The 55,562-nt window shown below is 69.4% G+C and carries 48 protein-coding genes, 1 tRNA gene and 6 pseudogenes; 30 read left to right on the top strand and 25 right to left on the bottom strand.

What is annotated here, in order from left to right; genetic code table 11:
* Positions 1-72: 72 nt before the first annotated feature.
* The 6 genes and pseudogenes from ABT063_RS40205 to ABT063_RS40180 all read left to right on the top strand — a co-directional run.
* Positions 73-531, top strand: a pseudogene (locus ABT063_RS40205) (site-specific integrase); the annotation flags it as partial.
* A 368-nt stretch (positions 532-899) separates the two neighbouring features.
* The gene (locus tag ABT063_RS40200; RefSeq protein WP_351065738.1) at positions 900-2,117 is read left to right on the top strand and encodes a Shedu anti-phage system protein SduA domain-containing protein; all 1,218 of its coding nucleotides are present in this window, start codon (positions 900-902) and stop codon (positions 2,115-2,117) included.
* Positions 2,114-2,437 (top strand): hypothetical protein, encoded by a 324-nt coding sequence (locus tag ABT063_RS40195; RefSeq protein ID WP_351065736.1) that lies wholly within the window; start codon positions 2,114-2,116, stop codon positions 2,435-2,437. The genes ABT063_RS40200 and ABT063_RS40195 overlap by 4 nt, the downstream gene beginning before the upstream one ends.
* A 958-nt stretch (positions 2,438-3,395) precedes the next feature.
* Positions 3,396-3,617, top strand: a complete 222-nt coding sequence (locus tag ABT063_RS40190) for a type II toxin-antitoxin system VapB family antitoxin (protein WP_270082585.1) — start codon at positions 3,396-3,398, stop codon at positions 3,615-3,617.
* Positions 3,614-4,024 carry a PIN domain-containing protein gene (locus tag ABT063_RS40185; protein ID WP_351065734.1) on the top strand — a complete coding sequence of 137 codons (411 nt, stop codon included), beginning with the start codon at positions 3,614-3,616 and terminating at the stop codon, positions 4,022-4,024. Before ABT063_RS40190 ends, ABT063_RS40185 begins: the two co-directional genes overlap by 4 nt.
* Positions 4,025-4,185: 161 nt before the next feature.
* A pseudogene (locus tag ABT063_RS40180) lies at positions 4,186-4,401 on the top strand (CHAT domain-containing protein); the annotation flags it as partial.
* Between the two features lie 525 nt (positions 4,402-4,926).
* Here the strand turns inward: ABT063_RS40180 and ABT063_RS40175 are convergent.
* Both ABT063_RS40175 and ABT063_RS40170 read right to left on the bottom strand, forming a co-directional pair.
* Positions 4,927-5,586 carry a response regulator gene (locus tag ABT063_RS40175; RefSeq protein ID WP_351065732.1) on the bottom strand — a complete coding sequence of 220 codons (660 nt, stop codon included), beginning with the start codon at positions 5,584-5,586 and terminating at the stop codon, positions 4,927-4,929.
* The gene (locus tag ABT063_RS40170; protein WP_351065730.1) at positions 5,583-6,902 is read right to left on the bottom strand and encodes a sensor histidine kinase; all 1,320 of its coding nucleotides are present in this window, start codon (positions 6,900-6,902) and stop codon (positions 5,583-5,585) included. The genes ABT063_RS40175 and ABT063_RS40170 overlap by 4 nt, the downstream gene beginning before the upstream one ends.
* A gap of 39 nt (positions 6,903-6,941) precedes the next feature.
* Between ABT063_RS40170 and ABT063_RS40165 the strand changes: the two genes are divergently transcribed.
* The 3 genes from ABT063_RS40165 to ABT063_RS40155 all read left to right on the top strand — a co-directional run bounded on the left by ABT063_RS40165 (position 6,942) and on the right by ABT063_RS40155 (position 10,211).
* Positions 6,942-7,664 (top strand): ABC transporter ATP-binding protein, encoded by a 723-nt coding sequence (locus ABT063_RS40165; protein ID WP_351065728.1) that lies wholly within the window; start codon positions 6,942-6,944, stop codon positions 7,662-7,664.
* Positions 7,661-9,670, top strand: a complete 2,010-nt coding sequence (locus ABT063_RS40160; RefSeq protein ID WP_351065726.1) for an FtsX-like permease family protein — start codon at positions 7,661-7,663, stop codon at positions 9,668-9,670. The genes ABT063_RS40165 and ABT063_RS40160 overlap by 4 nt, the downstream gene beginning before the upstream one ends.
* 154 nt (positions 9,671-9,824) lie before the next feature.
* Positions 9,825-10,211, top strand: a complete 387-nt coding sequence (locus ABT063_RS40155) for a MarR family transcriptional regulator (protein ID WP_351065724.1) — start codon at positions 9,825-9,827, stop codon at positions 10,209-10,211.
* A gap of 639 nt (positions 10,212-10,850) precedes the next feature.
* On the opposite strand, the pseudogene ABT063_RS40150 reads toward ABT063_RS40155, so the two are convergent.
* From ABT063_RS40150 to ABT063_RS40140, 3 genes and pseudogenes are all read right to left on the bottom strand, one after another.
* Positions 10,851-11,028: pseudogene (locus ABT063_RS40150) on the bottom strand (AAA family ATPase); the annotation flags it as partial.
* A gap of 460 nt (positions 11,029-11,488) precedes the next feature.
* A complete protein-coding gene (locus ABT063_RS40145; protein ID WP_351065722.1) occupies positions 11,489-12,583 on the bottom strand; it encodes a peptidoglycan-binding domain-containing protein in 1,095 nt (364 codons plus the stop codon).
* Between the two features lie 247 nt (positions 12,584-12,830).
* On the bottom strand, positions 12,831-13,292 hold the full coding sequence (locus ABT063_RS40140) for a hypothetical protein (protein ID WP_351065721.1): 462 nt from the start codon (positions 13,290-13,292) through the stop codon (positions 12,831-12,833).
* 324 nt (positions 13,293-13,616) lie between these two features.
* Here ABT063_RS40140 and ABT063_RS40135 point away from each other — a divergent pair, with 324 nt between their 5' ends.
* From ABT063_RS40135 to ABT063_RS40110, 6 genes and pseudogenes are all read left to right on the top strand, one after another.
* Positions 13,617-14,414, top strand: a complete 798-nt coding sequence (locus ABT063_RS40135) for a peptidoglycan-binding protein (protein ID WP_351065719.1) — start codon at positions 13,617-13,619, stop codon at positions 14,412-14,414.
* Positions 14,411-15,301, top strand: coding sequence for a helix-turn-helix domain-containing protein (locus ABT063_RS40130; RefSeq protein ID WP_351065717.1), 891 nt, complete (start codon positions 14,411-14,413; stop codon positions 15,299-15,301). The genes ABT063_RS40135 and ABT063_RS40130 overlap by 4 nt, the downstream gene beginning before the upstream one ends.
* Positions 15,302-15,495: 194 nt before the next feature.
* Positions 15,496-15,693 (top strand): annotated as a pseudogene (locus tag ABT063_RS40125) (sigma factor); the annotation flags it as partial.
* A gap of 97 nt (positions 15,694-15,790) precedes the next feature.
* Positions 15,791-16,441 (top strand): annotated as a pseudogene (locus ABT063_RS40120) (replication initiator); the annotation flags it as partial.
* On the top strand, positions 16,438-16,650 hold the full coding sequence (locus ABT063_RS40115) for an excisionase family DNA-binding protein (protein ID WP_351065716.1): 213 nt from the start codon (positions 16,438-16,440) through the stop codon (positions 16,648-16,650). The pseudogene ABT063_RS40120 and the gene ABT063_RS40115, both read left to right, overlap by 4 nt.
* The gene (locus tag ABT063_RS40110; protein ID WP_351065714.1) at positions 16,650-17,720 is read left to right on the top strand and encodes a site-specific integrase; all 1,071 of its coding nucleotides are present in this window, start codon (positions 16,650-16,652) and stop codon (positions 17,718-17,720) included. Before ABT063_RS40115 ends, ABT063_RS40110 begins: the two co-directional genes overlap by 1 nt.
* Before the next feature lie 49 nt (positions 17,721-17,769).
* Here ABT063_RS40110 and ABT063_RS40105 read toward each other — a convergent pair.
* Positions 17,770-17,843, bottom strand: a tRNA-Gly gene (locus ABT063_RS40105).
* Between the two features lie 515 nt (positions 17,844-18,358).
* On the opposite strand from ABT063_RS40105, the gene dcd reads away from it, so the two are divergent.
* The 3 genes from dcd to ABT063_RS40090 all read left to right on the top strand — a co-directional run bounded on the left by dcd (position 18,359) and on the right by ABT063_RS40090 (position 20,385).
* A complete protein-coding gene (dcd, locus tag ABT063_RS40100) occupies positions 18,359-18,934 on the top strand; it encodes a dCTP deaminase (protein ID WP_164424640.1) in 576 nt (191 codons plus the stop codon).
* A 19-nt stretch (positions 18,935-18,953) separates the two neighbouring features.
* Entirely contained in the window at positions 18,954-19,463 is a 510-nt protein-coding gene (locus ABT063_RS40095) for a phosphoribosyltransferase (RefSeq protein ID WP_351065712.1), read from the top strand.
* Between the two features lie 136 nt (positions 19,464-19,599).
* Positions 19,600-20,385, top strand: a complete 786-nt coding sequence (locus ABT063_RS40090; RefSeq protein WP_351065711.1) for a single-stranded DNA-binding protein — start codon at positions 19,600-19,602, stop codon at positions 20,383-20,385.
* Between the two features lie 100 nt (positions 20,386-20,485).
* Here the strand turns inward: ABT063_RS40090 and ABT063_RS40085 are convergent, their stop codons facing one another.
* The 3 genes from ABT063_RS40085 to ABT063_RS40075 all read right to left on the bottom strand — a co-directional run bounded on the left by ABT063_RS40085 (position 20,486) and on the right by ABT063_RS40075 (position 24,010).
* Complete coding sequence (locus tag ABT063_RS40085; protein ID WP_351065709.1) at positions 20,486-21,469, bottom strand: Yip1 family protein; 984 nt, start codon at positions 21,467-21,469, stop codon at positions 20,486-20,488.
* Between the two features lie 51 nt (positions 21,470-21,520).
* Positions 21,521-22,996, bottom strand: coding sequence for an FG-GAP-like repeat-containing protein (locus tag ABT063_RS40080; RefSeq protein ID WP_351065707.1), 1,476 nt, complete (start codon positions 22,994-22,996; stop codon positions 21,521-21,523).
* 180 nt (positions 22,997-23,176) lie between these two features.
* Positions 23,177-24,010 carry a class I SAM-dependent methyltransferase gene (locus ABT063_RS40075; RefSeq protein WP_351065705.1) on the bottom strand — a complete coding sequence of 278 codons (834 nt, stop codon included), beginning with the start codon at positions 24,008-24,010 and terminating at the stop codon, positions 23,177-23,179.
* A gap of 75 nt (positions 24,011-24,085) precedes the next feature.
* Between ABT063_RS40075 and ABT063_RS40070 the strand changes: the two genes are divergently transcribed.
* On the top strand, positions 24,086-24,724 hold the full coding sequence (locus tag ABT063_RS40070; protein ID WP_351065703.1) for a TetR/AcrR family transcriptional regulator: 639 nt from the start codon (positions 24,086-24,088) through the stop codon (positions 24,722-24,724).
* A gap of 88 nt (positions 24,725-24,812) precedes the next feature.
* Here ABT063_RS40070 and ABT063_RS40065 read toward each other — a convergent pair whose 3' ends face one another.
* A complete protein-coding gene (locus tag ABT063_RS40065) occupies positions 24,813-25,478 on the bottom strand; it encodes a response regulator (protein ID WP_351065768.1) in 666 nt (221 codons plus the stop codon).
* Between the two features lie 5 nt (positions 25,479-25,483).
* Positions 25,484-26,692 carry a sensor histidine kinase gene (locus tag ABT063_RS40060; RefSeq protein ID WP_351065701.1) on the bottom strand — a complete coding sequence of 403 codons (1,209 nt, stop codon included), beginning with the start codon at positions 26,690-26,692 and terminating at the stop codon, positions 25,484-25,486.
* A 242-nt stretch (positions 26,693-26,934) separates the two neighbouring features.
* Between ABT063_RS40060 and ABT063_RS40055 the strand changes: the two genes are divergently transcribed.
* Positions 26,935-27,318 (top strand): DUF6223 family protein, encoded by a 384-nt coding sequence (locus ABT063_RS40055; RefSeq protein WP_351065699.1) that lies wholly within the window; start codon positions 26,935-26,937, stop codon positions 27,316-27,318.
* Positions 27,319-27,387: 69 nt separating this feature from the next.
* Here the strand turns inward: ABT063_RS40055 and ABT063_RS40050 are convergent, their stop codons facing one another.
* The gene (locus tag ABT063_RS40050) at positions 27,388-29,667 is read right to left on the bottom strand and encodes a heterodisulfide reductase-related iron-sulfur binding cluster (RefSeq protein ID WP_351065697.1); all 2,280 of its coding nucleotides are present in this window, start codon (positions 29,665-29,667) and stop codon (positions 27,388-27,390) included.
* A 206-nt stretch (positions 29,668-29,873) separates the two neighbouring features.
* Between ABT063_RS40050 and ABT063_RS40045 the strand changes: the two genes are divergently transcribed.
* The 5 genes from ABT063_RS40045 (at position 29,874) to ABT063_RS40025 (ending at position 35,229) form a co-directional block, all read left to right on the top strand.
* Complete coding sequence (locus ABT063_RS40045; RefSeq protein ID WP_351065695.1) at positions 29,874-30,902, top strand: MraY family glycosyltransferase; 1,029 nt, start codon at positions 29,874-29,876, stop codon at positions 30,900-30,902.
* Positions 30,903-30,995: 93 nt separating this feature from the next.
* Positions 30,996-32,840 (top strand): molecular chaperone DnaK, encoded by a 1,845-nt coding sequence (gene dnaK, locus ABT063_RS40040; protein ID WP_351065693.1) that lies wholly within the window; start codon positions 30,996-30,998, stop codon positions 32,838-32,840.
* Positions 32,837-33,547, top strand: coding sequence for a nucleotide exchange factor GrpE (gene grpE / locus ABT063_RS40035; RefSeq protein WP_351065692.1), 711 nt, complete (start codon positions 32,837-32,839; stop codon positions 33,545-33,547). Before dnaK ends, grpE begins: the two co-directional genes overlap by 4 nt.
* A 33-nt stretch (positions 33,548-33,580) precedes the next feature.
* Complete coding sequence (gene dnaJ, locus ABT063_RS40030; RefSeq protein WP_351065690.1) at positions 33,581-34,771, top strand: molecular chaperone DnaJ; 1,191 nt, start codon at positions 33,581-33,583, stop codon at positions 34,769-34,771.
* 5 nt (positions 34,772-34,776) lie between these two features.
* Positions 34,777-35,229, top strand: a complete 453-nt coding sequence (locus tag ABT063_RS40025) for a heat shock protein transcriptional repressor HspR (RefSeq protein ID WP_351065766.1) — start codon at positions 34,777-34,779, stop codon at positions 35,227-35,229.
* 99 nt (positions 35,230-35,328) lie between these two features.
* Here the strand turns inward: ABT063_RS40025 and ABT063_RS40020 are convergent, their stop codons facing one another.
* The gene (locus ABT063_RS40020; protein WP_351065688.1) at positions 35,329-37,023 is read right to left on the bottom strand and encodes a PA14 domain-containing protein; all 1,695 of its coding nucleotides are present in this window, start codon (positions 37,021-37,023) and stop codon (positions 35,329-35,331) included.
* A gap of 2 nt (positions 37,024-37,025) precedes the next feature.
* Positions 37,026-39,056 carry a PA14 domain-containing protein gene (locus ABT063_RS40015; protein ID WP_351065686.1) on the bottom strand — a complete coding sequence of 677 codons (2,031 nt, stop codon included), beginning with the start codon at positions 39,054-39,056 and terminating at the stop codon, positions 37,026-37,028.
* Between the two features lie 262 nt (positions 39,057-39,318).
* Between ABT063_RS40015 and ABT063_RS40010 the strand changes: the two genes are divergently transcribed.
* On the top strand, positions 39,319-40,437 hold the full coding sequence (locus ABT063_RS40010; protein WP_351065685.1) for a substrate-binding domain-containing protein: 1,119 nt from the start codon (positions 39,319-39,321) through the stop codon (positions 40,435-40,437).
* A 29-nt stretch (positions 40,438-40,466) separates the two neighbouring features.
* Here ABT063_RS40010 and ABT063_RS40005 read toward each other — a convergent pair whose 3' ends face one another.
* The 5 genes from ABT063_RS40005 to ABT063_RS39985 form a co-directional block, all read right to left on the bottom strand.
* Positions 40,467-40,841: a hypothetical protein gene (locus tag ABT063_RS40005; RefSeq protein WP_351065683.1), complete on the bottom strand. Its 375-nt coding sequence runs from the start codon at positions 40,839-40,841 to the stop codon at positions 40,467-40,469.
* Between the two features lie 67 nt (positions 40,842-40,908).
* Entirely contained in the window at positions 40,909-41,322 is a 414-nt protein-coding gene (locus tag ABT063_RS40000) for a DUF4279 domain-containing protein (protein ID WP_351065682.1), read from the bottom strand.
* Between the two features lie 27 nt (positions 41,323-41,349).
* A complete protein-coding gene (locus ABT063_RS39995; RefSeq protein WP_351065680.1) occupies positions 41,350-43,038 on the bottom strand; it encodes a putative T7SS-secreted protein in 1,689 nt (562 codons plus the stop codon).
* Positions 43,038-43,709: a hypothetical protein gene (locus ABT063_RS39990; RefSeq protein ID WP_351065679.1), complete on the bottom strand. Its 672-nt coding sequence runs from the start codon at positions 43,707-43,709 to the stop codon at positions 43,038-43,040. The genes ABT063_RS39995 and ABT063_RS39990 overlap by 1 nt, the downstream gene beginning before the upstream one ends.
* On the bottom strand, positions 43,706-44,245 hold the full coding sequence (locus tag ABT063_RS39985; protein WP_351065677.1) for a hypothetical protein: 540 nt from the start codon (positions 44,243-44,245) through the stop codon (positions 43,706-43,708). Before ABT063_RS39985 ends, ABT063_RS39990 begins: the two co-directional genes overlap by 4 nt.
* A 215-nt stretch (positions 44,246-44,460) precedes the next feature.
* Between ABT063_RS39985 and ABT063_RS39980 the strand changes: the two are divergent.
* Positions 44,461-44,715: pseudogene (locus ABT063_RS39980) on the top strand (SRPBCC domain-containing protein); the annotation flags it as partial.
* Between the two features lie 131 nt (positions 44,716-44,846).
* Here ABT063_RS39980 and ABT063_RS39975 read toward each other — a convergent pair.
* Positions 44,847-47,228: a hypothetical protein gene (locus ABT063_RS39975; protein WP_351065676.1), complete on the bottom strand. Its 2,382-nt coding sequence runs from the start codon at positions 47,226-47,228 to the stop codon at positions 44,847-44,849.
* A gap of 255 nt (positions 47,229-47,483) precedes the next feature.
* On the opposite strand from ABT063_RS39975, the gene ABT063_RS39970 reads away from it, so the two are divergent.
* Positions 47,484-47,951 (top strand): hypothetical protein, encoded by a 468-nt coding sequence (locus ABT063_RS39970; protein WP_351065675.1) that lies wholly within the window; start codon positions 47,484-47,486, stop codon positions 47,949-47,951.
* Positions 47,952-48,102: 151 nt separating this feature from the next.
* On the opposite strand, the gene ABT063_RS39965 is transcribed toward ABT063_RS39970, so the two are convergent.
* The 3 genes from ABT063_RS39965 to ABT063_RS39955 are packed head-to-tail and all read right to left on the bottom strand — an operon-like array spanning position 48,103 to position 51,450.
* Entirely contained in the window at positions 48,103-48,975 is an 873-nt protein-coding gene (locus ABT063_RS39965; RefSeq protein ID WP_351065673.1) for a transglutaminase family protein, read from the bottom strand.
* Position 48,976: 1 nt separating this feature from the next.
* Positions 48,977-49,909: an alpha-E domain-containing protein gene (locus ABT063_RS39960; protein ID WP_351065671.1), complete on the bottom strand. Its 933-nt coding sequence runs from the start codon at positions 49,907-49,909 to the stop codon at positions 48,977-48,979.
* Positions 49,906-51,450, bottom strand: coding sequence for a circularly permuted type 2 ATP-grasp protein (locus tag ABT063_RS39955; RefSeq protein WP_351065670.1), 1,545 nt, complete (start codon positions 51,448-51,450; stop codon positions 49,906-49,908). The genes ABT063_RS39960 and ABT063_RS39955 overlap by 4 nt, the downstream gene beginning before the upstream one ends.
* Positions 51,451-51,770: 320 nt before the next feature.
* Here ABT063_RS39955 and ABT063_RS39950 point away from each other — a divergent pair, with 320 nt between their 5' ends.
* Complete coding sequence (locus ABT063_RS39950; RefSeq protein ID WP_351065764.1) at positions 51,771-52,808, top strand: helix-turn-helix transcriptional regulator; 1,038 nt, start codon at positions 51,771-51,773, stop codon at positions 52,806-52,808.
* Here ABT063_RS39950 and ABT063_RS39945 read toward each other — a convergent pair.
* Both ABT063_RS39945 and ABT063_RS39940 read right to left on the bottom strand, forming a co-directional pair.
* Positions 52,771-53,730, bottom strand: a complete 960-nt coding sequence (locus ABT063_RS39945; protein WP_351065668.1) for a LuxR C-terminal-related transcriptional regulator — start codon at positions 53,728-53,730, stop codon at positions 52,771-52,773. The genes ABT063_RS39950 and ABT063_RS39945 overlap by 38 nt on opposite strands.
* Before the next feature lie 22 nt (positions 53,731-53,752).
* The gene (locus ABT063_RS39940) at positions 53,753-54,763 is read right to left on the bottom strand and encodes a helix-turn-helix transcriptional regulator (protein WP_502990975.1); all 1,011 of its coding nucleotides are present in this window, start codon (positions 54,761-54,763) and stop codon (positions 53,753-53,755) included.
* Positions 54,764-55,054: 291 nt separating this feature from the next.
* On the opposite strand from ABT063_RS39940, the gene ABT063_RS39935 reads away from it, so the two are divergent.
* Positions 55,055-55,387 (top strand): hypothetical protein, encoded by a 333-nt coding sequence (locus ABT063_RS39935; protein ID WP_351065665.1) that lies wholly within the window; start codon positions 55,055-55,057, stop codon positions 55,385-55,387.
* The last annotated feature ends 175 nt before the right edge of the window (positions 55,388-55,562 follow it).

Below are 55,562 nucleotides of genomic sequence, written 5' to 3'. Positions count from 1 at the left end.
ACTCAGAAGGAGAAATCTCTGTGCGTGTGATCCGCATTGACGCCCCGACCGCCACGATCCTGCTCACCGAAGCTCCTTCCCGCGTTCCTCCGCCGGGAGCTCCGCTGGCACCTGGACAGCTACGCCGAGCCGGGCCCCGATGGGCTGCTCCTCGTCGGCGAGAAGGGTGCTCTCTTCCGGTGCAGCACGTTCGGGCGGAAGTGGCGGAAGGCGCGGGAGATCGTCGGCATGCCCGAGGGCTTTCGGTTCTACGACCTCCGGCACACGGGGCACACGCTGTCGACGCGCTCCGGCGCCACGCTCAAAGACACGATGGTCCGCGCCGGGCAGTCCTCCGAGAAGGCCGCGCTGATCTATCAACACTCCGACGACGAGCGTCAGCAAGAAGTTGCTGCCGGGCTCGACGTGACCGTGCGCAGGGCACGCCACGAAGCGCAGAAGCAAGCGCAGGAAGCTGCGGCCGTGCCAGATGAAGGCACCGGTGATCCAGACGATCAGCGTTCTGGCGCGAATCTGGCACGCGGCGAGTGATCACGACGGACAGCAAAAGGGCCCAGGTCGCTGACCTGGGCCTTCATCATGGAGCGGGTGACGAGAATCGAACTCGCGCTCTCAGCTTGGGAAGCGACGGCGCTCGACTGGCCCTTATGTCTATGACCTGCGCAGATGGCATTTGCTCGGGCGGTCGTGCGGGTCGGATCGCGCCGCTGTTGACCGTGGCTGTCCGCTCTTACGGGCACGCTATGGGCACGGGGCGCGAAGACTGGTGGGCAGAGTGCGTTCTCGGACGGGCACGGTGTCGAGCCGGACTCGGTCGGACGTCCAGTCGGGGAACGTCTTCGCGCGTGCACAGAGACTGCTGCCGCGTGGTTGTCAGTGGCCGGCCCTAGTGTGCCCGCGTGACGACATTTCGATCCGGCTTTACGCTCTGGCAACTGGTCCAGACGGCACGGGAACTGACTGAGGACGCGCGCGTCCGGGAGCGCGTCGACGCGGTGCTGCACATCATGGGCGGCCTCGGTGGGACGTACGGCAAGGGCAGGCCGCTGGTGAACGCCTTGGAGGACGTGGCCCAAGAGGCCATCCTCCAAGGCGACTTCGCATTCGCCCAGCGCTTTCAGCGCTTCGCCGCCTATGCCGGAGGCGAACTGTTCCTGGACATCCTTGAGAACTACTACGACGACGAAGCCCGACAGCGCAGCGAGAAACACATGCGCAGGATGGCCGCACTGGGTGCGGACAGGGCGGTCGCCGCCCTTGACGTGCTGTGCCGCGACAAGCCCGGCGCAAGCGCCGCCGACGCCCGTGACCTCTTTCGCGGCATAGCCCAGTCCGTCGACTACCTGGGCCTCGGGGACGGCGAGGGCGGGATCCGGCTCTCCACCAAGGAGGCGAGGCGACTCCAGGAATACGGACACATGGAGATGGTCCTCCGCAACCTGCCCCGGCCCGCCTCCGCCGAGGCCGCCCGGATGATGAGCGACGTCCTGGCCGATGTCGACGCCGGCATGCTGGCCCAGTTGCTCGAACTGCGGGCCAGGCAGGTCGGCCTGGCGGCCCTGCGTACCGCGGTGGAGGACCCGGACAGCTCCGAGAGTGCCCTCCATGGCTGTCTGAAGAACCAGGAATGGATCTTCGGCGGGGCCTACGTGGCCGAGCTGGCACGCCGGCAGTACACCCCGGACGCCATCCTCGACATCCCGCTCCTGCGCGGCGACGGTTCCCTGCACGTGGTGGAGCTCAAGCGCGCCAACATCAAGGACCTGGTCATACGACGCTCCGGCCACCTCATGTTGGGTGCCCCAGCGCACCGCGCGGTCTCCCAGGCGCAGAACTACCTCCGGGCCATGGACGAGAACCGCCCGAGCATCCTGGCCGAGCACGGAGTCGACACCCGCCGGGCGTCGGCGACGGTCGTGATCGGACACCCGCGGTACGTGACCGGGGACGTCACCTCCCAGGAGATCGCGGAGACGCTGCGAACCTACAACACACACCAGGCGCGCATAGAAGTGATCACATACGAGACCCTGCTGGATTCAGCCTCCCGCATGCTGGCTCTGTCATCGGCACGGCAGGACGCAGACCCCGACCCGGACGAGGAGTCCGCCGCATGACCGACACACCACCCGCGATCGAACCGCTCCTGGCCCGCTTGTGCGGCGGTGAGATCACCGACAAGGACTACGTCGGATACTTCATGAACGAGTACGGAGAGGAACTCGTGTTCGCCCAGCGTCGGGGCGAGAAAGCCGCTCGGCTCTGGCACAGCGACGCGGACTGGAAGATGTTCCTCGTCGGTGACCACTCGATTCGGCTCGACGGCCCGATGGACGGGATGATCACCGTTGCGGACCTGATCATCAACCGCGAGGAGGCGACATGGCTGTCCTCCTGCCTCGCCGCTTCCCGCCATCTACGGCAGGGACGGACCTGACCACGCATCGTGCTGAGGCCTCAACGGACGGGCCTGGCTCAGGGGAGGCGGCCAGGCCCCTGCACATGAGCCCTGCTCTGCCCAGGATGTCCTCCGCCCCGCCGTCCGTGACTTGGGCGCCCGCGGCCAGGGTGGTCGTCGTCTGCAGGTACGGCATCGCCGGTAACGTCGGCAAGCTTGGACACGCTGCGCAAAACGGCGTGGGGACGTCAGCGTCGTAGCTGCAGTCGCCATGAGGCCGACAATCGAAGCGGGCAGGAGGCCGCTCGGGTACTCCCTGGCGACCTTCCGCTCTGATGCAGGCTCCTTCGCGGTCAAGTGCCCGCCTTCGCAAGAGATTTGCATCCACCCACGACGAGGTGCGGTGTGGGGCGGGTGTCCGGTGTTGTCCGGGAACGGCGGGCTGAGGGCTCGGACCGTGCGAACCTCTCGCTCAGCTACGTCAAAGAGCAGGTCAGTGCCGTGCTGCGATGCGGGCGGCTTGCCGCCTCAAGGAACTCGTGCCCTCCGCGTGCCCAATCGTCGACGGCGGGAGGCCCGCGAAACGCAGCGACGGCTCATCAATAAGCAAGCCCCAGGCCACTGACCTGGGGCTTCAAGAAGAGCGGGTGACGAGAATCGAACTCGCGCTCTCAGCTTGGGAAGCGACGGCGCTTGGGTGGGCTCAATAGCTTTGACCTGCGCAGGTACCTTCCCTCTGAGGTGGTCGCGAGGGTCGGATCGCACCGCTGTTGACGTGGTTGTCCGCTCTTACGGGCACGCTGTGGGCACGGGCGCCGCTCGCAGCCCGGTGTAGGTGCACGCGACTCTTGCGCCGACCGGACCGCATCGTCTCTCGCGCTGATCTGGAGTGTCTGTCGCGCCTGCACTGTCGGCAGCCGACACTCAGACGTGGACCTGCGTATGTTGGTGACGTATTCTTCGATGTACATCATCAACATTGTGTGGGAGGTGCGGTATGTCTGTGACCCAGATCGACATCGACGACGACGCCCTGGAACGCGCCATGGCTCTGTCCAAGGTCAGGACCAAGAAGGAGGCGGTCAATCTCGCTCTGCACTTCTACGCCGAGCAGCAGGAGCGTGCGGCGCGCATCAGCCGTCACTTCGAGCGTGCGCGTGAGTGGGGTGCCGTCGAGGATGCCGAACGGCTGCACCGGGCGGAGAAGCGCAGCCGGTGATCTACTTGCTCGACACCTCCGGCCTGGTCCGGCTGCTCCGCGATCCAAAGCTGCAGTCGGCCTGGTACGACGCGATCGATGCCGGAGCCGTCGCATCCTGCTACGTGCAGCGGGCCGAGTTCCTCCACAGCGCCCGAAACGGCCGCGAGTACGACGAGATCGCGGAAATGTTCACCGATCTCTACCCCGATGTGTCAGTGCCGAAGAACGCAGGGCGCTGGATCGGCGCGGTGCAGCACCGTATGGCCCAGGCCGGGAACCATCGCAGTGCCTCGGCGGTGGACCTCATGATCGCCGCTACAGCGGCCCACCATGGTCTGACTGTCCTCCACGACGACGCCGACTACCGAGCTGTTGCCCGGCACGCCTCCGACCTGACCGAGCACAACGTCCACGACATCGCCTGAGGTGCCTCCGCCGCCCGACAGGTTGCGGACGGGGAAAAGTTCCGAACACGGTCTTGGAGGGGTGTCATTGACCATGTGGTCGCCTTGCTGATGGACAGCAGACCCCACGCACTGGCGAACACGGTTTCCCCGGCGGAGAGCGGCTTTCCTGCGAAGACAGGCTGGCAGCGGTCCACCTGGACTGCGCGGAGCTGGCGTATCTCTCGGCCTGCCACACCGCGGTCGTGGAGCCCGGACTTCTGGCCGACGAGCCGATCCATCTGACCGCCGCCCCTGCAGATCGCCGGGTTCCCCCATGTCATCGGGGAACCCTCTGGGAGATCGGCGACGAGACCTCGGTCACCGTCGCCGGTGCCTTCTACACCGGGCTGCGGGCCGGCTCCGGCAGGGTGCACATGCGGGGCCGGTCGTCTTCGTGGAAGCAGATCGCTGGTGCCGTGGAACACGGGGTCGCCTCCGTTCCCCGCCACCGACTGAAGCATCGCCCATCGCCCATCACCCCTGTCGGCGCGGGAGAAGGCCCAGCGCGCGGTGGCCCGGACGCGCCTCCCTGCCCGCCCAGCCGGGTGACGGTCTCGGTGCCCGTCAACCTCGCCGAGCCCAGGGAACTGCTGGTAACGGACCTCAATCTGCCTTCGCAAGGGCATGTAAGGACATCTGCAGCGGCTGCACGCGAAGATCAGCAGCGGATTCATCGAGACAGTGCGTGGCTTCGGCTCCAAGATGCGCCGGGTGCCCGGGCGCTGAAGTTGCCGCACGCGGCCCGGGTCCGCGAGACGGTCCTGCCCCTTGTCGTCCTGGCCGGTGGCACCACCGCGGTGGGCGTTTTCGTCGCCCACCGGCTCAACAAGGCGGTCGGCGCCACCGTGAACAGCTCCGGCGCAGCGGCTGTGCAGCCGCCCCTATCGCTCCCGGACCATGCCGCACTCCCACGCCCAGGCGGCGATCTCGACCCGGTTGCGGGCGTCGATCTTCTGCTGGATGTTGGCCAGGTGCGTCTTGACGGTGGACAGCGACACCACCAGCTGGTCGCAGATCTCCTGGTTGGTCCGGCCCACCGCGACCAGCCGGGCCACGTCCAGTTCCCGTTCGGTGAGCGGGCAGGCGGCATCCGGCTCGGGCCGCGTGGAGGACAGTTCCTTCAGCAATCGGACGGTGACGGCGGGGGAGACCAGCGCGTCGCCGCGGGCGGCGGCCCGCACCGCCTCGATCAGCAGGCTGGGCGGGGCGTCCTTGAGCAGGAAGCCGCAGGCCCCGTTGCGCAGCGCGGTGTGCACGTAGTCGTCCTGGTCGAACGTGGTGATCACGACGACCCTCATCGGGGTGTGGACTGTGGGGCCCGCCAGCGCCCGGGTGACGTCCAGGCCGTCCAGTTTCGGCATCCGGATGTCGACCAGGCACACGTCCGGCCGCAGCCGGCGGGCGAGTTCCACGCAGGCGGCGCCGTCGCCGGCCTCACCGACCACCTCGATGCCGGGCTGGGCGCCGAGGATCAGCCGGAAGCCCATGCGGACGAGCTCCTGGTCGTCCGCGATCAGCACCCGGATCGCCGCATCGTTCACGCCGGTGATCCTGCCACAGCGGCCAGCACCGGGAAGGCGGCGGTCACCCGCCAGCCGCCGTCGTCGGTGGGGGCGGCGGTCAGCGTGCCCTCCACCGCTTCGACGCGTTCACGCAGGCCGACCAGCCCGAAGCCGCCGCGTCCGCCGACGGGGACGGGGTGACGCGCGGCCGGTGCCGTGTTGTGCACCTCGACCCGCAGCCGGTGCCCGTCCACGTCGACCCGTACCGCGACCGCGGCGCCGGACGCGTGCCGGCGCACGTTGGTCAATGCCTCCTGCACCACGCGGTGCACGGACGTCTCCACCTCGGGGGCGAGCCGTACCTCGCGGGCCGCCGCGGCGACGTGCAGCTGGGCGTCCGCTTCCTCTCCGGAGAATGCGGAGACCAGGCGGGCGAGTTCTGCCCACACCTCGCCGGGCCGGACGCCCGCGTGGTCGTCCTCGCGCAGGACCCGCACCAGACGGCGCATCGAGTCCAGTGCCTCCGATCCGGACCGGGTGATGTTCTCCAGCAGCGGCCCGACCTGTTCCGGTGCGGTATGCCGGAGGGTCAGTGCGGCATTGGCCTGGACGATGATGCCGGTGACGTGGTGGGCGACGAAGTCGTGCAGGTCGTGGGCGAGTTCCAGGCGCTGGCGCTGGCGCACGGCGGCGATGTCGCGGGCCCGATGCTCCTCCAGCAGCCGTGCCCGCAGACCCCAGGCGAGAGCCGTGCCGGCGGCGAGCGACATCAGCAGGGACCCGGTGACGGCGGTCTGGCTGTCGTACTGGATGTCCCTCGGCAGCCAGCGCAGCGGGATCACGATGACCGCCACGGTCAGTGCGGCCGACACGGCCGCCGCGGTCCTCGGGCCCGGCACCGCCCACACCGCACGGGACAACAGCACCAGCAGAGCGACGCTCTCCAGCAGCCCCCAGGTACCGGCACCGTCCGGGCCCGCGAACGCGCCGATCCCGACCGTGAGGACCAGCGAGCCGCCGGCGACGAGCGCGGCCCGTACCTGCATGCTCGGCCGACGGCCGGGCCACAGCAGCGCCGCGCAGGCCAGAGGGCCGGACACGATCGGCAGCCAGCTGGTCCAGCGGTAGTCGGGCTCCCGACCGGCGAACAGGTCCAGCAGCCACACCAGGGAAAGGACGATCCAGCCGGCGGCCATCAGCGCTCGTCGGGCCAGCGGAGTTTCGGAGTACACGCCCGGCAGCATACGGAAGCGGCGATTCCCGGCGGACTCGGCCGAATGGCCGATGTCCGGCCACCACAACCGGCCGTCCGGCCGAGTCCGCCGGAAACCGTGCGCCCCGATCGTGGACGGCATGCACCTGATGATCACCGTCCTCTCCGGGGAGACCGCCCGATGAACACCCCCTCCGCCGTCCTGACCGGCACCGGCCTGTTCAAGTCCTACGGCATGACCCGCGCCCTGGTCGGCGTCGACATCGACGTGACGGCCGGCGAGTCACTGGCCGTCATGGGCCCGTCCGGCTCCGGCAAATCCACCCTGCTGCACTGCCTGGCCGTGATCGAACGGCCCGACTCCGGTGAAGTCCTGCTGGACGGCAAGCGGATCGACCAGCTCCGCGAACCGGCCCGCAGCGAGCTGCGCCGCACCGCGTTCGGCTTCGTCTTCCAGTCCGGCCAGCTGCTGCCGGAACTGCCCGCCGACGAGAACGTGGCCCTGCCGCTGATGCTCGGCGGCACGGTGCGCCGGGAGGCCGTCGAGCAGGCCCGGCAGTGGTTCGGGCCGCTGGGCCTGCAGGGCCTGGAGGGCCGGCGTCCCGGACAGCTGTCCGGGGGCCAGGCGCAGCGGGTGGCCATCGCCCGGGCCCTGGTCGGCCGCCCGAAGGTGATCTTCGCGGACGAGCCGACCGGCGCGCTGGACCAGGCCACCGGCATGGAGGTGATCCGCCTGCTGGTGGAGGTCAGCCGCCGCCAGGGCGCCGCACTGGTCGTGGTCACCCACGACGCGAACGTGGCCCGCTGGTGCGACCGCATGGTGCAGGTCCGCGACGGCCGGCTGGCCGGAGCCCAGGCCGAGACGGAGACCGGCGCCGAGGCGAAGGCGGGGTACCGGCGATGAGGGCACTGGACCGCACCACCTGGGCGCTGACCTGGCGGCTCGCCCGGGCCGGTGGCCGCACCGGCCTGCTCGCCACCGGGCTCGCGGTCGCGGCGGCGGCCGTGTCCACCACACTGCTGCTGCTGTGCGTCGCGATGAACCTGGGCTTCCAGCACCGCTCGGACCGCACCGACTGGCGCAACCCGGTGGAGTCCTCCCGTCCGGTGGCCGTCGAGGCGGTCGGCACGACGTTCAGCCGGGGAGTGCCCGTCACCGTCGTGGACGTCGCCCGGCTGCCCGGACGCACCGCTCCCGCCCCGCCCGGCCTCGACCGCTTCCCCGCCCCGGGCGAACTGTGGGTCTCCCCGGCGCTCGGCGCCCTGCTCGACAGGCTGCCCGCCGACCGCCACCCGGTCCCCGGCACACCCACCGGAACGCTGGGCCGCGCGGCGCTGGCCCACCCCGGCGAACTCGTCGCGGTGGTCGGACACCGCTCCACCGACCCGGCGGTCACCGCCCCCCGCGCGCCCGATCCGCGCCGGATCGGCGACATCGCCTCCCCCACCCGCGTCGCATCCTTCACCGGCGCGCAGCTCGCGGACGGCACGGGCAGGATGTACGAGTTCCTGGCCCGGCTCGCCACCGTCCTCGTCGTCGTTCCGCTGCTGGTGCTGGGGGCCTCCGCCGCCCGGCTGTCGGTCTCCCGCCGAGACCAGCGGCTCGCCGCACTACGCCTGATCGGCGCCACGCCGGGCCGTATCGCCGGGCTGACGGCCGCCGAGGCGTTGCTGACCGGGACGGCCGGGGCGCTGCTCGGTGCCGTGGGGTACGCGGTGCTGCTGCCGGTGGCAGCGAGTCTGCCGCTCGCGGGCGGCTCCTGGTACACAGCCGACCTGTGGATCGGCGCACCGCCACTGCTGGCGGTGACGGCCGGGGTGGTCGCGCTGGTCGTGGTCAGCGCGCTCGCCGGGCTCCGTCAGGTGGTCGTCGGCCCGCTGGGCGTGGCACGCCGGTCGCGCAGCCGGGGAGCGAGCGCCGTGCGGGCGGTGGTCTTCGTGGCCGTCGTCGCCGGATACGGCTGGATCTCCAAGAAGTACGGGAGCGACGACTCCATGGCGCTGTACGCGTTCGCCGCGGTCTTCCTGGCGCTGGCCGTGATCGGGCCCTGGGTGGTTCGGCTGCTCGGCAGGACCGTCACCGCCCTGGCCAAGCGGCCGGCGACGCTGCTGGCCGGGCGCCGGCTGCTCGACGATCCGAAGGCCGCCTGGCGGATCGTCTCCGGGCTCACCCTGGCCGGTTTCGTAGCCGGGTTCTTCGCCCTGCTCACCCTGGACGCCGCTCCCCCGTGGGGAGGACGGCCCGACCAGCTCGCCATCGCCGCCCCGGACAACAAGGTGGCGCAGGTATGGACGCTGGCCGAACAACGTCTGCGCGCCGCCGGGGTGACCGCGGTGATCGGGGTGGACGACGGCTTCGTGGCCGAGGCCCCCTACGACAGCCGCCAGGTCACCGCCACCGTGTCCGGCGGCCCGGCCGAGCTGGACCGCGCCCGTACCGCGCTGACCGGCCTGACACCCGATCAGTACCCGGTCACCGGCACCGATGTGAACTGGTCCGAGGCACGGTTCACCCGGGACTTCACGACCATCACCCGGGTGGTGCTCGTGGTGACGTTCACAGTCGCCATCACCTCGGCCGGGATCACCGCGGCCGCCAGCGTCCTGGACCGCCGCCGCACCTACGGCCTGCTGTACCTGGCCGGGACCCCGTTGCGGGTCCTGGACGCCGCCCGGAACCGGGAGACGCTGATCCCGGTCACGGTGCTGGCGGGCGGGTCCGTCGCGACGGGGCTGCTGTGCGGGGGATCGCTGACGCTGGCCGGCGGCGACTCGTCGTTCGACGCACGCGGCCTGATCGTTCTCGCGGTGTGCTGCGCCGCCGGGTTCGCCGGAACCCTGACGGCCGCCGGGCTGAGCCGTCCTCTGCTGCGGACGGTCACCCGGCAGGCGGGGGCACGGGGAGAGTGAGCGCTCGGGGCTGAGCCCGACGGCCGGGCCCAGCCCCTGCGGCACACGGAGTCGGCGTACGGCCGCGCCAGGCGTCCGGGCTTGGCGCGCCTACCTCGACTTCTCGACGCATCTGGGCGACTACCCCAACCGGCAGCTCAGGCGCGACTCCGGCTTGACTCGCTACGACTACGAGCTGCTCGTCCACCTGTCGGCGGAGCCTGAGCGCGCCCTCACCATGTCGGAGCCGGCACGGCTTCTGAAGATCACCCGCAGCCGCCTGCCCCACGCCGTCACACGCCTCCAGGACGCCGGCCATGTGCGGCGCCGCGAGGACCCGGTCAATCCCCATCCGGCTGGCCGTCCTCACCGACGAGGGCGCGCGGCTGATGGAACAGGCCGCTCCAAGTCACGTCGAGGCTGTACGTCGCACGGTCTTCGACGCCCTGACCCGGAACCGATCCGGCAGTTCACCGAGACCGGCGAGGCGATCAACGCCTCCTTCCAGCGCGCGGATGACACCGGTGCCGATCCGGACGCGCTGCCCTGGCGGCGCAGATGAGCACCCAGCCGCCCGTCGGCTTGGAGTGCCACCGCCCAGAGATGTCCCGGGCCTGACCGGTCCGCCGACTGGTCGGCCTGCTGCCCGGCGTTCTGGCACGAATCTGGCACGCGAGCACTGATCACGACGGGCAGCAAAAAGGCCCCGGTCTCTGACCTGGGCCTTAGTCGTGGAGCGGGTGACGAGAATCGAACTCGCGCTCTCAGCTTGGGAAGCGACGGCGCTTGCGCGGCCAGATAGCTTCTGACCTGGGCAAATGTCTCTCGGTCCAGCGCCCGAAGGTGCGGGATCGCACCGCTGTTGACCGTGGTTTACCGGTCTTACGGGCACGCCAAGGGCACACCGTGCGGACGGGGCCGCTGGGAGCCCCTCTCCGTGGCCGGCGGACTGCCGATCCTTGGGAGCGAGCGTCGGCTGGAAGGGCGGCATTGCAGGAGCACTCGACGGCGAAGCATCAGCGCAGGCTGGCCCAGGGCATCGACACCGAGGTCCGGTAGCAACTACGCGAGGCAGCTGAGGAGGGAACGCCGGCCGAAGAAGCATGACAACGCGGTGGCCATACAGAACCCGGTCGGTCAGATCTCCGGCCGGGTTCCGTACACCGGCAGCCGTGTTGGGAAGGCCCCTGCAGCACCGCGCGCCCCTCGCGCGCCTCGACCAGGGTTGACTTCCCCGAGCCGTTCTCACCGACCAGAAAGGTCACCGGTGCGGTGAAGCGCAGCCCTTCGTTGAGCAGCTGCCGGACGCAGGGCACGGACCAGGGCCAGGTGTCCTCGTCGTACGAGGAGAGGTGGGCATACGCGCGTTCGACAATCACTCGACCAGTGTCGCCCAGGACTCGGATGACGTACGTGCCTCCAGGTCGTCGGGACCAGCACCTCTTACTCGTTGCTGCCGTGCGTGCGGTCGGTCGCGCAGCCGTTCCAATGCGTGCCGAGGCGGCTCCTCAACGTCCCCAAGCTGAACTCTGAGCGTCCGGGTCGGCGAAACTCGCCAACTGAGGCGCTCAGTCACACCGGTCCGGGGAGCGCTCACATATCCGCGGGGTCCCACGCGCGCCGTCCAGCGCATCCGCGTTCAGTCTCACCACCGTGCGCCCCCGATCGGGTCCTGCTCCGACCAGCCCGGCGAGTCGGCGTACGAGCGTGCCGTGCCCAGCCAGTAGCCCTCGGGACGCTGCCACGCCTCCATCGGCTCCACGGATGCACAGCGACGGCTCCTTCCCGCTGCGGGCGCAGTGGGAAGGAGCCGTCGGTCGGCCGCCGGGACCGCTCGCGTCAGCGGGTGCCGAGCAGGGCGCGCCAGGTCTCCGGGCCGATGACGCCGTCGGCCTGCAAGTGGTGGTTCTTCTGGAAGGCGACCGTCGCAGACTTCGTCTTCGAGCCGAACCTGCCGTCGGTCGCGAGGCCGTAGCCGTAGACGTTCAGCTGCGTCTGTGCTGCCGTCACCGCCTGGCCGGACGAGCCGTACTGCACCGTCGTGATCAGCTTTGACCAGGTGTTCGGGCCGATGACGCCGTCAGCGGCCAGGGAGCGGGACTTCTGGAACTGGATCACCGCGGAGCGGGTATTCGGGCCGAAGATGCCGTCGGCCTCGACCGTGTAGCCCCGCGCGGTCAGCAGCTGCTGGGCGGACCGCACGTCCGCGCCCTTGGAACCGCTCTGGAGGATCGGCCAGGAGACACCCGGGGAGGGGAGCTGTCCGCCGCCACCGCCGTCACCCAGGTTGACCGGGCGGAAGGGGTCGTAGTTGTCACTGCCGATCCCGTACTTGAGCTGCCGGTGGGTCGTGCCGTACGTACCGCGCTGTTCGTACGCCCAGTAGGCGCTGTGCGACGTGTCGGCCCACTTCTCGAAGATCACTACGTGACGGAAATCGCCGTCAGTGGTGCTGTAGTCGATCAGCAGGTCACCCTTCTCGAGCTGACTCATGCTGCTGAGCCGTGTGGTGACGCCGTTTCGCGAGTCGGCCAGCCCGACGGTGTTCAGGCCGGGCTTCCCCAGCCCGAGCGCCATGGAGACATAGCCGGAGCAGTCCTGGCGGTAGCCGTCCTTCCAAGTGCGCTCCATGCTGTAGGGGACCGGGGCTCCATTGTTGGCCGTGAGCCAGGTACGGGCCCGGTTGATCATCGTGTCGCGCGAGAGCGTGGCCGTGGCCATGGTCGACAGCTCGCCGGCCTGGGTGACGAGCTTGCTGTCGGCCTCGGGCTCGGGCCCATAGTCGGTCTCCTTCTGGGCGGCGACCGTCGCCAGCTTCGAGGAGTCGCTGTCGGCGAGCGATGGTGCGACGGCGATTGCGGCCGCGACACCTCCGGCGGCGACGCCTATGAGAGTGACCTGCGCGCGGCGCGTGAGTCGGCTGCGAAGAGACATGATTCCCCGTATTCCTTTTGTTGTGGCACGCCGAGCCGAGTGGGCCGAGCAGGGCTTGGAATGCTTGTCGTTCATCGAGTGCCGCCTGCGGCGCTTGACGGGTCATCACGATGGCAAGGATTGCTGCCCGGGCCCGGCGTTGTTGCGAAGGACGGGACTAGCCAGGGGGTTTCGTCCGGATCACTGGGTGGACCGGAGGGACACGCACGCCCCGTCCCCTCCTGCACGAGGGGACGGGGCGCGTGTGTCAGGGACGCCAGCCGTCCTTGATGCGGCCCTGCTGCACCTGCCAGGTGCCGCTGCACTTCCCGTCGTCGGGGTCGCCCCAGATCTTGATGGCGTCGGCGTCGTTCGCCCAGGTGCCGCCGTTGGGGTGGGCGTAATTGCCGAGGTTGACGGCGGTGTTCCGTGGGATGCAGAGGTACGCGTCCGGGGAGGCACCCTGGTCGATCAGCCAGACGGAGTCGTCGTTACGGGTGTTGACGACCGCGTCCACCCGGTTCCCTCCGCCGATGATGGCCTGGTAGGAGGTGTCCTGGTACCAGCTGAACCTGCTGCCGTTCTGGTAGGAGCCGTCGTACAGACACACGCGCGGGTACGAGCAGCCGTGCATGCTGCTGGCGGCGGCGGGCGGGGCTGTCAGCGGGGTCAAGGTCGCGGCCAGCCCGGCGGTGAGCAGGGTCGCCGACAGCTTTCTGTTCAGCTTCATGGGAACACTCCTGGTGAGGTGGCATGAGCGGAGCCGACCGCAGCGGCCGGCTCCGCAACGAGAATGCGGGGTCGGCGCGATGGTCGGCCACAGCTGACGCAGAAGTGACCTCATCCCGGGACGTCCCGCGCGCTGACCTGCGGAGATGTCACCTGCCGAGTCCCTGCGGCGGGACCGCGACGAGAGGGGATGGCTGATTCCACGCCAGGGCGGGGTCGCGCCGGGGCGGGGTGCCCGCTCTGTTATCCCCGTGACAGCTGATGCAGAATGAGACCGGGACACGGGGGGCCGGGCCTGCGGTCCCGAACGCGAGTGGGGGGAAGCGTGTCGCGATGGAAGGAACTGCCCGCAGAACTGCATCCACACGTCCACCAGTTGATCGTGCGACTGCGCAGGCTTAAGGACCGCAGCGAACTGAGCACGCGGCAACTGGCCGCGAGAACCGGGTACAGCGCGAAGTCGTGGCAGCGATATCTGAACGGCAGGTCTCTACCGCCGCGGGAGGCCGTCGAGGCGATGGCCCGCGTCGGCGGTGACGATCCGACCCGGCTGCTGGTGATGCACGAGATCGCCGCCCAACGCTGGGCGGAGGGACGGGCGGTCGCCACCGACACCCCCGAGGACCTCTCCGCGACACCGGAACACACCCCCACGGAGAAGCAGCGGTACGGGCGTCACCTGCGCGTCGCGGTCACGGCGGGAGCCGTGGTCACGGCGCTGTCCGTCTCCGCGGCGCTCCTGCTGGCCGTGCGGCTCACCGAGGCCCGTGCCCAGCTCGCGCGCGACCGCAGCGATGCTGTCGCGGCGGCCCCAGCCACCGTGTCGGAATCCATGGTGCCGGTCATCTACACCTGTCGGCTGGAGCAGCGTGACGGCCGCTGGTACGCGGGCCTGAGCCGGACCACGAGCATCCTCCTGTCCAACACCCACGTGGGGCTCGAAGTGGCCGAGGCGCAGTGCCTGCTGCACCGGGCGGGCACCGCGCCAGGCGACATCGACGGCGTCTTCGGCCCGAAGACGCGGCGAGCGGTCGAGCGCATGCAGAAGCGGAACGGGCTGGTCGTGAACGGAGTCATCGACCCGCCCACCTGGCAGGCCCTACGGGAGGCGACGCCCCAGTGACCACGGAACACACCCGGCTGGTCGCGGCGCTGCGGGAGCTGCGGGCCGGTGCGGGGCTGAGCCTGGCGGCGCTGGCGGAGCGAACGGCGTACAGCAAGTCCTCGTGGGAGCGTTACCTCAACGGCAAGAGCCTGCCTCCTCGCCAGGCCGTACGGGAACTGTGCCGGCTCGCGAACGAACCGGACGGGCGGCTGCTGGCCCTGTGGGAGATCGCCGAGTCGCACTGGAGCGGACGCGCGGTGGCCCCCGCACCCGCCCCTCCCACGGACGAGTCGCCGCGGCCACATCCTCAGGAGGCGCCACCGCCCGCCGGGACCGGGTGGCGGAGACTTGGCGGGAGCAGGCTCCTGGTGGTGCTGGCGTCGGCGTACACCATGATCGTCGGTGGTGCTGCGGCCCTGCTGTTCTTCCTGCTGCCGGACTCGGAGGCCCAGGAGGGCGAACCGCTGCCGGCCTCCGTCCCGTTCTCCCTCGCTCCCCAATGCCACGGAGCCGCCTGCGAGGGCCGGGACCCGATGCGCCTGATCTGCGGCCTCGGCCCCGACACCCTCGCCTCGTACCGCACGGCCACCGGCGCCCACGTCGAGCTGCGCCACAGCAAGAAGTGCGGTGCGAGCTGGGCCCGGACCTGGGGGACCGAGATCGGCGACCGGTTGGACGTCACGGCAGGCGGCCCGACCCACGGCGTGCGCATCAGGAACAAGGACGATGCGGCAACCTTCATCTACACCGAGATGGCCGAAGTCCGTCCCGGCAGCACCGTCCGGGCCTGCTTCCGGCCCGCGTCGGCCGACGGCGAACGGGAGTGCTTCGAGGCCCGCGTGGGCGGGGCCGCCACCACGACCCGGCCGCCCTCACCTCCAGTGGCGTCAGGCTCTCGCGAGTAGCGTCCGGCCCTCGGACGTGTCGATGCCGAAGTCGGGATTTCTCAGTGGGGGTGGGCGGGTGGGGAGGCCGTCGGTGGTGGTCGGAAGAGCTCGGCGTCGGGGCCCGGGGTTGCGCGTGAGTCGCTGACTTCTTGTGGTTCGAGGGAGCCAATGCGAGGGAGCCAAGTGGCACGGCGCAGCGTGACAGGAGAGGCATGCGACCACCAGATGAACCGCGCGGCGGCCGGGGTGCGGACGAGCACGAGTTCGACGCCTTTTACGCCGCGAGCGTCGGCCGACTCATCGGCCAGCTGTATGCGATGACAGGCGACCTCGCCGAGGCGCAGGATGTGGTCCAGGAGGGTTTCGTCCGGACCTGGGAACGCCGGGCCGAACTGGACTTGAACGGCGCCGGAGGCCGTCGCCCTGTACGTCCGGAGGAACGGTTCCAGCCTGGCCAGCCCTCCGACCGGCGGTCTGGAGATGTGCTGGACGCCTGCGGAGCAGGCCGGGGACGCGACCCCGTACGGCCTGCAGCACCTGCTGTCGAGGGCCAGGTGGGATGCCGACGCGGTACGTGACGACATCCGCGGCTTTGTCGTCGAGCGTCTGCGCCACGAGGACGGCCGGACGCACACCTTTGCCTTCGGCCGTCAGCTCGACGTCCGCACGATCCGCTCGGCCGACTTCGAGGGCGGCCAGGAGCTCACTGAGCGGGCGGTGGCCGCGTACATCGCGAAGTACGCCACCAAGGGTGCAGAGACAGCGACCGGCACCCTGGACCGGCCGATCAAGTTCCTCGCCGAGCTGGCCGGGGCCCGGATCACCGACCATGCCCGTCGCATGATCCGCACCGCCTGGGACCTCGGCGCACGCCCCGAGCTGGCAGACCTCCGGCTCCGCGCCTGGGCCCACATGCTCGGATTCCGCGGCCACTTCTCCACCAAGTCCCGCCGCTACTCCACCACCCTCGGCGCCCTCCGCGACGCCCGCGCCGACTGGCGCCGCGCCCAAGTCGCCCCGGCCGTCCCACAGGACGACGAAACCACGCTCGTCCTCGCTCACTGGGTCTTCGCCGGAACTGGTCTCAGCAGTGGTGAGCAGTGGCTGGCCGCATCCCTCGAACCCGCCGCCGGAACGGAAGGAGAGCCGACCACATGAACGACCGCTACCTGTCCGTCGACCAGGTTGCCGAGCTGCTCGGTACGACCACCTGCTTCCCCCGGCGGCTCATCGAGGAGCGGCGCATCCGGTACGTGAAGGTCGGTCGGCACGTCCGCATCCCCGAGAGCGCGGTCGCGGAGTTCATCTCGTCTCGCACCGTCGAGCCGCTCAGGCGACCCCGTGCGCGTTACAGGAGGGCTGCCTGATGGCCAACAGCAAAGGCAGGCGGCGCCGCTTCGGGGCGATCAGACGGCTTCCGTCCGGCCGGTACCAGGCGCGCTATCCGGGGCCTGACGGCGTGATGCGCCCGGCGCCCGTCACCTTCGAGACGACGGCTGACGCGGACGACTGGCTTGCTGAAAAGCAGACAGAGGTCCGCCGTGGCGAGTGGCGTGACCCGGATGCCGGGGCTGTGAGCTTCCGTGCCTACGCCGACAAGTGGGTGGAGGAACGAGAGCTCGCTGCACTGACCCAGGACCTGTACCGCTACCTCCTCGACAAACACCTGTTCGCCTTCGCCGAGTTGGACTTGGACGAGATCACCGCCCCGCGCGTCCGCGAGTGGCGGGCCGAACGCCTGCGCATCACAGGGGCCAAGACGATCACGGCCAAGGCGTACCGGCTCCTCAAGGCAATCATGGAGACGGCCGTGGATGACGAACTGATCCAGCGCAACCTGTGCCGGATCAAGGGCGCCGGTAAGGAGAAGACGGCTGAGCGGCGCATCGCCACGGTCGCCCAGGTCGATGGGCTCGCCAACGCGGTGGGGATACGGTGGCGCCTGATGGTCTACCTCGGCGCGTACGGTCCGATGCGGCCGGAAGAGCTGGCCGGCCTCCGCCGCCGGGACGTCGACCTCGACAACCTGCGCATCCGTGTCGGCCTTGCCGAGCCGGAGCGGATGAACGGGCGACGCGTACAGGGGGACACCAAGTCTGAGGCCGGAACTCGGACTGTGATCCTTCCCGCGTTCCTCCGCCGGGAGCTCCGATGGCACCTGGAGAGCTACGCCGAGCCCGGCCCCGATGGGCTGCTATTCGTCGGTGAGAAAGGCGCTCCCTTCCGGCGCAGCACCTTCGGGCGGAAGTGGCGGAAGGCGCGGGAGATCGTCGGCCTGCCCAAGGGCTTCCGGTTCTACGACCTCCGGCACACCGGGCACACTCTGTCGACCCGCTCGGGTGCCACGCTGAAGGACACGATGGTGCGGGCTGGGCAGTCCTCCAGCCCGGATGACCGCCGAGAAGCGTTCGGAGCGAATCTGGCACGCGGCGAGTGATCGCCGAGGACAGCAGAAAGGCCCAGGTCTCTGACCTGGGCCTTCTTCATGGAGCGGGTGACGAGAATCGAACTCGCGCTCTCAGCTTGGGAAGCTGATGTTCTACCATTAAACTACACCCGCGTAAGACGCCGGTCGGGACCGGTGTCGGAACGCGTCGTTACTTTACCTCATGTCGGGCCCCCGGTGCTGAAGCCGTGGGGCCCGAGGGCGTTTCAGGTCGTGTGACGGGGCTGCGGGGGGCGGGAGTTGGGGCGTACGGTGGAGGGGTGGGAGAGGGGCCGGATAGGTCGGGGTGCCGCCTGGAGAGTCGTTCCTTTGATCCCGTAATGTGGCATTTGTCGTCAGGCAAGCAGCAGTCAGACGCGGCTCTTGGGGAAGGGACTTAAGCGACTTGATGGAGCGCACCGTCGTCCGTTGTGCCGAGGGGCACGTGTTCAGCACCGCTTCGTTCCCGATGCAGCAGGCCGAGCGGCTCGGCCCCGGTCGGCTCGTCCGATGTCCACGGTGTGCCCGGCTCCGCAGTGCGGTGCCGGTGAGCCTGGAGAAGCGGTAAGGGAGCAGGCAGCAGTAGGAGAAGCACAGGCGCGCGGTCGTCCGGTTGTGGCCGGTCCGCGCGCCTTGCGTATCCTCGGGGCGTGCTTCTCTCAGACAAGGACATCCGGGCCGAGATCGACGCCGGGCGGGTACGGATCGATCCCTACGACGAATCCATGGTGCAGCCGTCCAGCATCGATGTACGGCTTGATCGGTATTTCCGGGTGTTCGAGAACCACCGGTACCCCCACATCGATCCATCCGTCGAGCAGGTGGATCTGACCCGGCTCGTGGAGCCGGAGGGGGACGAACCGTTCATCCTGCATCCCGGGGAGTTCGTCCTCGCCAGTACCTACGAGGTCATCACGCTTCCCGATGATCTCGCTTCGCGGCTGGAGGGCAAGAGTTCGCTCGGGCGGCTCGGGCTCGTCACCCACTCCACCGCCGGGTTCATCGACCCCGGGTTCTCCGGGCACGTGACCCTCGAGCTGTCCAACCTCGCCACCCTGCCCATCAAGCTCTGGCCCGGCATGAAGATCGGGCAGCTGTGCATGTTCCGGCTCAGTTCGCCGGCCGAGTCCCCGTACGGCAGCGAGCGGTACGGGTCCCGTTACCAGGGGCAGCGGGGGCCCACCGCCTCCCGGTCCTTCCTCAATTTCCATCGGACTCAGGTGTGACGGACGGGGAGCCCGCGACATGAGTGACATACGAGAGAACCTCACCTACGAGGCGTTCGGTGTCGCCGTGCGCGACCTCGCGCAGGCCGTCGCCGACGACGGGTACGAGCCCGACGTCGTGCTCTCCATCGCCCGTGGTGGTGTCTTCGTGGCCGGCGGGCTCGCCTATGCCCTCGACTGCAAGAACCTCCACCTGGTGAACGTGGAGTTCTACACGGGGGTGGGGACCACCCTGGAGATGCCGGTCATGCTCGCGCCCGTTCCCAACGCGATCGACTTCACCGACAAGAAGGTGCTCATCGCGGACGATGTCGCCGACACCGGCAGGACGCTCAAGCTGGTGCGCGACTTCTGCCTCGACGCCGTGGCGGAGGTGCGCAGCGCCGTGATCTACGAGAAGTCGCAGTCGCTCGTGAAGTGCGAGTACGTGTGGAAGCGGACGGACGAGTGGATCAACTTCCCATGGAGCGTGTTGCCTCCGGTACACAGGTCGGGGGAAGGGGCCAAGCCGAACATGGAAGCGCTCTGACCTGCACAGACTCGGCGCACCGTACTGGCCTCCACCGCTAGGTGTTTGTGAAGGCGTTGAAACAACCATGTGGTGAACCGTTGGCCAACGCCGTACGCTCCCTCTGATCAATCAAAGATTCCGTGGGGGGACATACATGCGCACAACCGCGCGCCTTGCCCTGCTGGGCACCAGCGTCGCGCTGGTCGCCACCGCAATCGGTGCCACCGCCGCCCAGGCGGAAGACGGCGGTTCGGGCAACATCACGATCGACAAGGTCGTCGTCAACGGCGGCAAGCCGGTCGTGGTCGGTACCACCAAGGTGGTGTCCGCCAAGGTCTCCGTGACCGCGTCGGACGATTCGGGCATCGCCGAGACCACGTACATCAGCGCCCACGGTCCGAGGCCGAACTACGCGCAGATCTGGTACGACGACGGGGAGATCACGTGCGTCAAGGCGAGCGCCACCACGTCGACCTGCACGGGCACGCTGACGTTCGACCCGCAGGCGTCGACCGGCTTCGTCGGCAACAGCGCGGCGGCCACCTGGAACCTCGCCACGCTGGTCTCCGCCAATGACTCCAACTACATCCACCGGGACGCGGCCACCACGTTCAGGGTGCAGCGCCACTCGAAGCTGACGGTCAACGCCTCGCCGGAGCCGGTGAAGAAGGGCAGGACCATCACGGTCACCGGCAAGCTCTCCCGGGCCAACTGGGAGGACAACAAGTACCACGGCTACACGAACCAGTCGGTGAAGCTGCAGTTCCGCAAGAAGGGCAGCACCACCTACACCACGGTGAAGACGATCAAGTCCAACTCGACGGGCAACCTCAGGACGACCGTCACCGCCTCCACCGACGGCTACTTCCGCTACAGCTTCGCGGGCACGGCGACGACTCCGGCGGTCAACGCGGCCGGCGACTTCGTGGACGTCCAATAGCCACGTACTGATAGCCACGTACTGCGAGCGTTTCTGAGACCTGACGCAGCAAGGGCTCCCGGCCTCGCGCCGGGAGCCCTTCTCGTCGTACGGCAAACGCCTAGAACGTGCCCAGCTTCACGATCGACAGCAGCGCGATCAGCTGGATCGCCGCAGCGCCCAGCGCCTTCGGCCACGGCAGGTCGTGGGAGCGGCTGACCATGAGGGTCAGCAGGGCGCCGGCCGCCACCCAGGTCGCCCAGCCCAGGAGCTGGACGAAGCTCGCGTCGCCGCCGAAGAACATGGCGACGACCAGGCGGGGGGCGTCCGTGAGGGACATGATCAGCATGGAGAGGCCGACCGTGGGCTGCCAGGCGCCGTCGCCGCCGAGCTGGCGGGCCAGGGTGTGGGTGACCACGCCCAGGACGAAGGAGCTCAGCACCATCGCGACGGCGGTGACCAGGACGATGGGCACCGCGTTCGAGAGTGTGGCGTTTATCGCATCCTCGCGGGCGCCGTCGAAGCCGAAGACCGCGAGCAGGCCGTAGAAGAAGGTCACGACGAGGGCCGGGCCCCACATCGCGTAGTCGCGCATCTGGAGGAACGTCTGGTTGGGGGAGAGGACCACTCCCCGCAGCAGTTGCTTCCAGTGCAGGCGGGGGCCGACCGGGGCCACGGGAGCCGAGCCCGCGCGGTAGGTCCCGCCCTGGTTGTAGGGGTCCTCGCCGATGGCGAACGCCTGGGTGTGGCCGGGTTGGTTGGCGGCATACGGGTCCGGGCCGCCCTGCTGCGGGTACGGGGCGCCGTCGCCGAAGTACTCCGGCTCGTCGTAGCCACCGCCCTGGCCGCCGGGCCCGGGGGCGTACTGCTGCTGCCCTGGGTACGGCTGCGGCGCCGGGGGATAGCCGCCGCCGTACGACGGTCCCGGTCCCTGGGGCGCCTGCTGCTGCCCGTACGGAGGTTGTTGCGGTCGCGCGTGAGGAGCGCCGTTGGTCCGGCCGCGTCCGATCCTGAATCCAGCCACGTCTTCGAACGTACCTGGTCCCGGAGAGCCACGTGCCGGGCCCGACGGATCGGGCCCGGCTTTGCGGCCGAGCTGTGACATCCCCTAAGGGGAGCCATGGGTGCTGCTCAGGGTTCTGCCCTACGGGACGGCTCAGTCCGCGAAGTTCGCGCCGAAGTACGGCGACCCCGTCGTCGAGACACCCGAGGTGCTCGGCGAGATCGTGCGGGAGCCGGTGGTGGTGATCTTCGTGCCGTTGGAGGGCAGGTAGGTGACCGCGCCGTTGCCCGCGTTCTCGCCGGAGCCGGCGATCAGGTCGGCCCGGCCGTCGCCGGTGACGTCGTCGAGCTTGACGTCCATGCCGAACATGTCGTCGCTCTCGTCGTTGCCCGGCACGCCCGCGGTGCTCTGCGCGAAGGACTGGGCGCCGGAGGAGGTGTTCAGGCCGCTCGCCGTGCCGTAGAGGATCGTGACCGTGCCGGTGTCCACCGCGCTGCCGATGTTCTCGCCGGCCACGCCGACGGCGAGGTCGAGGTACTTGTCGCCGTTGATGTCGCCGAGGTCGAGCTCGTAGCCGAAGTAGTCGTTGCCCTCGGAGGCGCCGGGGACGCTGCCGGTGTCCTGGGTGATGCCGGTGACCGTGCCCGGACCGCTCGCCGAGCCGTACGTCACCCAGACCTTGCCGCCCTTGGCGGAGTCCGGGATGGCCGTGCCGTCGCTGGTGGTGGTGTTCCAGTAGGCGCCGCTGACGATGTCGCCGTAGCCGTCGGCGTCGATGTCGCCGATCGCGGTGATCACGCCGGGCTTGAGGGCCTTGGCGGAGGCGACGCTCAGGCCGCTCGCGGTGCCGGGGATGAAGTAGTTGCGGTTCCAGCCGTAGTCGGTGGCCGTCTCGTAGCCGTCGACCACGAGGTCGGTGCGGCCGTCGCCGGTGACGTCGCCGGCGGTCAGGTTCAGCGGGCCGTTCCCGTCGGTGCCCTGGATGGCGGGCTTGATCGTGTAGCGGCCGCCGGGTGTGCCGGAGGAGTTGATGCCGCCCTTGAGGACGTAGATGGTGGCGGTGGAGCTGCCGACGGCCAGGTCGGCCTTGCCGTCGCCGTCGAAGTCGCCGGCGGCGAGGTGCGCGCCCCAGAAGTCGTGCCCGGAGCGGGCGGGGTCGGCGACGGTGACGCCCTTGCCGGTGATGCCGGAGGCCGAGCCCCACAGGATGGCGAGGCCGCCGCCGTCGACGTCGCCTCCGACGTCCTCGCCGGGGGAGCCGACGGCGAGGTCGTCGTAGCCGTCGCCGTTGAAGTCGGCGTACGCGGTGTCGTTGCCGAAGTAGTCGTTCGTCTCGGCCGCACCGGGCGTGCCGGTGGTGTTCTGGCTGATCGTGGCGCGCTTGGCGGAGGACACGCCGGTGGTGGTGCCGTAGAGGGCGACGACCTGCCCGGCGGCCTTCTTGCCGCCGACGTAAGCGCCGGAGGCGGAGAAGGCCACGTCGCCCTTGCCGTCGCCGTTGAAGTCGGCCTGCGGGACGGTGGTGGAGTCCGCGGCCGTCGCCGGTGCGCCCGTGGCGAGCGTGAGCAGGCCTCCGGTGAGCGCGGCGGCGGTGGCTGTGGCGAGGGCGCGTCTGAAGTGCTTGTGCATGCGGGGTTCTCCTGCGGCATGCGGGGGATGCCTGGCGGGCATCCGCAGTCGATGGGGTGCCGGACTGCCCGTGTTCGCCGGGAGTTGTCCTCGGGTACACGGGCCGGTCGGCGATCAGGAGACCTGTGCTGGTGGGGAAGGGTTGTACGGGAGTTCGGTAAATCTCGGAGGCGGCGTGGGTCACCAGCGGCTGGTGGTGCGCGTCGCGGCGATCGCCACGGTCGCGTACGGCATCGTGAAGCTGCCGCCCATCGCGTCGACGGCCGCGCCGACGCCGTCCAGGATCTGCGCCAGCCGGTCCGGCGGGAGGCGGGTGAAGGCGCCCTGGGTGGGCATCTGGTCGAGCCACTCGTCGCGGGTGTAGGTGCGCTCCCAGTCGTACTGCCACTGCTCCGGTTCGCCGAACCCGCCTGTGGCGGCCCGGATGCCGTCGGCGGCCTTGTCGAACAGGGTCTGGGATGTGTCGAGGGCGGGCCTGGCCGCCAGGGCCCGGAAGTCGAACGGGGCATCCGGGACGACCCGTTCGCAGACGTCGGCGACGGCTTCCGCCAGGTGCGGCGGCAGTTGGAAGACGTGCCAGAAGGGTGCCAGCAGCCCGCCCGGCCGCAGTACTCGCGCGGCCTTGGCCGCCCCGGCGACCGGGTCGATCCAGTGCCAGGCCGTCCCGGCGACAACAGCGTCGAACTCCCTCCCGTCCGGGTCCCATTCCTCGAACGTCGCCACGTCGACGTCGATGCCGACGCCGAGCTGCCGTGCGAGCTCGGCCATCCGCGCGTCGGGTTCGACGCCGAGGACACGGCAGCCGGCCGCCTGGAACTGCCGGGCGGCGATGCCGGTGCCGCAGCCGACGTCGAGGATGTCCGGTCCAGGGGCGCTCTCGGTGACCCGGTTCACCAGGGCGTCGGGATAACGAGGCCGGGCGCGGTCGTAGCGTTCGGCGTCCGTGCCGAAGGACTCGGCGGTGTGACGGGCCTGGTAGGGCTGTTCCGGGGTCGACGCCGCTGGAGTGGGCATGCGCCCACTATGAGCGGGCGCTCGCCCATTCGTCAATACTGGGCGCACGCCCACTCGCGAAGGGAGACGTGCGGTATGCCGACAGGGGTGGCCATGCGCGACGCGCGCCGGCAGTTGTTCGACGCGGCCGAGCGGATCCTGCTCCGCGACGGCCCGCACGCGCTCACCAGCCGGGCGGTCACCACGGAGGCGGGCTGCGCCAAGGGTGTCCTGCACCGGCACTTCGCCGACTTCGACGCCTTCCTCGCGGAGCTCGTGCTGGACCGCATAGCCCGGCTGGACGGCCGGTCCGCGGCCCTGCGCGCGGCGGCAGGCAACGGGACCGTCGTCGGCAACCTCGCCACCGCGCTGACGGAGCTGTTCGACGCGGTCGCCGTGTCGATCGTCGGCCTCGTCATCTTCCGGGACGACCTGCGGGCGCGACTGCGCGCGGCCGGCTCGACCGGCGTCCCGCTGCTGACGGAGGCGACGACCATGGTCGCCGCGTACCTGGCCGCCGAACGCGACCTTGGGCGCCTCGCTGCGGACGCCGACGTCGAGACACTCGCCCCCACTCTCATCGGGGCCGTACACCTGCTGTTCGCCGACCGGGGGAGCGGCCCGCCGGACGCGGGGGCCGTGCGCAGGGTGGTGAGTGCGGTCGTGGGTGGGGCGCTGCCCGGTGACGGTCGCGCGCACGCCGACGCCCCCCAACCCCGTTCGCCGGACCGGTGATTGGCAGATCTGTTCCACCCTCGCCAGGGAAAACCCAGGTCACGCGGTCGGGCCGGTGGAACAGACCTGCCGATCGGTGGCTTCCCGGTCACCCCGGTCTGTGCGGGGCCACCAGGCCCGATTCGTAGGCGAGGACCACCAGTTGGGCGCGGTCGCGGGCGTGGAGTTTGGTCATGGCTCGGTTGATGTGGGTCTTGGCGGTCGTCGGGCTGATCACCATGGCGTCGGCGATCTGGTCGTTGGAGAGGCCCTGTGCCACCAGGGCTACGGCCTCGCGTTCGCGGTTGGTCAGCTCCTCCAGCCCCGTACCGGCACCGGTGTGGAGCGGCTGGGTGACGTAGCGGTTGATCAGCTTGCGGGTGATCGACGGGGCGAGCAGGGCGTCACCGCGTGCGGCGACGCGTACGGCGTGGAGGAAGTCCTCCGGCACGATGTCCTTGACCAGGAATCCGGCGGCGCCGGCGCGCAGCGCGTCGAAGACGTATTCGTCGAAGCCGTAGTTGGTCAGGATGACGACGTGCACCCCGGCCAGGGCGGGGTCGGCGGCGATGCGCCGGGTCGCCTCGATGCCGTCGATGACCGGCATCCGGATGTCGATGAGCACGATGTCGGGCAGGTGTTCCTTGGTGAGGGCCAGGCCCTCCTCCCCGTCGCCGGCCTCGGCCACCACCTCGATGTCGTCTTCGAGGTCGAGGAGCGCGCGGAATCCGCTGCGCAGGAGCGGCTGGTCGTCGACCAGCAGGACGCGGATCATACGGATCATGATGTCTGGTCCACCTGGTCCACCTGGTCCACCTGGTCCACCTGGTCCACCTGGTCCACTCGGTCCGCTCGGTCCACTCGGTCCGCTCGGTCCACAGGGAGTTCGGCCTGGACGGTGAAGCCGCCCTCGCCGCGCGGTTCCGCGCTCAGGCGACCGCCGAGGGCGGTGATGCGTTCGCGCATTCCGAGCAGGCCGACGCCGGGTACCGGGGCGGTGTCCGGTGTGGCCCTGCCGTCGTCGTCGACCCGTATCGCGAGGGCGTCCGGACGGCAGTCGATACGGACCGATGCCGTGGCGGCGTCCGCGTGCCGGGCGATGTTGGTGAGCGACTCCTGGACGATCCGGTAGGCGGTACGGTCCACCGCGGCCGGCACGTCGTGTCGTTGCCCCTCGATCGTCAGCGTCGCGTCCAGGCCGATGGCACGGGCCCGTTCCACCAGTTCCGGGACGTGGTCGAGCCCTCGCGGCGGGGTCGTGTCGTCGTCGCGCAGCGCCCCCAGGGTCGCGCGCAGCTCCCGGGTCGCCTCCCGTCCGGCCTGCTGGATCGCCAGCAGGGCCTCCGGCACCTGCTCGCCGCGCTTGCGGGCCACGTGGACGGCGACTTCGGCCTGCACCTTGATGATCGAGATCTGGTGGGTGAGCGAGTCGTGCAGCTCCCGCGCGATGTGCAGCCGCTCCTCGTCGGCGCGGCGCCGCGCGTTCTCCTCCCGGGTGCGCTCCGCTTCGTCCGCCCGTCGCTCGGCCTGCCGCAGCGCCTCACCCGCGGCGCCGGCCGCGATCAGCCAGGCCAGCTCGAGGGCGCCTCGGGCCTGCGCGAACGCCTCGCTCGTGTCGTGCGGGCCCGAGACCAGGGCCGCGAGGGGGAGAGCGGCCAGCATGGCCACGGACGCCGCGATGGTGAGGGTGCGGTGTCCCGCTCGTACGGCGGCGTAGACCGCGAAGAGGTAAGCGACGGCGGGCACGTCGAACCCGGCCGCCTGGTAACCCACCGCGCACAGCCCGGTGGCGGCCAGGACGGGAACCGGGGCCCGGCGGCGCGCGGCCAGCGTCAAGCCGCCGGCTACCAGGAGCGCGTAGCCGACCAGGTCGAGGTTCGTGCTGGAGTGCTGCCCGGACAGCCCGGTGACCAGCAGCGTCGCCGCCACGCCGACGGCGATCGCCCAGTCTCTGACCCCGGCCGGGACTCCGGACAGTCCTGTGCTCATGCGCGCACCGTAGCCGGATGCCGCCGCGGGCGAGTCCCGCTCGCGGACGAGCGGCCGACTACCGCGCCCGCGGTACCTCCGCGGCGCCTGCGGCATCCGCGGCAGCCGGGTGTGCCATCGGCGGCAGCGTGAAGTGCCTGCGTCTGCGGGAGGACCGGCGGGTGCGCCCGGCGACATGATCGGGCGACAGCCAGACCCCGGAATCCAAAACGGGAACGCGACGCACGAAAGAGGAGAGGGACATGAGCCCAACATCGGTCGCCGCCAGTGTCTACGCCATGAGCGCCGGACGACTCGGGGCCAGTGCGGCCGCCGTACTGGGGCTGATCGGCGTGGTCGTCGGAGGGCTGGCTCTGGCCCGCCCCGCCGGCCGCTTCGGCACCGGCTCCGGGCGACTCGGAACCGTCGTGGCCCTGGCGGCGGGGCTGATCGCCCTGGCCCTCGGTGGGCTGGTCGTGGCCACCGCCGACGGTGGTCTCGGCACCGGCAACGGGCTGGGCGGGGGCATTGTCGCCCTGGTGGTGGGGCTGATCGCCATGGTCCTCGGAGGGCTGGCTCTGGCCCGCTCTCGCCGCAGCGCCGCACCCGTCGCACCCACCGCGCAGGCTGACAGGCTGACCGGCTGAAGACTCGTCGGAAACGACGACGCCCCCAGGCTCGGGCAGAACCTGAGGGCGTCGGGACAGCCGTAACGCCTACTTCACCGGCTGCGGCTCCGGCGCGCTCTCCGCGTCCGTCTCGCCCGCCGGAGGCTCGTCGTCCGTGACCGGCGTCTTGACGGACTCCAGCAGCAGCTGAGCCACGTCGACCACCTGGATGGACTCCTTGGCCTTGCCGTCGTTCTTCTTGCCGTTGACGGAGTCGGTCAGCATGACGAGGCAGAAGGGGCAGGCCGTCGAGACGATGTCGGGGTTCAGCGACAGGGCCTCGTCCACGCGCTCGTTGTTGATGCGCTTGCCGATCCGCTCCTCCATCCACATCCGCGCGCCGCCCGCGCCGCAGCAGAAGCCGCGCTCCTTGTGGCGGTGCATCTCCTCGTTCCGCAGGCCGGGGACGCCCGCGATGATCTCGCGCGGGGGCGTGTAGATCTTGTTGTGGCGGCCCAGGTAGCAGGGGTCGTGGTACGTGATGAGGCCCTCGACGGGCGTCACCGGGACCAGCTTGCCCTCGTCCACCAGGTGCTGGAGCAGCTGGGTGTGGTGGATGACCTCGTAGTCGCCGCCGAGCTGCGGGTACTCGTTGCCGAGCGTGTTGAGGCAGTGCGGGCAGGTCGCGACGATCTTCTTGGCCGACTTCGGCTTACGAGTGGACTCGTCCTCGTCGTCTTCCCCGAACGCCATGTTCAGCGCGGCCACGTTCTCCATGCCGAGTTCCTGGAACAGGGGCTCGTTGCCGAGCCGCCGCGCCGAGTCACCCGTGCACTTCTCGTCGCCGCCCATGATCGCGAACTTGACGTCCGCCATGTGCAGCAGCTCCGCGAAGGCCTTCGTGGTCTTCTTGGCGCGGTCCTCCAGGGCGCCCGCGCAGCCCACCCAGTACAGGTACTCGACCTCGGACAGGTCCTCGATGTCCTTGCCGACGACCGGCACCTCGAAGTCGACTTCCTTCGTCCACTCCAGGCGCTGCTTCTTGGCCAGGCCCCAGGGGTTGCCCTTCTTCTCCAGGTTCTTGAGCATCGTGCCCGCCTCGGAGGGGAAGCTGGACTCGATCATCACCTGGTAGCGGCGCATGTCGACGATGTGGTCGACGTGCTCGATGTCCACCGGGCACTGCTCGACGCAGGCGCCGCAGGTGGTGCAGGACCACAGGACGTCCGGGTCGATGACGCCGTTCTCCTCGGCGGTGCCGATCAGCGGGCGCTCGGCCTCGGCGAGGGCCGACGCGGGCACGCCCGCCAGCTGCTCCTTGGACGCCTTCTCCTCGCCCTCCATCGTCTTGCCGCCACCGGCCAGCAGGTACGGCGCCTTGGCGTGCGCGTGGTCCCGCAGCGACATGATCAGCAGCTTCGGAGAGAGCGGCTTGCCCGTGTTCCAGGCCGGGCACTGCGACTGGCAACGCCCGCACTCGGTGCAGGTGGAGAAGTCCAGCAGGCCCTTCCAGGAGAACTGCTCGACCTGGGAGACACCGAAGACGTCGTCCTCGCCCGGGTCGGTGAAGTCGATCGGCTTGCCGGCGGACGTCATGGGCTGCAGGGCGCCGAGGGCCGTCTCACCGGTCGCCTCGCGCTTGAACCAGATGTTCGGGAACGCCAGGAAGCGGTGCCAGGCCACACCCATGTTCGTGTTGAGCGAGACCGTGATCATCCAGATCATGGTCGTGCCCAGCTTGATCATCGCGAAGAGGTAGACGAGGTTCTGCAGCGCGCCGACGCTCAGGCCCTTGAAGGCCAGGACCAGCGGGTACGAGGCGAAGTACGCGGCCTCGTAGTGCTCCACGTGGTGCAGCGCGCCCTCCAGGCCGCGCAGTACGTAGATGGCCAGGCCGATGGTGAGGATGACGTACTCGACGAAGTACGCCTGGCCCATCTTCGAGCCCGCGAACCGCGACTTGCGGCCGGGCCGCGAGGGCAGGTTCAGCAGGCGGATGACCATCAGGACCGCGATGCCGATGGTCGTCATCGCGGCGATGAACTCGATGTACAGCTCGTACGGCAGGAAGCCGCCGATCACCGGGAGCGTCCAGTCGGCCTGGAAGAGCTGGCCGTAGGCGGTGATGATGGTCGGCGGCAGCGTCAGGAAGCCGATCGCCACGAACCAGTGGGCGAAGCCGACGATGCCCCAGCGGTTCATCCGCGTGTGGCCGAGGAACTCCCGCACCAGCGTCACACTGCGCGAATAGGGGTTGTCGGTCCGGCTGCCGGCGGGCACGGGCTGGCCCAGTTTGAAGTACCGGACGAACTGGCCGATGGCGCGTGCAAGCAGCGCAACGCCGACCACGGTCAGCACCAGCGACACGATGATCGCGGCGAGTTGCATTTCGGGGCTCCTCGGGCCTGCGAGGGGGGTCTTCGAGAGTACCAAGCGGTATTACTAAGCGGTAACTTATCCAGTCCGTCTGAGACTACCCCCATCTTCCGTCGCACTGTAGCCAGCTGTGCGGTGATCTGCGTCGCTGAGGCTTGCCTTAAGATCCGAACGTGTTATTCGTACCAAATTGGTACATTCGCCCCTAACTTAGATCCGTGCTCTACGGGATCGCAGCCGCCACCACCGCCCTTCTCCTCGCCGCCGTGCTCACCGTGCTGCTCCGGGCCCCCGCCCGGCGCCTCGGTGTCCTCGACCGGCGGCGGCAGCGGCCGCTTCCGCTGTTCGGTGGAGTGGCCGTCGCGCTCGTCACCTGCCTGGTGACGGCCGCCGGGGACTGGACCGGCGTCGCACCGCTCGACGACGAGGTCGGTGACCTCCTCGTGGCCGGGGCGGTCGTCGCCCTGCTCGGGCTGGTCGCCGACGTGCGGCGGGTGAAGGCGCGGTTCCTCGTCGGCGGTACGGCGGCCGCGGCGGCCTGCGTGGTGCCGTACGGGGAGACCGGGGTGCCGGGCGGGCTGCTGGCGGTGGGCTGGATCGTGTGCGTCGCCGTCGGCTTCCGGTCGCTCGACCACACGGACGCCCTGGCGGGGACCCTGGGGGTCGTGACCGCCTTCGGGGTGGGGGTGTGCGCGGCGGCCGAGGTGATGGACGGGCTCGCCGCGCTGCTGAGCGTGCTGGCCGCCGCACTGACCGGGTTCCTCATGCACAACTGGCCTCCCGCGCGCGTGGGGCTCGGCTCCTGCGGGTCCCTGTTCACCGGCTTCGTGCTCGCCTCGGCGGCCGTGTCCACCCGCACCGGATACGAACTGGCCTCCACTGCCGGGGTGTTGTTCGCGCTCACGGCCGTGGCGGGCGCCGACGTCGTCCTCGTCGTCCTGTCCCGGCGGCTGGCCGGACGGCCCCTGCTGCGCCGCGGCCCCGACCATCTCGCGCACCGGCTGCGCCGGCTCGGGCTCACCCCGCAGGGCGTGACGATCCTGCTCGGTGTCGCCGGGTTCTCCGGGGTACTCGTCGGGGTCCTCGTGCACATGGGATGGGTGGCGCAGTCCCGGGTGTTGTGGGTGGCGGGGGGCGCCCTGCTCGTCGTACTCGCACTGCTGCCGATCCGGGTTTACGGCCCTCATCGCACCCGGCGACCCGCATCACCGCAGGTCAGCGCCCAGTTGCGTGTAAGGAACGGATAAGAGTTGAGTCCCTGCGACTCAGGTCTGTTGACCCAGCGCCGGGCGTCGTGCACACTTGAGTCCGTTCCACTCAAGTCAGCTGGAGGAATCACAATGGCACGTGCGGTCGGCATCGACCTGGGCACGACTAACTCCGTCGTCAGCGTTCTGGAGGGCGGCGAGCCCACCGTCATCACCAACGCCGAGGGCGCCAGGACCACGCCGTCCGTCGTCGCCTTCGCCAAGAACGGTGAGGTGCTCGTCGGAGAGGTGGCCAAGCGCCAGGCGGTCACGAACGTGGACCGGACCATCCGCTCCGTGAAGCGTCACATGGGCACGGACTGGAAGGTCGAGCTCGACGGGAAGCCCTTCAACCCGCAGCAGATGTCCGCGTTCATCCTGCAGAAGCTGAAGCGGGACGCCGAGTCCTACCTGGGCGAGAAGGTGACCGACGCGGTCATCACCGTCCCGGCGTACTTCAACGACTCCGAGCGTCAGGCGACGAAGGAAGCCGGTGAGATCGCCGGTCTCAACGTCCTTCGTATCGTCAACGAGCCCACCGCGGCGGCCCTGGCCTACGGCCTCGACAAGGACGACCAGACGATCCTCGTCTTCGACCTCGGTGGCGGCACCTTCGACGTGTCCCTCCTGGAGATCGGTGACGGCGTCGTCGAGGTGAAGGCCACCAACGGCGACAACCACCTCGGTGGTGACGACTGGGACCAGCGGGTCATGGACTACCTGGTCAAGCAGTTCCAGTCCGGCCACGGCGTGGACCTGTCCAAGGACAAGATGGCCCTGCAGCGCCTCCGCGAGGCCGCCGAGAAGGCCAAGATCGAGCTGTCGAGCTCCACCGAGACCTCGATCAACCTGCCCTACATCACGGCCTCCGCCGAGGGCCCGCTGCACCTGGACGAGAAGCTCACCCGGGCCCAGTTCCAGCAGCTGACGGCCGACCTGCTGGAGCGCTGCAAGACGCCGTTCCACAACGTCATCAAGGACGCCGGGATCAGCCTCTCCGAGATCGACCACGTCGTTCTCGTCGGTGGCTCCACCCGTATGCCCGCCGTCGCCGAGCTCGTCAAGGAGCTGACCGGCGGCAAGGAGGCCAACAAGGGTGTGAACCCGGACGAGGTCGTCGCCATCGGCGCCTCGCTCCAGGCCGGTGTCCTCAAGGGCGAGGTCAAGGACGTCCTGCTGCTCGACGTCACCCCGCTGTCCCTCGGCATTGAGACCAAGGGCGGCATCATGACCAAGCTGATCGAGCGCAACACCACGATCCCGACGAAGCGTTCGGAGATCTTCACCACGGCCGAGGACAACCAGCCGTCGGTGCAGATCCAGGTCTACCAGGGCGAGCGCGAGATCGCGGCGTACAACAAGAAGCTCGGGATGTTCGAGCTGACCGGTCTGCCCCCGGCGCCGCGCGGCGTCCCGCAGATCGAGGTCTCCTTCGACATCGACGCCAACGGCATCATGCACGTGACCGCGAAGGACCTCGGCACGGGCAAGGAGCAGAAGATGACCGTCACCGGCGGCTCCTCGCTGCCGAAGGACGAGGTCGACCGGATGCGCCAGGAGGCCGAGCAGTACGCGGAGGAGGACCACCGCCGCCGCGAGGCCGCCGAGACCCGCAACCAGGGCGAGCAGCTGGTCTACCAGACCGAGAAGTTCCTCAAGGACAACGAGGACAAGGTCCCGGGCGAGATCAAGACCGAGGTCGAGTCGTCCGTCGAGGAGCTGAAGACCGCGCTCAAGGGCGAGGACACCGGCGAGATCCGGACCGCCACCGAGAAGGTCGCGGCGGTCTCGCAGAAGCTCGGCCAGGCGATGTACGCCGACGCCCAGGGGGCGCAGGCCACCGCCGGTGCCGGTGAGGGCGCGTCCGAGGCCAAGGCCGACGACGACGTCGTGGACGCAGAAATCGTGGATGACGAGCGTAAGGACGGTGCCGCGTGACGGAGGAGACCCCGGGCTTTGAAGAAAAGCCCGACGTCCCTTCCGGCGCCACCCCTGACGACGCCGAGCCGCAGGCCGCCTCTCCCTCGAACGGTTCGACCGGCTCGAGCACGGAGGGGGCGGCCCCGGCCGGGGACGCATCAGCACAGATCGCCGGCCTGACGGCGCAGCTGGACCAGGTACGCACGGCGCTCGGTGAGCGCACGGCGGACCTCCAGCGGCTTCAGGCCGAGTACCAGAACTACCGTCGGCGGGTCGAGCGCGACCGGATCACGGTCAAGGAGATCGCCATCGCGAACCTCCTGACCGAGCTCCTGCCCGTGCTCGACGACATCGGCCGCGCGCGGGAACACGGTGAGCTGGTCGGCGGCTTCAAGTCGGTGGCCGAGTCGCTGGAGACCGTCGCGGCGAAGATGGGGCTTCAGCAGTTCGGCAAGGAGGGCGAGCCCTTCGACCCGACGATCCACGAGGCCCTGATGCACAGTTACGCGCCGGACGTCACCGAGACGACGTGCGTGGCGATTCTGCAGCCCGGGTATCGCTTCGGTGAGCGCACCATCCGCCCCGCGCGGGTGGCCGTGGCCGAACCCCAGCCGGGGGCGCAGACCGTCAAGGGCGAGGAGACGTCCGAGGCGTCCGCATCCGGCCAATCCGGCCACTCCGCCGATGACAAGGACAAGGAGAACGGTGGCCCGGACGAGGGCTGACGTTGAACCGACAGGAGAGGAGGGACGTCGAGGATGAGCACCAAGGACTTCATCGAGAAGGACTACTACAAGGTCCTCGGCGTCCCCAAGGACGCCACTGAGGCCGAGATCAAGAAGGCGTACCGGAAGCTCGCCCGCGAGTACCACCCGGACGCCAACAAGGGAAACGTCAAGGCCGAGGAGCGCTTCAAGGAGATCTCCGAGGCGAATGACATCCTCGGCGACCCCAAGAAGCGCAAGGAGTACGACGAGGCACGCGCCCTCTTCGGCAACGGCGGCTTCCGTCCGGGGCCCGGCGGTGCCGGCGGCTCCTTCAACTTCGACCTGGGCGATCTCTTCGGAGGCGGCGCCCCGGGCGGCCAGGGCGGCCAGGGAGCCGGCGGCTTCGGCGGCGGACTCGGAGACGTCTTCGGGGGCCTGTTCAACCGGGGCGGTACGGGCACGGGAACGCGCACCCAGCCCCGGCGCGGCCAGGACATCGAGTCCGAGGTCACCCTCAGCTTCACCGAGGCGATCGAGGGCGCGACGGTCCCGCTGCGGATGTCCAGCCAGCAGCCCTGCAAGGCCTGTTCCGGCACCGGCGACAAGAACGGCACACCGCGGGTGTGCCCGACCTGCGTGGGCACCGGCCAGGTGGCGCGGGGCTCCGGTGGAGGCTTCTCCCTCACGGACCCCTGCCCCGACTGCAAGGGGCGCGGTCTGATCGCCGAGCACCCCTGCCTCGACTGCAAGGGCAGCGGCCGGGCGAAGTCGTCCCGGACCATGCAGGTCCGGATCCCGGCGGGCGTCACCGACGGCCAGCGGATCCGGCTGCGCGGCAAGGGCGCACCGGGCGAGCGCGGCGGCCCGGCCGGCGACCTGTACGTCACCGTGCACGTGGACGCCCACCCGGTCTTCGGCCGCAAGGGCGACAACCTCACGGTGACGGTGCCGGTGACCTTCGCGGAGGCGGCACTGGGCGGTGAGGTCCGGGTCCCCACCCTCGGCGGCCCGTCGGTCACGCTCAAGCTGCCGCCGGGCACGCCCAACGGCCGCACCATGCGCGCCCGGGGCAAGGGCGCGGTCCGCAAGGACGGAACCCGCGGAGACCTGTTGGTCACCGTCGAGGTGAGTGTCCCGAAGGACCTGACGGGGAAGGCTCGTGATGCGCTGGAGACGTATCGCGAGGCCACTGCGGGCGAGGACCCGCGGGCGGAGCTGTTCCAGGCCGCGAAGGGAGCATGAAGCAGATGGACGGTCGTCGACGCAACCCGTATGAACTGACCGAGGAAACCCCGGTCTACGTCATCTCGGTGGCGGCCCAGCTCTCCGGCCTGCACCCACAGACGCTGCGCCAGTACGACCGTCTGGGCCTCGTCTCCCCGGACCGCACCCCCGGCCGGGGCCGCCGCTACTCGGCCCGCGACATCGAACTGCTCCGCCAGGTGCAGCAGTTGTCGCAGGACGAGGGCATCAACCTGGCCGGCATCAAGCGGATCATCGAACTGGAGAACCAAGTCGCCGCCCTGCAGTCGCGGGTCGCGGAGCTGGAGGCGGCACTCGACGGCGCCGCCGCGGCGATGCAGCAACGGGAAGCCGCGGTGCACGCGTCGTACCGCCGCGACCTGGTGCCGTACCAGGAGGTACAGCAGACCAGTGCGTTGGTGGTGTGGCGGCCCAAGCGGCAGCAGACGTCGGACTGACGAGGACTGCCGCGTACGTACACGAACTCGCACGTACACGAACGCGCACGTACACGAAAGGGGCCCGGATGCCGGGCCCCTTTCGCATGCTCGGGGTGCTCAGGGCGCGATGACCGCCCAGTCACCGCCGGCCGCCGACTCGGTGCCGTCGGCGTAGAGGGCGGTCACCCAGTAGAAGTAGGTGCCCTTGGCGACGGCGGTGTCCACGTAGGAGGTCGCCGTCGTGGTGGCCGCCAGCTTCTCGTACGCCTTGGTGCCCGGGTTCCAGCGGTAGACCTGGTAGCCGGTGGCGTCGGCCACGGAGGACCAGGACAGGTCGACCTTGTCCCCGTCGGGGACCGCCGTCAGCCGGACCGGCGAGTCCTCGGGCGTCGGCACGCTCGGCGTCACGTCGAGCTCGGTGGCGCTCACGATCTCGCCCGACTTGCTCCACTCGTACGGGGAGTTCCAGGAGGTGTCGTAGGTGTCGACGAGGAAGCAGCGCTCCACGCCGTCCGGGAGGGTGGTGTACGTGTACGAGGTGACTCCGGGCGCCAGCCACGCCTCCTGGTGCGCGGAGCAGACACTGTCCTCCCCGTCGCGCAGGAGCTCGCCCGTGTAGACGACGTACCGGAACAGGTCGGGGGCCGGATTCGCGTCCCAGGCCAGCTCGAAGCCGTACCCGGTCGGGGTGACCGTCAGTCCGGTGACGACGGGTGGCGGGGTGTCGTCCCGGCGCGCCCCGCTGACGGTGGCCGACCGCGCGGACTCGTTGCCCGCCGCGTCGAGCGCGCTCACCCGGTAGTAGTACGTGGTGCGCACGGTCGCCGAGGCGTCCTTGTAGGAGAGCTGGTCCCTGCTGCCGAGGCGGGTGTACGTGCCGGCCGCGCTCGCCGCCCGGTACACCCGGTAGGAGACCGCTCCCGGCACGGCGCTCCAGCCGACCCGCAGCCCGCCCGCCTCGGAGGCGTCGGTGATGTCCACGCCGGCCGGCACGCCGGGCGCGACCCGGTCGACGGTGGTGACGGGCTGGTCCGCCGTACCCGCCGAGACGTTGCCCGCCTTGTCGTAGGCGCGGACCTCGTAGTAGTACATGTCGCCGGTGACCGGGAGGGTGGCGTCGGTGTACGAGGTGGAGGTGGTCGTCGCGAGGGGCGTGCCGCCGAAGGACGTCCCCTTCAGGCGGCGGTGGACCCGGTATCCCGCGAGGTCCATCTCCTTGTTCTTCGCCCAGGTCAGCTTCGCCTTGCCGGTGGCGGTGTCGTACGACACCGACGTCCCGGTCGGGGTCAGTGGCTTGACGGTGTCGACGGTCGCCGAGGTGCGGGGCGTGTACGCGAACTTGACGTTCGCGGTGCCGGTCCAGTTGACGAAGTCGACGCGCAGGGTGTGCTTGCCGGAGGGGATGGTGAGGTTGACGGTCTTCTTCACCGTCGTGGAGACGTTCTTCCAGAGGTCGACCTTGCGGACGCCGTCGAGGTAGACGCGTATGCCGTCCTGGGCGGAGGCGGCGAAGGAGAACGGGCCGCCGGAGCCGAAGTCCCGGGTCACGGTCCAGCGCACACCGAAGTTGTTCGACGGCAGTCCGGAAGCCGGGGCGCCCGTGCCCCAGTTCTGGTCGATCCCGCTGTCGCAGTCGGTCTTCTTCGGCGTGCCGGAGAAGGTGGTGTTCGCGAAGAACTGCCGCTTGAAGACCGGCGAGGTGCACGTTACGGCGGCGGAGGCAGGGGCGGCCAGCGCCGTGAGCAGGCCGCCGGTCGTGGCCAGGACGACTGCCGGTGCCGTGGCCCGCAGGACGAGGTTTCGCACGCTCATGCTCACGCTCCGCTCGGCGGGACCACGACCGGGGCGAGGCCGGAGAAGGCCTCCGAGCCGTTCGCGGCGACGGTCGAGATCACGTAGAAGCTGGTCGTGGCGCTCGGCGTGGCCGGGTCGGTGTAGCCGCGGGCGTCGGCGGTCAGGGGTACGTCGGTGAGCCGGACGTACTGGCCCGCCGCACGGTCCCAGCGGTAGACGTGGAAGCCGGTGGTCGTGCAGCCGGTGCCGCAGGTCCACGACAGTGCCGCGCGGCCCGTCTCGTCCGCCACCGCGGACAGAGCCCAGGCAGCGGTGTTCGGGGGGGCCTGGGAGGGGGTGAGCTCGAACTCGTTGACGCTCACGTTGGCGGCGACGCTCTCCGGGTAACCCCTCAGCGTGTAGAGGGAGTTGTTGTTCGTGTCCACCGAGTCCACGAAGTAGAACCAGTTCTCGTCGTTCGGGACGTTGAGGTCGGTGAACCGGGTCGTGCCGGGCGGGAGCGAGGCGAGATGCTCGTAGGTGGCGGTGTCGCGGAGGTCGGTCGCCCGGAAGACGTTGTACGACTTGAGGTCCGGGGCGGTGTTCTCGTCCCACTCCAGGACCGTGCCGTACTCCGTGCTCGTGTGGGTCAGGCCGGTGACGGCGGGCGGCGGGGTGGTGTCCACGAGGCCCGCGTAGGCCGGCCGTGAGGGCGCCGACTCACGGCCCGCGCTGTCGACGCTGGTGACGTGGTAGCCGTACGACGTGTGCCGCTCGGCGGAGAAGTCGGTGCAGCCGTACTGCGGGTAGTAGTCGGCCTCGTTGCCCACCCGGTACGACTCACAGGTGATCTGCACGGGGACGGCGTTCGGGTCGGAGTAGTCCCAGCGGTAGACGCGGAAGCTCGTCGGCGCGGCCTTCGACGTCGTCCAGCGCACCTCGATCCCGGTCTCCGCCTCGTTCGTGCGCGGCGTGTCCATGGAGGGCACGGCCAGCGGCCGGGCGAAGGCGAGGACCTGCGAGGTGGCGGTGTTGCCGGCCGGGTCCTTGGCGACGACCTTGTAGTACGAGGTGTCGCCGTAGGGCGCGGTCTCGTCGAGGCGGCTCGACCCGTACGAGATGCCCAGTTTGACGAACTCACCGTCGGCGGAGGCCGCCCGGTAGACGTCGTACGTCACGTCGAAGGTGTCGTCCTGCCAGTCGAGGCTGACCCCGCGCACGGCGTCGTCGCTCGCGGACACCACCGGCACCAGCGGGGCGGTCTTGTCGACGGTGGTGACGAGCTTGTCGGCGCTGCCCGTCGACTCGTTGCCGGCCTTGTCCACGGCCCGCACCTCGTAGTAGTACGCGGTGCCGGTGGGCGCGACGGTCTCCGTGAAGGACGTACCGGTGACGAGGTCGCCGCCGCTGACCTTGCGGTAGTCGGGGGTGCCCTTGATCCGTCGGTAGACCCTGTAGCCGGCGAGGTCCATCTCCTTGTTCTTCGCCCAGGTGAGCTTCGCCTTGCCGGTGGCGGGGTCGTAGGTCACGGCGGCGCCGGTCGGCGCGAGCGGCTTGACCTTGTCGACGGTGGCCGAGGTGCGGGGCGTGTACGCGAACTTGACGCGGGCGCTGCCGGTCCAGTTGACGTAGTCGACGCGCAGGGTGTGCCTGCCGGAGGGGATGGTGACGTTGACGGTCTTGGAGACGGTCGTCGACACGTTCTTCCAGAGGTCGACCTTGCGGACGCCGTCCAGGTAGACCCGAATGCCGTCCAGGCCGGAGGCGGCGAAGGAGAACGGGCCTCCGGAGCCGAAGTCCCGCGTCACGGACCAGCGGACGCCGAAGTTGTTCGACGGCAGGCCCGAAGCCGGGGCGCCCGTGCCCCAGTTCTGGTCGATCACGCTGTCGCAGTCGGTCTTCTTCGGCGTGCCGGAGAAGGCGGTGTTGGCGAAGAACTGCCGCTTGAAGACCGGCGAGGTACAGGTCACTGCGGCGGAGGCGGGAACGGCGGTGACGGTGAGCAGGCCGCCCGCGGTGGCGAGCACGACGGCGGTCGCGGCCGCGGCGGTCGTGCGTCTGGCTGGGTTCATGCGGTCCTTCAGTCCTGATCGTCAACGGCAGGCAAGCCGTTGACGATCACGACCGATGAGGACGGGAATTGGTTGTACAGGACTTGACTTGTTTCGCCATATATCCCATTCGTCCTCATTCACTACGAATGTCTTCACGTAAGCCTCATACGTTAACATTGCTATCTCATTGTGTGGTTGCTCCTTGACCGTCGCATGAAGGCCGCGTTGGCTTCGCTTCACCTGGGTCGCGATACGCGCCCTCGTTCGGAAGGCAAGCTCAGTGAACACCCGTACCCGTCGTAGCTCCCTGGCAGTGGCCGCAGGTTCCCTCACGCTTTCGCTGACGGCCTGTGGGGCGCTCGGAGTCACCAGCAACAGCAGCGAGGCGAGCCCGACCAAGGGCAATGACATCACCGTGGGGCTGCTGCTTCCGGAGAAGGCGAACACGCGGTACGACAAGTTCGACTACCCGATCATCAAGGAGAAGGTCGCCGAGCTCACCAACAAGCAGGGCACGGTCGAATACGCCAACGCCGACGCGAGCGCGAGCAGGCAGGCCGAGCAGCTGCAGAAGATGATCGACGACCAGGTCGACGTGATCCTGCTGGACGCCGTGGACGCGCACGCGATCGCGGACGGTGTGAAGAAGGCCAAGGACGCGGGCATCCCGGTCCTCGCCTACGACCGGCTGGCCGAGGGCCCCATCGACGCGTACATCTCCTTCGACAACGCGCTGGTCGGCGAGGTGCAGGGCCGTTCCCTGCTCGAAGCCCTGGGCGACGACATCGACACCTCCGACAAGATCGTCATGATGAACGGCTCGCTCACCGACCCCAACGCCAAGCAGTTCAAGACGGGCGCGCTCTCCGAGCTGGAGGGCCAGGTGACGATCGCCAAGCAGTACGACACCACGGACTGGAAGCCGGAGAACGCCGAGTCCAACATGCTGATGGCGATCTCGGCGATCGGCGCGAACAACATCGCCGGCGTCTACTCCGCCAACGACGGCATGGCCGGCGGCATCATCAAGGCCCTGAAGTCGGCGGGCGTCGACGACCTGCCCCCGATCACCGGCCAGGACGCGGAGCTGCTCGCGGTGCAGCGGATCGTCACGGGCGAGCAGTACATGAGCGTGTACAAGCCGTACCCGAACGAGGCCGAGGCCGCCGCGGAGATGGCCGTGGCGAAGGTCCAGGGCAGGAACATCCAGTTCGACGCGCTCGCCTCGGAGCGGGTGGACAGCCCCACGGACAAGGACATCCCCGCGCAGCTGCTCCCCGTGGTCGCCCTGACGAAGGGCAACATCAAGTCCACGGTCATCGAGGACGGCATCTACAAGGTGTCCGACATCTGCACGAGCAAGATCGAGAGTGCGTGTGAGGCGGTCGGGCTGAAGTAGGGGGTTCTTCGTGTTCGCGCCGGCGTGGCTCAGTCGAGCCAGGAAAGCGGGTCTTCTTCGTCTTCCCCGGATTCCCGAACTGTCGTGAAGGTGAGGGGAACTCCCAACTCTGCCAGACGGGCAAGGTTGTTCGGAGAGATGTGGAGCCCGGATCCTGACTCGGCAACTCCGGACAGGTCGACCTTCACGGACGCTCCCGCCTTCTTCAGCGCGTCGAGCGCCGACTCGCGGGGGCCGAGGAAGCCGGCAAGTCCCGCAGCCTGTTCATCGGCGGTTTTCGAGTGTCGCTCGTCAACCGTGAGCGTGGCCCAGCCGGGTCCGGAATAGATACCCATGCCCTCAGGCAGGGAAAGATCTTCACCGGCGGCGTTCTGCAGTGCGGCAATCAGGGCGGCGGAATCCATTCCCCGCCCCGAAGCCACCAGGGACGTACTCAGGTTGCCCCAAGGCTTCAATTTCACTCCAGGTCCCTCAGCGTTCGTTCATATTGGCTGCGATCATCAAGGGAAACCCCAGGAGGGCGATTCGCTTGACTTCTTCCGGCTGGAGGGCGAGGGTGCAGTCGTTCCCGGAGAATCCGTAGATGTCGACGATCACCTCGTATCCCCGCTCGACCAGTTGCGCGAGCTCGGTCCGCTTGCTTTCCACGATGGAAAGGATGTTGTCCAGCTGCTCATGAAAGTCCCGGCTGACGTTCGAGTTGCAGTTGATCCCCCACTCTCCGTCGACCTCACCCGGGCGACTCCATTTACTGGGGCCCGGGTTACGCACACCAGTGGGCTCGATACCGAGGAAGGACGTGATCTCCTCGGGCTGGAGATCTCTTCCCTTGACGACGAGCGATACATCCGTCAACACCCAGTGGCGCTTTTTTGTAACATTCATGTACGGCTCCTCACAGGTTGAGACATCCTACTTGATCTCGCGGCACGCCGCCCAGTGAACATTTCCCATTCCGGGCTCCAGCAGCTCTCTCAGTGTGATTTCTGCGCCGACAGTCGTCGAATTCTCGAACACACTGAAACCTCCGGCGCCCGAGGAAGCGGGAGGCCCCAATGTGTAGTTCGGAATTACGTCGCCCGGTCCGAATGTCTCCACGTAACCTCCCGGATACACGCCTCGCTCGACGGTCAGGCCGTTGAGTCCGGGAAGTGGGTCTCCGTGCTGTACGTAGAAAGATATGTTGGTTCCCTCGGGAACCACGGTGTCGCCGGCCCTGCGTACGAGGTAGCCATGGCCTGCGAAGACTTTCTCCCCGTCCGGGCGGCCACCGGCGAGAACCCGGTCCGCGTAGTAACGGCCGTCGGTGTCCGGCCAGTCCTTCTTGATGATCTCCGGCTTGGTGTCGCGCAGTGCCTGCATGACGTCGGCACGCTCGGGCATGGGATCCCCGGCACCTCGGCCCCCCTCAGGTTTGAAGCCGTCCCGCGCCGCGCGCTGCGCCGCCGTCTCCAGGCCTTCCTTCGTGGCCATGCGGAGTCCGCCGCGGGCCAGGCCGGCACCCTTGGTGCCGATGAGCTCCGGGATGAGGCGGCCGACGAACTCGGAGGGGTCCTTCTTGAACCCGTCGACGGCGGCCTGGACGACGCGTTCGGGGTGGGCCGCGGTGGAGACGAGGCCGGAGAGCGTCATGCTGACGTTCTGCATGTACGCGGCCGGGTGGGTGAGGTTGTACGGGTCCATCGGGTTGAGGCCGCGGACGAAGTTGAGCAGGCCCGCCGTGCCCTTGAGGGCGCCGCCGACGACATGGGTGAGTTCGGTGTTGACGGCCTGGTAGCCGTCGACGAGGTTGTCGCCGAGCCGGTCGAGGGGCGGAGGTTCGGCGGGGGCGTGGGCGAGGGCGGCCTTGACCTTGGTCTGGGCATCGGTTGCGGCGGTGTTGCGCTGCCTGCGCGCCTCGGCGAGTTTCTCCCGGGCGGCCTTGACGTCTGCCTCGCCGGGATCCCGGAACGGCTCGGGCCTGGGCCCGGGGTCCTCGTTCGCCTTGACCTTGGCGTTGTAGGCGTCGACACGCTTGTTGTACGCGGTGACCGCGTCCTCGGAGGCCTTCCTGCCCCTCTTGTACAGTTCGATGGCCTCCTGGGCCTGGCTCTGGGCCCACTTGACGGTGTCGGCGTAAGCCTCCAGCGCCGTGCCGGCCGTGTCACAGGCGTCGGCCGCGTGCAGCCACTTCGTGGGGTGGACGCCGAACTTCTCGCGGAAGGCGTCGCCGCCCTCGCCCACCCAGCCGGAAGAGTCCACCTTCTTCATGCCCGTGCCGACCTTGTCGAAGGCGGCGTGGAAGTCCTTGAGGTGCTTGGCGCTCTCCCGGATCTTGCCGGGGTTGCCGTGGACGAGCTCGTTGGGCTCCTCGGTCTGGCCGAGCTGCCGCTCGCCGGGGGTGGCGCCGAGGTCGGAGGCGACGCCGTCGCCCCAGTCCTCGACCGCGTCGGCGGCGCCGTGCAGGCCGACGTGGTCGAGGCCGTCGCCAACCTTGTCGGTGGCGTGGTCGATGCCCTCGCCGAGCTTCTTCTTGCCCTCGTCGACGAGGTCCTCACCGACGCTCAGGCCGGTGTTGATGCCACTCTTGATGCCATCGCCTATGTCACCGAAGATGCCCACTACTGCTCGTCCCCGCCCTGTGGGCCGGCCTGCTGCTGGGCGGCTTGGGCGCGGGCCTCGGGCGAGGGTCCGAAAGTGTCGTCGAGCATCTGGTTGTATTCGGTGTCGGAGACCCCGAACTCCTCGTGCAGGTTCTGCGGGTTGAGGCCGAGGGGTCCGACGGTATGGGAGGTCATCACATCGCGTCCGGCGTCCTTCCAGCCCTGGGCACTGTTGGCCATGGCCTGGTCGAAGGACTCTTTGCTGTAGTCGACGCCGCCGTACGCGCCGGAGGTGGCGATATCGCCCCAGCCCATCTGGGTGACCTCGTCCTCGGAGGCGTACGGATTGCCGATGGCGGCGTTGGTGACGACCTTGAGGGTGCCCTCGACGTACTGGTCGGTCTCGTAGTAGGTGCCGGCCGACAGATTGGTCTTGACAGCGAACGCGTTGCCCTCGTTGATCAGCGAACGCACACCCCACTCCCACCGCTCACAGAACGACGAGAACGTCCCGGTCAGCCCTTCGTGCCCCAACTCCAGCCCAGACAGGGCGATATCGCCGAAGCCGCGCCCGGCCCCGGCCGTGCCGACCATGCCCAGCTCCTTCAACTCGCCCAGCGCCTCGGTCAGGCCCTTGGCAACCAGGTCCAGGCCTGCGGCCTTCAGGTCCTTGCCCCCACCACCAGTCATACGACATCCCCCTGCTCACGGTCCACGGCCACGTCGTCGGGCACGACACCCCGCACCGGCGGAAACACCATGCCGTCGGGTCCGTCCGCGCAGTCCAGCGCCACCCCGCACGGCACCCCTGCCGCAGGCACCGCCACGTCCAGCAGCCGCGCCCCGAGCACCGTCTGATACGTCCACTCACGGGCGAACTCGCCCCGCGCCTGGGCATAACGGGCCAGCGCCTGCCCGTCAGAGAACGCCAGGATGAACCGCACCCCGTTCCAGTCGGCGGTCAGCAGACCCCGCTCACCGTCCGGGCCGGGCCGGTCGCCCAGCGGCACGAGCACTGCCGTACGCCGGAACTCGTTCAGCAACTCGGCGAACCGCTGCCTGCGCGCGACAGCCTCGGGATCCTCGGGAACCGGCGCCGGGGCCGGGACCTGCTCGGCCGACGGCGACGCCAATGATGGCGCTGGGCCGACCATGTCCACGTAATCGGACAGGCGGGATCTTGGTATGTGGCCGTCTGCTGTGCCGGGGTCCCCGTTGTCAGACATAAACGGGATCATCACATCGGTGCGTTGGCGGATGCAACGACGATCCGCTCACCTCACCCGGGAGTTGCTCCTGACGTGATGGAGCAGGGCGGCGAGCTGGGTGGCGGAGGTGGCCAGGATGACGTCCGGGGTGTCGCTCTCGCGGAGGCGGATCGTTCCGTCGGGGGCGGGGGTTACGTAGAGGCACCCGCCCTCGGGGCCTCCGCTGAGCCGGCACCTACCACGGCCATTTCGCGAAACTCGTGCCGAACGAGCAGGTCGTCGAAGTGCTCGAGTTCGAGTCCGAGGATCCGGCGCTGCGCGGCACGATGACGATGACGACCACGCTCACCGACGCGGACGGTGGCACTGACGTCCTCATGGTGCACGAAGGGATCCCCGACGCCGTGCCCGCCGCCGACAACGAGACGGGCACACGCATGGCCCTGGAGAACCTCGCTCGGCTCGTCGAGAACGAGAGCGGGAGTTGACCGGACAGCCGACCGAAGACCGGCCCCGCACCCTGTCCATCGGGTGCGGGGCCGGTTCATCGTTCAGGCCGCGAGGCCGGAGTGCCGGAGTGCCGGAGTGCCGGAGTGCCGGAGTGCCGGAGTGCCGGGAGTCAGCTCCCCGTGGTGCGGCGGCGCCTCCACCACACCAGGGCCGTACCGGCCGCGAGGAGGGCTGCGGCGATGCCCGAGACGGTGAGGACTTGGGCGCCTGTTTCGGCCAGGCCTCCGTCGTCGTTGTTGCCGGCCCCGGGTGCGGGAGTGTTGCCTCCGCCCTGGGGCGCCGACGGCTGGGGCGCCGGGGTGGACGGGGCCGGACTCTGCGGCGGGGTGGTGGGCTTGCCGGTGTCGGTCGGAGTCGGGGTCGGGGTCGGGGTCGGTTTGTCGCCGCCGTCGTCACCGCCGGGCGCGGAGTGGGTGCCGCTGCCGCCGAGGTAGGCGGTCTCGCTGTCGCGGTAGGCGGTCTCCGTCTTCACGGACGTCTTGGTGGTGGCGTCCAGGCGCGGCTTCTCCAGGTTGAACTGGAGCCCGGTGACGTTGCGCTTGGGGGCCTTGGAGAAGTCGACGCCGCCGTACGAGTAGATGTAGACCTGCCCGTTCGCGGGGACCTCGAACTCGACCTCGCCCTCCTTGAAGGACTTGACCATCTGCTGCCAGACGGTCATCTTGTCCCAGTTCTGATGGGGGGCGCGCAGCGGCCACCGCTTGAGGTTGTTGCTGTTGATGATGGTGCGGAAGTCGGTCGCCTTCTCGGCGTCCTGGGCCCGCACCCACTCCGCGGCGACGCGGGAGCGGTAGACGGTGCGCAGATCCTTGTACTTGGGGTCGGTGTTGATCTGCTTCTCGACGACCGGGACGATGTACTCGTTGATCAGTCGCTGGTTGTGTTCGATCTGCTCGTCGGTGAGCCGGGTGCACGGGCTGTCGCCGCCGCCCGGCTGGGTGTCGTACTTCTGCGGGGTGGACTCCACGCGCAGCGGGGCGTCGAGGATGTAGATGCCGCCGTCCTGCTCGCGGACCTTGGCCGGCTTCGGCGTGATCCAGTTGCGGGTGCTGTGCATGCAGGGCATGCCGTCGATCTTCTCGGCGTTGTCCCACAGCTGCTTGCCGGAGGGCGTCTTGTAGTCGTAGGCGCGGGAGAAGTCCCGCTTCATCTCCATGTCCGCCTCGAGCAGGATGCGGCCCGCGTCCGTGTGGGCGAACTTGTCGTCCATGATCGTCGCGGGGTCGTCCGGGTTGAGGTTCACCCACATCCTGTCCGGGCTCAGGGCGAGCCAGGTGAAGAACGAGTCCGAGGCGAGCCGGACGGCCGACTCTCCGCCGAAGCCGGGGTCGGTGTCCTCGTCGGGCACGTAGTCGGACTTGAAGGAGTAGTCGATGCCCTTGCCCTTGACGGGGTTGCCGACGTAGTTCAGCTCCAGGCTGGAGAAGTCGACTCCGCCGGGACGTCCGAAGCCGCCTCGGGTGTTGGCGCCCTGATACATGCGCTGGAGGTTCTTGGCCTCCTGCGGGTTCCGGCCGGAGCGGTAGGCGGCGTCGTCGAGCGGGCCGCCGGTGCCGACCCGGCTGGGGCTGGGGTTGAAGGTGGGGTTGTAGCGCGTGTACTGGTTGGGCTGCCAGCGGGGGACCGCGTTGGAGCGCTGTTCGCGGATGGTGACCCCGTTGGAACGGCCGGTCTCACGCTGGATGGCGGCGTTGAGGGCCCGGTACTGCTTGCGGGTGTTGTTGCTGGTCTTCTCGCCGGTGATCAGGCGCAGACTGTGGTCCTTGAAGTCCGGAGAGCGCAGGACGTGCTTGTCCAGCCGGAACTGCTTGGCGATGTGCTTGCCGTTGGACTTGAACTCGCCGAGTTCCTTGGTCTTCGCGTTGTAGGCGTCGTAGATGCGGACGTACTGCTTGCCGGTCTTGGGATTGACGACCGGCTTGCCGTTCTTGTCGACGACCGGCACCTCCACCTGGCACAGCCAGTCGGGGCCGACGAGCCTGAACTTCTGGACGAGGCGGGATTCGAAGCTGTTGCCCTTGAGCCGGTTGAACTCGTTGCCGATGATCCGGACGTCCATGTAGCGACGGAAGTCGCGGATGGTGCCGCTGTTGTTGCGGCCGAGGTTCTGGCCGTAGCGGGCGTAGATCTCCAGGACCCGGTACTTGATGTTCCCGGTCTGCTCGTACTTCCCCTTCCATTTCTTGACGTCGGCCTCCGTGTCGCCGGCGAGCCGCTGCTGGTCGGCGGTCGGGGCCTTGAGGCCGTCGAAGGAGTGGGAGGGGTTGTCGACGAAGTAGTCGCCCCAGTCGCTCTCGGGATTGACGCTGTACTGCTGGTTCTTGCCGGGGATGCCGGAGCCGGCTATGGGAGCGTCGAACCTGCGGCCGAGGTACAACTCGTCGCAGCGTTTGCCCTTCAGCGCGGGTGCGGCGTCGGCCTGGTCCTGCATGCCGGGCAGTCCGGCGAGCATCATGCCCGCACCGGCGAGGACGGCGAGAGCCGCGCCCATGCGCCGTTTGATGCGTGCTCGTAGAGGTGTTCTCACGGTGGATGTCCCTGATGTGGAGGGGCACTTGGGACATGAACTATGGCGACGCGGGCCCCCCGTTTCGGTCCGCCGCCAGCTCCCGAACTTTAGAAACCCAAGAGGTTCCTGTGACACCCGGCGCAAGCGTTGCACGACATATCAGCGCGTCAACTTCACATGTGTGAAGGACAGTTGTCGCTTCCGGGTTTGTCGGCGACCTGCCCTAGGGTGGCCTGCATGAGTGAGCGGTCAGGGGAGCGGCAGCTCCAGACGTGGCTGGAAGAGCGCGCGAACAGCTTCGACGCGTGGGCCGAGGAGACGGGCATGCCCGGGCGGTGGGACTTCACGCCCGAGTCGCTGGACGTCCTGGAGGACCTGGTGCGCTCCCGCTACGGCTCCGAGGAGGCCGTCCGCGCCGGCCGCACGGACCCCTTCCTCCAGGGCGCCGTCTGGTACGTCGGCGAGACGGCCTGCCGGGCGAAGAAGCTGGTGTGGCACTACTGGCCGTTCGCTCCCGCCCGGTCTCCGCTTCCGGACCTGTTCGGCGCGGGACAGCCCGGTTTCATCGACTCCCCGAGCGTCGGCAAGCCCCGCGCCCGAGAGGGGCAGGGGACGGATCCGCTGGGCCTGATCCGGACGCTGTTCTGGACCAAGGACGACATCGACCGGCCGGTGACCGCGCACCTGCGGGACATCCTGGACTGACCTCAGGCCGGGATGCGCGTGCCCGGTTCCGAGCGCAGGCGGAAGCGGCCGTTCTTGGTGGCCTCCGGCCGGCGAATCCCCCGGGATGTCCTCCTCACCCCATCCTGCGCCGGAAGCGGACATGGCGCCGCCCGGTGGCGGCGCAAGCCCCTCACGCCACCCGCGTGAACTCCACCGTCACCTCCGGCGGGCCGCCCGCCACCCCCCGGTACACCCCCTTGTGCGGAGTGACGTCGTCGTAGTCCCGTCCCCGGCCCACCACGACATGCGACTCGTCGGCCCTCCTGCGGTTCGTGGGGTCGTAGCCGCACCAGTCGCCCGCCCAGTACTCGACCCAGGCGTGGGACTGCCCGGCCACCGGGCGGTGGAGCTCGGCATCCCGTTCCGGGTGCAAATACCCCGACACGTATCGGGTCGGCAGGCCCAGGCCCCGCAGCAGGGCGATCGTGAGGTGGGCGATGTCCTGGCAGACGCCCGCGCCCTGCTCCCACGCCTCGGCGGGCGCGGTGTTCACGTTCGTCACTCCGGGGAGGAAGGCCACCCGGTCGGCAACCAGGGACGACACGGCGACGGCCGTCTCGTGCGGGTCGAGGCCCGCTGCCGCGTCCCTCGCCAGGTCGTGCAGCTCGTCGGGGACCGTCGTACGGGGAGTCGCGGACGCGAATTCCAGCAGGCGGGTGCGTGCCGTCTCGTCGGTGATTTCCGACCAGGTCGGCGCCACCGGCAGGGCACCCGGCGGCTGGGTCTCGACCAGGCTGGAGGCGGTGATGGTGAGGTCCGCGTGCGGGTCCATGAGGTCGAAGCCGGTGACCTGGGTGCCCCAGTAGTCCCAGTACGACCAGGTGGCGGCCGTCGGGCTGATGGTGACCCGGGCGTCCAGGGTGGTCTGGCCGGGCAGCGTCAGCGGGGTCATGCGGAGCTCGTTGTGGGAGGAGACCGCGGCCTGGGCGTACGAGACCCGGGTGACGTGCCGGATACGCAGGCGGCGCACGCCCTGGCTGGTCAGCGTGGTCATCATGGTCATCTCAGGCACCTTCCTGGGCCCACTCGACGGGCCCCTGATAGGGGAAGAACCGCTCCGCCACCGCGTCGGCGGACGCCATGCAGGACTGCTGCAAGTCCCGCAGCAGCAAAGGCAGTTGGTCTTCCAGTGCCTGCGAGTCCAGATACTCCAGGCGGGTGCGCATCCGGCCGATCGGGCGGCGCGCCGGGTCCTGGCGGGGGCGGCCGAGCGCGGACAGGCACTCCTCCGCCGTCGTCAGCGCGTGCAGCGCGGAGCGCGGGAAGTCCCGGTCCATGAGGAGGAATTCGGCCACCCGCGGGGTGTCGCCGAAGCCGCCGTACACACGCGCGTACGCCTCGTCGGCACCGGACGCGCTGAGCAGCGTCGGCCAGTCGGGCGCGTGCGCCGCGTCCAGCACGCGCACCGCGAGCAGCCGTACGGTCATGTCCACCCGCTCCAGGCTGCGGCCCAGGACGACGAAACGCCAACTGTCGTCACGGCTCATCGTCGAGTCGGCGAGCCCGAAGAAGAGGGCCGCACGGCGGCGTACCAGCTCCAGATACGCGTACGGACCCGTCCGCCGCGCCGCCAGCCGCTGGTCCTCCAGCGCGTGCCACGTCGAGTTGAGGCACTCCCACATCTCCGACGACACCGCCTCGCGGGCACTGCGCGCGTTCAGCCGCGCCGCGCCCAGCGCGCCCTCGATGGAGCCGGTCGAACGGGAGTCGAAGGCCAGCTGGTCGAGGACCTGCTGCATGTCGACGCGTTCGCCGCCCGCCTCCATGCCGAGGATCGCGTACAGCGACCGGCAGGCCACGTTCTCGTCGCGCCAAGGGTCCTCCAGCATGCGGTGCAGATAGGCGTCGAGGATGCGGCCCGTGGCGTCGGCCCGCTCGACATACCGTCCGGTCCAGGTCAGGGCCTCGGCTATGCGGGAGAGGATCACGTCGTTCACTGTTGCTGCGCCCCTTCCTGTACGACGGCGGGGGTGCCGTCGGGTCCGAGCCGGCGTGGAGCGATGTCGAGGGGAGAGGCGGCTGTCAGGGGTGCGGGGGTCTGAGCCGGCCCTTCCGCCAGCACCCAGGTGTCCTTCGAGCCGCCGCCCTGGCTGGAGTTGACGATCAGGTTGCCCTCCTGGAGGGCGACCCGGGTCAGGCCGCCCGGGAGGACCCAGACATCGTTGCCGTCGTTGACGGCGAAGGGCCGCAGGTCTATGTGGCGCGGCGCCATACGGTCACCCGCGAGGGTGGGGGAGGTGGACAGGGCGACGGGCCGCTGGGCGATGAAGCCGCGGGGGTCGTCGATGACGGCCCTGCGGGTGCGTTCCAGGGTCTCGGCGTCGGCCTTCGGCCCGATGACGATGCCCTGCCCGCCGGCCCCGTCGACCGGCTTGATGACCAGCTGGTCGATCTGGTCGAGGACCGCCTCCAACTGGCCCGGTTCGTCCGGCCGGAAGGACTCCACGTTGGGCAGAATCGGTTCCTCGGAGAGGTAGTAGCGGATCAGGTCCGGCACGAAGGTGTACAGGAGCTTGTCGTCCGCGATGCCGTTGCCGACCGCGTTGGCGAGGGTCACGTTTCCGGCCATGGCCGCGCTGAGGATGCCGGGGCAGCCGATCACCGAGTCGGGGCGGCAGTGCAGCGGATCGAGGAAGTCGTCGTCGAGGCGCCGGTATACGACATGGACGGGCACCTCGCCGCGCGTGGTCCGCATCCACACCCGGTTGTTCCGGCAGAGCAGGTCGTGCCCCTCGACGAGCTGCACGCCCATCAGCCGGGCCAGCAGGGCGTGTTCGAAGTAGGCGGCGTTGCTGGGGCCGGGCGTCAGGACGACGACCCGCGGATCCTGGGTGCCGTCGGGAGCGGCGGCGCGCAGGGCGGCGAGCAGCCGGTGGCAGTAGCCGTCGACGGGCAGGACGTGCTGTTCGGCGAAGAGGGAGGGGAAGATCCGGGTCATCGCCCGGCGGTTCTCGATGACGTACGAGACCCCGCTGGGCACCCGCACGTTGTCCTCCAGGACCCGGAAGTCGCCCGCCTCGTCGCGGACGAGGTCGATGCCGGCGACGTGGATGCGGACGCCGCCCGGTGGTTCGACGCCGTGGGCCGCGCGGTGGAAGTGGGGGGAGTTGAGCAGCAGCCGCCAGGGCACGACGCCGTCCTCGAAGGCGCGGGCCGGGCCGTAGGCGTCGGCGAGGTAGGCCTCCAGGGCCCTGACTCTCTGGCTCACGCCGCGTTGTATGAGATCCCATTCGAGGGCGTCGAGGATCCTGGGCACGAGGTCCAGCGGCCACGGCCGCTCCTCGCCCGCGAAGGCGTAGGTCACGCCCCGGTCCGTGAACGCCCTGGCCATCTGGTCCGCCCGGAAGCGCAGTTCACTCGGCTCGATCGGCTGCAGCGCCGCCAGCACCGGCTCATAGGCGGTCCTGACCTCACCCGGCCGCTCAAACATCTCGTCCCACGCGTCGGCCAACGCGTACGCGTCAAATATGTCCGCCATGAGGGGACGTTAGAGGCGGTATGTAACACAGTCATCTCCTTGAGATTTCAGGGAGTTCACGTGCGGAACGATCGGGTCCGCCCCAGCCCGTCGCGCTCGGACTCCGTCACCCCCCCCGTGCGAGGCGGGTTCCGGGGCGCGTTCGGCGGGTACGGAAGACCACCATCAGCTTGTTGCAACGGGGCCGGCGGAGGCCTGGAAATAGCGGGTCGTATGGGGGCTTTCCGGCGCCGGTGGCGCGGGGAGCCGTGTTGCGGACCCGGTACGGTCCGCGCATAGTGGCGCTGCGGAAGAGCTGGAACCGGGGGTGGGACGGGGCGATGGCCGGGCACGGGACGGACGAGCATCCACACGGTGCTGACCGACTGTGCGATGCCGGGGATCGCCTGTATTCCCGGGCCGTACGGCGCGGTCGCGTGCCGCGCGCGGATGCGGACGCCGTGCAATGCCTCCTCGAGCTGGCCCTGCTGCACCCGGACCCCGACGATATGGACTGGCTGGTGCCGACGGCCCCGCAGGAGGTCATGACGCGGCTGCTGCGCGGGGTGTACGACGAGGTCAGCGCGAGCCAGCGGCGGGTGGGCTCGGCGGTGGCCGCCTTCGAGTGGTATGCCGGACTCGGCCCACGGCTGCCGGCCGCCGCCCCGGAGGGCACCGCGATCCGGGTCCTGGACGGCCTGTCCCGCATCCAGGCCGCGATGGACGAGGCGACGGAGGCGTGCACGACCGAGGTCCTCACCGTCCAGCCCGGAGGCATCCGCCCCGAGCACGAGCTGACGGAGGGCCTGCACCGGGCGCTGGCGCTGCGCGGTCGCGGGGTGCGCATGCGCGACCTGTACACGCACGTGGCCCGGCACGGTCAGGGCCTGCTCAACTACCTGGAGCTGATGGGCGGCGCGGTACAGGCGCGCACCTTGGACGAGGTGATCGACCGTCTGATCCTCTTCGACCGTACGGTCGCCTTCATCCCCGCGAACGCGGACCGCACGCTGGCTCTGGAACTACGTCATCCGGCGCTGGTGGAATACCTCGTAACGGTCTTCGAACGCCTCTGGCGCCTGGCGATCCCGCTGACCGCTCCCCTCCCCGACACAGGCATCGATGGCATTTCGCACCGGGAGCGGTCCATCGCTGCGCTGCTGGCGGAGGGGTATCAGGATGCGGTGATCGCGGAGCGCCTTGGTATAAGCGTCCGTACGTGCCGGGCCCACATCGCCCGTCTGTCGGAGACGCTGGGCGCGGCCAGTCGTACCCAACTCGGCGTGCGCATCGCCCAGGTGGGCCTGGACGGTGCGTCCCACCCTGCCGACGTCGGGTCCCTCACTCTTCCGGAGCAAGGATCCCGGACTGTCCGATGAGGTAACCGAGCTGTGCACGGCTGTCGCTGCCCAGGGTGGCGGCGAGTTTGGCGATGTGCACGCGGGCGGTGCGGATGTTCATGCCGAGGCGGTCGGCGATGACGGCGTCGGTGTGGCCTTCGACGAGGAGGGCGGCTATGGCGCGTTGGCGGGGGGTTATGCCGTCGAGGGAAGGCTGGTGGACGGCTTCGGGGTACATGGGGACGGCCAGGGGCCAGAGGCGGTCGAACGTAGTGCCGAGGTAGGAGACCAGGGCGGGGTGGCGGACTTCGAGAGCCAGGGTGCGGTCCTTGTTGGCGGGGATGTAGGCGACGGTGCGGTCGACGAGGATCAGACGCTCGGGGAGTTCGTCAAGGCTGCGGGCTTCGGCGTCGCCCTTCAGGAGTTCGTAACGGGTGCGGATCGCGGGCGCGTGGCGATACGTGTGCTGATAGAGGGTGCGGATACGACCCCCTCGGTCGAGGAACGCCTGGTCGCGTTCGAGTGCCCAGACCAGCGTGCGGTGGGGGCGGCGGTTGTAGGGCTGGATCGCGAGGACTTCGGTGGACGCGTCCGCCAGGACGTGGGCGATGGCCTGGTCGATCCGCTCGATGTCGCTCAGCACCCTGATTCCGGCGGTGTCCGGCGCGGCGAGGGCCAGGAGCGGATCGAACATCTCGGTCAGCCGCTCCTCACGCCGCCGTTCGTCCGCGATGCGGTCCTCGGAGGCCCGCAGCAGCCGGTGAAGGGCCACGGCCGGGGCGAGGGGCTCAAGCCAGTCCAGGTCCTGGACCGTGGGCTGAAGCAACCCGAGGTCGACCAGACACGGCGCGCCGTCCGCGTCGCGAGCTCGTACGCGTCCTTCGCGCAGGGCTCGGGTGTAAAGGCCCAGGCCTTCCTGACACAACTCGCTGGTTCTGTGCCCGTGCGCCTCCGCGGTCACCTGCGACTCTTTCCCCTGACTGTCAATGGTCCTGCTCCAGGATCCCCGACTGCGCTATGAGGTAGCCGAGCTGGGCGCGGCTGCCGCTGCCCAGGGCGGTGGCGAGTTTGGCTATGTGGGCGCGGCACGTACGGACGTTCATGCCGAGGCGGCGGGCTATCGCCTCGTCGACGTGGCCCTCGACCAGGAGCTTGGCGATGGAGTGCTGGATGTCGGTGATGCCGTCGGGGGCGGTCTCGTACGGGGCGCCGGCGCTCAGCGGGACCGCGCGGCTCCACATGAACTCGAAGACCTTGATCAGGTAGCCCACGAGGCCCGGGTGCCGCAGCTCCAGCGCAACCTGCCGGTCGTCGCGGACAGGGATGAAGGCGACTGTCTCGTCGCAGATGATGAGCCGCTCGACCAGTTCGTCGATGGTGCGGTACTCCACCTTTCCGTCGGTGAAGCGGTCCATGTAGGCCAGCCGCTCGGGGCTGTAGCGGGCGGTGTGCTGGTAGAGGGTCCGGATGCGCACGCCCCGCTCGGTCAGGGTGCGGTCGCGCTCCAGCCCCTCGATGAGTCGGCGCTCGGGGTGTCGGGCGCTCGGCTGGACCGTGAGCATCTCGTTCCGGCACTGGTCCGTGGCCAGGTCGAGGGCGGCGTTGATGCGGTCGAGCCCCTCCAGCACCGTGATCGAGTGGGTGGGCTCCGCGCCGCCCGCGCTGAGGGCCATGAACGGCTCGAAGGCCTCGGCCAGCTCGATCGAGGTCTGCCGGCGTTCGGTGATCTCGCGCTCGATCGGATTGAGCCGCCGGGCCAGCGCGACCGAGGGGGGAACCGGGCGCAGCAAGTTCGCGTCGTCCGGATCGGGATGCAGGAGGGCGAACTCCATCAGGCAGGGAGCGGGCTCCACATCCTCGCGGGCGATACGTCCAGTCCGCAGAGCGTTCGCATAGAGACGTCCCCCCTCTTCGCACAGTTCAGTGATGGCATGGGGATGTGTCGCCTTGGTCCGATTTGTTGTCAAATCTCCACCCCCCAGGGTCCTGAACATGCAGGAACATGATGCACCGATCGTGTGGCCATGACGTGCCTGAATGAGCCATCGTCTTATCCGACGGGGGAAGAGGGGACCTTCAAGTGAGGACGAAGCCGACTATGAGGAAGAGAATGCTTCGCTCGGTGCTTGTCGCCGCCTTCTCCGCCGTTGTGGCCTTCGGAACCATGAATGGCCTCTCTGCTGCGAAGGGCGACACGCCGGCCGACGTGACGTCAGTGACGGCGGTGGCCGGGCCTGCCGGCGCGGCCACTCAGGACGGCGCGGACGACAGCGTCTGGTCTTGACATGACTACTCCACCTGACGACCGCTCCTTCCGCCGCGAAATGGCCACGGCCTACCGCTCCGGCTGGCACTTCATCGACCTGGCCACCGCGATCCCCCACGCCGGTGACTCGTTGATGGTGACCGTCTTCGGCGAGCCGGTGGTCGTGACGCGGGACGACGACGAGGACGTACGGGCCTATCGGTGCCTGCGCCGGCCGCGCGGTGCCCCGCAGCCCGTACGGTGTGCCATCCGGTACGGAATGATCTTTGTGAACCTGGACCAGCGGGACCATCGACAGGTGGAGTCGGACACTCCGCCCCCACGAACCATAGCCACCCCCCGCAGTGCCTGACGCGATTCCCCCGTCGTAACAGATCGCTCAGGTGCTTCCCCCCGCAGCGGGGGGGGGGGGGGGGGGGGGGGGCGGGGGGGGGGGGGGGGGGGGTGGGGGGGGGGGGGGGGGGGGGGGGTTGTGGGGGGGGGTGGTGGTGGTGGTAAGGGAGATATTTTTTTAGGGGAAGAAAGAA

The organism is Streptomyces sp. NPDC002838, assembly GCF_040295365.1.
GTDB lineage: Bacteria > Actinomycetota > Actinomycetes > Streptomycetales > Streptomycetaceae > Streptomyces.
Note: the sequence above shows the minus strand (reverse complement) of the source record. Positions and strands in the feature narration are given on the sequence as shown.

Excerpts from the sequence above, each read along its gene's own strand:
- ABT063_RS40195 (WP_351065736.1), top strand. The coding sequence starts at position 2,114 with ATGACCGACACACCACCCGCGATCGAACCGCTCCTGGCCCGCTTGTGC.
- ABT063_RS40190 (WP_270082585.1), top strand. The coding sequence starts at position 3,396 with ATGTCTGTGACCCAGATCGACATCGACGACGACGCCCTGGAACGCGCC.
- ABT063_RS40170 (WP_351065730.1), bottom strand. The coding sequence starts at position 6,902 with ATGCCGTCCACGATCGGGGCGCACGGTTTCCGGCGGACTCGGCCGGAC.
- ABT063_RS40165 (WP_351065728.1), top strand. The coding sequence starts at position 6,942 with ATGAACACCCCCTCCGCCGTCCTGACCGGCACCGGCCTGTTCAAGTCC.
- ABT063_RS40160 (WP_351065726.1), top strand. The coding sequence starts at position 7,661 with ATGAGGGCACTGGACCGCACCACCTGGGCGCTGACCTGGCGGCTCGCC.
- ABT063_RS40145 (WP_351065722.1), bottom strand. The coding sequence starts at position 12,583 with ATGTCTCTTCGCAGCCGACTCACGCGCCGCGCGCAGGTCACTCTCATA.
- ABT063_RS40140 (WP_351065721.1), bottom strand. The coding sequence starts at position 13,292 with ATGAAGCTGAACAGAAAGCTGTCGGCGACCCTGCTCACCGCCGGGCTG.
- ABT063_RS40115 (WP_351065716.1), top strand. The coding sequence starts at position 16,438 with ATGAACGACCGCTACCTGTCCGTCGACCAGGTTGCCGAGCTGCTCGGT.
- ABT063_RS40110 (WP_351065714.1), top strand. The coding sequence starts at position 16,650 with ATGGCCAACAGCAAAGGCAGGCGGCGCCGCTTCGGGGCGATCAGACGG.
- ABT063_RS40095 (WP_351065712.1), top strand. The coding sequence starts at position 18,954 with ATGAGTGACATACGAGAGAACCTCACCTACGAGGCGTTCGGTGTCGCC.
- ABT063_RS40090 (WP_351065711.1), top strand. The coding sequence starts at position 19,600 with ATGCGCACAACCGCGCGCCTTGCCCTGCTGGGCACCAGCGTCGCGCTG.
- ABT063_RS40085 (WP_351065709.1), bottom strand. The coding sequence starts at position 21,469 with ATGTCACAGCTCGGCCGCAAAGCCGGGCCCGATCCGTCGGGCCCGGCA.
- ABT063_RS40080 (WP_351065707.1), bottom strand. The coding sequence starts at position 22,996 with ATGCACAAGCACTTCAGACGCGCCCTCGCCACAGCCACCGCCGCCGCG.
- ABT063_RS40075 (WP_351065705.1), bottom strand. The coding sequence starts at position 24,010 with ATGCCCACTCCAGCGGCGTCGACCCCGGAACAGCCCTACCAGGCCCGT.
- ABT063_RS40070 (WP_351065703.1), top strand. The coding sequence starts at position 24,086 with ATGCCGACAGGGGTGGCCATGCGCGACGCGCGCCGGCAGTTGTTCGAC.
- ABT063_RS40065 (WP_351065768.1), bottom strand. The coding sequence starts at position 25,478 with ATGATCCGCGTCCTGCTGGTCGACGACCAGCCGCTCCTGCGCAGCGGA.
- ABT063_RS40060 (WP_351065701.1), bottom strand. The coding sequence starts at position 26,692 with ATGAGCACAGGACTGTCCGGAGTCCCGGCCGGGGTCAGAGACTGGGCG.
- ABT063_RS40055 (WP_351065699.1), top strand. The coding sequence starts at position 26,935 with ATGAGCCCAACATCGGTCGCCGCCAGTGTCTACGCCATGAGCGCCGGA.
- ABT063_RS40050 (WP_351065697.1), bottom strand. The coding sequence starts at position 29,667 with ATGCAACTCGCCGCGATCATCGTGTCGCTGGTGCTGACCGTGGTCGGC.
- dnaK (WP_351065693.1), top strand. The coding sequence starts at position 30,996 with ATGGCACGTGCGGTCGGCATCGACCTGGGCACGACTAACTCCGTCGTC.
- dnaJ (WP_351065690.1), top strand. The coding sequence starts at position 33,581 with ATGAGCACCAAGGACTTCATCGAGAAGGACTACTACAAGGTCCTCGGC.
- ABT063_RS40025 (WP_351065766.1), top strand. The coding sequence starts at position 34,777 with ATGGACGGTCGTCGACGCAACCCGTATGAACTGACCGAGGAAACCCCG.
- ABT063_RS40020 (WP_351065688.1), bottom strand. The coding sequence starts at position 37,023 with ATGAGCGTGCGAAACCTCGTCCTGCGGGCCACGGCACCGGCAGTCGTC.
- ABT063_RS40015 (WP_351065686.1), bottom strand. The coding sequence starts at position 39,056 with ATGAACCCAGCCAGACGCACGACCGCCGCGGCCGCGACCGCCGTCGTG.
- ABT063_RS40005 (WP_351065683.1), bottom strand. The coding sequence starts at position 40,841 with ATGGATTCCGCCGCCCTGATTGCCGCACTGCAGAACGCCGCCGGTGAA.
- ABT063_RS40000 (WP_351065682.1), bottom strand. The coding sequence starts at position 41,322 with ATGAATGTTACAAAAAAGCGCCACTGGGTGTTGACGGATGTATCGCTC.
- ABT063_RS39990 (WP_351065679.1), bottom strand. The coding sequence starts at position 43,709 with ATGACTGGTGGTGGGGGCAAGGACCTGAAGGCCGCAGGCCTGGACCTG.
- ABT063_RS39985 (WP_351065677.1), bottom strand. The coding sequence starts at position 44,245 with ATGTCTGACAACGGGGACCCCGGCACAGCAGACGGCCACATACCAAGA.
- ABT063_RS39975 (WP_351065676.1), bottom strand. The coding sequence starts at position 47,228 with ATGGGCGCGGCTCTCGCCGTCCTCGCCGGTGCGGGCATGATGCTCGCC.
- ABT063_RS39970 (WP_351065675.1), top strand. The coding sequence starts at position 47,484 with ATGAGTGAGCGGTCAGGGGAGCGGCAGCTCCAGACGTGGCTGGAAGAG.
- ABT063_RS39965 (WP_351065673.1), bottom strand. The coding sequence starts at position 48,975 with ATGACCATGATGACCACGCTGACCAGCCAGGGCGTGCGCCGCCTGCGT.
- ABT063_RS39955 (WP_351065670.1), bottom strand. The coding sequence starts at position 51,450 with ATGGCGGACATATTTGACGCGTACGCGTTGGCCGACGCGTGGGACGAG.
- ABT063_RS39950 (WP_351065764.1), top strand. The coding sequence starts at position 51,771 with ATGGCCGGGCACGGGACGGACGAGCATCCACACGGTGCTGACCGACTG.
- ABT063_RS39940 (WP_502990975.1), bottom strand. The coding sequence starts at position 54,763 with ATGTTCAGGACCCTGGGGGGTGGAGATTTGACAACAAATCGGACCAAG.
- ABT063_RS39935 (WP_351065665.1), top strand. The coding sequence starts at position 55,055 with ATGACTACTCCACCTGACGACCGCTCCTTCCGCCGCGAAATGGCCACG.